The following is a 54,830-nucleotide window of genomic DNA, read 5'->3' as shown; positions in this document are numbered from 1 at the left end:
TTTCGCATTCGTTTGCTCCTTCGAAAAGTTGAGCAAACTCTACATCAGAGCGAGGGAAGTTTCGGGGGGCAGGTCACGAGTTATCGCTTGAAGATCGTACTCGAGAAGAACAAACAAGGCTCATCAATGAATTCGATCGTCTCAAGCGGGATGTAAAATCACACTTCGACAAGATTTATGATTTGGTAGGAAAACAAATGCCGGATCTTATTAAGGTTATTGAGAAGGAAGGACCGCTTGACGTTCTGGAAAGTGGCGAGAAAGAGGCGTCTTGAGCTTGCGCCCCTCGGCGTGATTACAGCAATTGCACACCATAGCGGCGATCGGACTAGGTTGAGTACATCACAACCAGTAGTCCCGTCCCAACCCTGATAAATGCTGACGCAGCAAATATATTGCTCAGGAAAGACTGCTAAGGGCTCTCCGTGGCCCTTGTTCCTGATCAAATCTCTATATGGAGAGCTCCAATAAAACCGAAAGGAAGTTTCCCATCAGCATTTTTCTGGTGTCGCCAAAACGACAGTATTAACCACTACTGAATCAGAATTTCCGTAAATATGCCCAGGAGACATATCCCTTTAGCCCACGCGCGCGTTGCAAGGAAACTCTGCACCAGCGGGTACTGCCGGTCTGTTCGCAACTATGAACTCGTAACGCGGTTCCATTTGGAAGACCCGCGATCACGTTGAAACCTATTCCGGGTCCTGCACGCAATTTCAGCATGTCTCCGTCTTCAACGCCAAAAACTTCGTATCGCCCAAGAGAAGCCGCCGCTGCCGGTTCAGCTTCGATGATGGCGCCTAGGAGAATTGCCGTTAAGACTAAAAAGATTGCACTTCGCATCACGTTAACCTGCTTGTTGCCTCAACTCCTATCGTAACGCTTCAGATCATCAAACGGAACTACCTGACAAGAGAATGTGCACTTCTTGACATGCCATTAAAGCAAAATTCTCAACTGTTCCGGAGGTCTGGTTTGTGTCGTTCGCAACTTGCTGCAAGAGCGAAGCCCCAAGTGGTGCTAGAGGTCCGGTAAGGGCTCGTTCGACCAATTGAGGCAGGCCGCAGAGAACGGTAGTTGAGTGGCGATTTCGTTGAAAAATCGTTCGTTTTCAAGTTTGAGTGTGAGCTATGAGTTTGATTTTGTTGGTGCGACCGAAGCTAACTTAGCCCTTTATCCTACGCCAGGAATTAGGCTCTGGACCCATTGGTTTCCGACTGGCGGCGTGCTTCACGGCTGAAAAAACAGCGGAGACCGGCGACGTGTGGCGACACGATACGACAGGTGCCCAAAGGTCTTCCTGTCCGCAATCGCCCTCGCAGCTCCCGTCATTTACTGGTTACGAGTCCTGAGCCTAGCGGCCTCATAGCTGATATGGCCCGTGATGATAGTTCCGCTAGTACCGTCTGCGGGGCGCAGTATCGTGACACAGTTGACCAGATGAGATGAGCACAAGGGAATTACATCGAACCTGCATCAAGTTGGCGAGCTCTGCGCCGACCACCAATCGAAACTTGTTAACCAAAGACCACAATAGGAGCCAGTACGGACAAGTGCAGACCTAAGAAGACCGCTCCGGCAGATCGAGTGTTTAGCGCAAAACCGCTTGATCAAGACTATCCCGTTGACGAAGTGCGGAGCCTAGTGCCTTGGAGTGCCGATGCATCCATTCTTGGCGATTTCGTTGTGGCGTTTGTCAAGCATCGGAAAGAATTCTATACTTGTTGCTTCCTCAATCAATCGTACGCTCACACGCCAGGTCTCGATAAAATCGTCGTGGTGATCGAAGGTTCTTCCGATATTTCGATGATCGACATTCGATGCCGCATACGCGAACATGCGGCCAGTATCGGCAAACAGCACGATTTTGAACATTCCGGCTGGAACTTCCACACCGTGTTCGCAGCGCGACTTTGGGCCACCACCGTTGGAACCGCCGCAAATAGCAGGTTGCTTGAGATCATTTAACCCGGCAATCGTAACAGTGTTCTTGCACGACCCACCTGAAGGCCCGAGTTCGAATGGATCGCCATCGTCCGCCACTGGAATCGGACCAGTTATGACATAGAGTTCCCGCCCCGATAGCGCGAGATGTTTGATATCCTCCTCAAGGAAGCGCCAGTAGCTGCCGTTAAACCCGTTTTGAATCTGCGGTACGGAATTCCCAAAGGTAAATGTTTGCTTCATCCACTCTCTTGAAGACTTGAAGTCATCAGATGCCGCATTGTGCCCACGCGCATATCCGGAATGGGTGTAGTCCTCGTCAACTGCCTTTGGTCCCTCTACATCTGCGTCTCGCCACCCGCTTGGTCTAGTGTTGTCGCCGCAGGCAATTGCGCGCGTCATTTTCTGAACAACCCAAATAGGCGCCTTGGTAGAGCCGCTATGAGCATAGCAAAACCTATCTTCACAGCGGATTTCGATGTTATCCCCTGCTTCGGTTGTATCATGGAATATGGGTAAGCCAATCCGACCCTCCAAGTCCTGCCTTATGTCGATCTCAACGACATCCGGACAGGGTTTGCCATCGGTCGTGTGAGCGATGGCGGGGTGGGCGCTTGCCAGAAGGCAAACGATGACGGCAGATGCAAGGTCAGGGCTGCGCATCACTTTTCATCCGTCTCTTTAGATGTTTCGGACGCTTTGTCGGTGTTTGAATTACTACTTTTATCGTTGTCAGCGGCGGTCTCGTCCCCCGTTTTGCTGATGGCTTTCCCTGCCAGGAACCCCGTGCCAGAAAGACCGATAAGAACCAAAACGTTCGTTGGGATATCCACCAGACGACCAGCCTCAATGGAAAGCATCAAGAAAAGACCTGCAACAACAAAAGTGAAGATCAGAAACTGAAAGCGCGACAGCGAGGCCTTCGGTTTCCCTTCTCGTTTCGCGCCGTCATCCGGCTCAGAGATAATGCCATTTAGCGGAATGTTGCCAGTTCCAATTTGATAGAGAACCGCTGCTGCAAACAAAACGATAATTGATCCAAATGCAGCAAACCCAATTATTGATATGTCGTGCGCTTGAATGAGCTCATAATGCACCGCAAAAGTGAGTATTAAAAAGAAAGCCCCGACGGCGAAGAGTACGAAAAGAATAGCTTTGTTCATGGTAGGTTCAGTCCTATTTGTCTCAGGATCTTTCCGATGAGGAACGTAGATTGGACCCCAAACAGAGCGACCAAAGTCTCAGGTGAAACATCGGGCAAGGAAGGGTTTTCGAGACCACCCGGGAGTTGATCAATAGGCGTCGTGGCGGTGGTCAAAAAGTAATAAAGCGCAAACCCAATGGTAAATAACAACAAGGTGACGCGCTCAGGCTCGGTGCGCTTTCCGCTAGTTGTCAAAAGGCCCGACATTGAGCCTCGGGTAAGCAAGACACGGTTGACAACAAGTAGACCCAACACGAGAAGCCAAAGCCCTATTGCATATTTCAATATATCGACGATCAATATCATCGTTAGCCTAAAAAAGTCGGAATGGTTGGAGTTTGTCTGAATTCTTTGCATTTGTAAACAAATGCGCGATGGGCTGACAGTAATGCAATGAGCTGAAAGTCGATATCAGTGCGCCCAAGCTATCCACAAGTTCTATTTTCGATCTTGATGTGAACAGGCCCATACCTGACGTTGCGATGCGAATTTATTTATCCATTTTATCGAGAGGATCTGATGCCGTTGCTCGTGTTCTTACATGGGATTTTCGACTTTCGATTGTCGAATGCAGATGGCGAGGAGGTTTGGCTGCCGACCGCTTCTGAATATGTGCGGTCCAGAAATCGACGAACCGACAAACTACTTGATCCCGATTTGATCGTTACGGATGTCATCCGGAGTGCAAGTTGCTGCCCTGTCTTCAAACCGATCGTAGATGATATTGAACGGATTGGTTTCACTGAGGGTCGCGCAGGTGAGCTTGGTCAGTTGGTGTTGTTCAACTATGACTAGAGAAAAGATAATCGCATTGCCGCAGAAGGTCTGACCAAAGCATTGGACGGGCTTCCGACGCCTGAGGACATAGGGTTAGTTGTCCATTCCATGTGGGGCTTGTTTGCCGATATCTTCTGGAAGCCAGAGAGTATAATGAGATGCCACGGTTTCCGCCCATTCAAACCCTCATCACCTTGGGTACACCGCAATCTGGTGCGCCCCTCGCGTTATTGCGAGCCGCGGGCCTAGAAGGTGCCATGGGGATGTCGGCTGCTGATACAAGACGTTTGGCAGCTGATGCGCGATACCCATCAGCCTAACAATTGCTTCCACCGCCCGGCACGGCATATGTTCGCGACATTAATGAGGGTGAGGACCAAGGTTTTGTAGTCGATATATTCGACCCGGAGTTTATAGAAACCCACGGTCTGTCTGCCCAAAACTTAGAAGCAAATCGCGACTTTCATTCCAAACTAGATTTGAAGAGCAAGTAGCCGTCCCATGTAGACTACTACCTCTTTGCCTCTTCAATATAGGGCACGCTCACTAGGTTTCAAACAGCTGGAGGGCAGTTGTTGCCCTTTGCGGATCCAACAGGAGGCGATGGAACTGTCAAGGACGTTAGCTACGAAGGGGCGCCGCTCGAAATCTTGTCGCTTAGAGAGAAGGCTCCGCCAAAAGGCGGTTTTCTATGAAGTCAAATTGACCGACAACGCCCTTGGTGAACCAGCACAACTTGTGTTGAGGTATCAACCAATGGCAGATGATGTTGCGCTTCGCCTTGCTTCTGAGCGACTTGCGCGTCAATTGCGCGACCTGTTGGCGGGGACGCTAGATATTGACGCTGCAATATTTGAAATCGAAAACCCAGACGGCGTGAGTTCATCGCAAGATCGCCACTACGGCACGCCATCGGTTGTGCGTCCCACAAGCAGAGGAATGCAACTTCAAAAAGTAGATCGTACCACCGGGCACACTAAGGGTCGTGTTAAAGAAGATTTGGCGGGAGAAGTGACCTTCGACCACGCATTCAAAGTTCCGATAGGTCCGGACACGGTCAAGTCGTTTCAAGGTGTGTGTGCGTTCGTGGATGCGTGGTCGATCGATTTGTTGGGCTCAAAGTTCGCTCTAAATGGCGATAGTGGATCATTAGTATATACGCTTTGGAGCAAACCCTCCGACTTTCCGTCGGACCCGATTCAGCGCGAAGAATCGTGTTATGATCTTACCCTCTGGAAAATGAGTCGCAGCCGGTCGGTAGGCTCATTTTCCAGAGGGTAGGGTCATGCAATATGACACCGGCAAACACTGCGTATTCTATCACCGATATCATATCGTCTGGTCGACGAAGTATCGCTACAAGGTGCTGACTGGTGCGTTACGTCTGCGGGTGCGCGACATCGTCCGCCAGGTCTGCCGCGAGAACGAGGTCGACATCTTGCTTGGAGTGCTGTCATCCGACCATGTCCATATGTTCGTGTCGGTGCTACCGAAGATCGCCATCTCGGATCTGGTGCGCAAGATGAAGGGCCGTTCGTCCTACATGGTGCAACGGGAGTTTCCCGTGCTGCGCTGGCTCTATTGGGGCCGACGGTTCTGCGGTAGGGGAAACTTCTCAACCACCTACGGTGCCATTACAGAGGAAATCGTCCTGCAATACCTCGAAAACCACATCGCCGATTGTACCGACGCCAGTCGGTAGTGGTTCAGTTGTCGAATTTAGAGTGAAGGACTCCGCACCAGCTGCAGTTGGACTTCTATATTCGGTGGGTAAGATCAGCGTCAAAGGTTTTATGCTGCCTCTACAGCCCGTTTTGGATGCGCTTGAAGTTGATTTGGTGAGTGGCCACAACGCTCAGTCAGATAAAGAGTTTTCTCGTTGCGATTGGGTTCTGGTCCTTGAGCCGACTTGGAATGAAGCGAAGCGATCCGTCATGATCTCTTCCGCTTTACCGTGGCGCTTCATCAATTTCTTGAGGGATTTCAATGCCGTCTGCTTGTTTCGGTGTTTGGTACCGACTGCTTCCAGCACTTCGCCCTCATGATCTACGGCCCGCCAAAGGTAATGTCTCCTGCCATTCGCCTTCACAAAAACCTCATCCATATGCCACTTCCATTTCGAGAATGCGCGCAGTTACTGGGCTCGCTTTTGTCTGATTTCGGAGGTAAATATCGGGCCGAACCTGTTCCACCAAAATCGAACAGTCTCGTGGCTCACCTTAATTCCCCGTTCGTGCAATAGGTCTTCCACGTTTCGAAGCGACAACGGGAATCGAACGCACAGCATGAGTGCCAACTTTGGCAAGTTCGGGAATGTATAGGGCGGTTTGCCCCACTCGCCCTGCCTGAAAATCTCCACGGCAATTTCCTGCAACGTCCTGTTCATTTAGATCTCCACGCTACAGCCACACCGCACGCCGAAATTCGCCTGCGACTTGGACCATTGACCCTGTTCTCTGTAGGGCGTTTTTGAAACAAGTTCGAACTTGTCTCTTACAGGATAACAATGTCGTGCGGGCCTATGTTCCTGCGTTGACCTCTGAGTTTTTGAAAAGGTGATCAAGATCGGCAACCTTACCGCCAAATCAAACATACATAACTTCTAAACGGCCAATGCAGGCCGCCCCATACGCTCGACAATTCTGCGCCGCAGAATACCCAACAGGCGGAACGTCAATTTTATCACGTTAATAAATCTGGATGTTGGCAGAACGAAGTTTATCACCGCCATTCCGATTTCAAGCCCCAAGCCCAAAGCGTTCAACATCCGTGCAATTTTGATCTTATGTATCTTAATGAGCGGCAATGTGACCTCAGGGCGTCCTATCACATAGGTTTCCGCGCTGCGGCTCAGAGAGTATTGTGAATAAACTGCTGTGATCGGGACAGATTCGCCTGACGATGTTGGACCGGGCAATGAGTATTCGCCAAACGGCTGCCCGAACAGGAAACGCTTGAACTGGAGGATTGACCGACTCATCGCGCGCGCGAGTTTCCTGAATGCGGTCAAGGGCACAAGAAGCAAGTTGCGCAGTGGTGCCACAAGATCGCGGATCGCGCGCCCGAGTCCCCTAAATCCTCTGCCAACCGCGTAAAAAGCCTGACGCAGCATTCGCAATGGCGTTTTGAAACGGGGTGGCCCTTCCGCGATGCGTCGCCGTCGCAAAATAGACCGGGATTGGGCACGCAGGTCCGGCTCCTGCTCGGCGCTGAAGGAGTTGACCATGATTGCCTCTTCCGCAAACTTTTCAATCTCGGCCTCATCCGCATGCGGGTCAGCCCCCCTGTCCAGCTTGCGCAGAATTTCAAAACTCAGCCAGTGCGGGTTGATCGCGATCATGGTGTCACCCACCCCACCAAGAAAGGTGATCAGATGTCCCTTTCGATCCGCTATCTGTCGGGCATCGCCAAGCTCCAGAAACAACCGGCGTGCGCCTTCTGCAAAAAGAGATGTCGACAGATCACCCTGATAATACCCCAACTGCCACATGCGCAGCTTGATCAAACGAACACCCAGCCGATTGTCGGGCTGGTTCACCTGATCAGCGGCCTCCATCGCCCGGGGGTTGTTTGGTGAAAACCGTTTCCGACGCAATCGGCCATCCAAGTCGATGTGCAGTTTGCGGGCGCGGACGGGCTGCAGCTTCAGGTCATCCTGGCTGCGCGCAATGAAACAGCGATCACGCCATTTCGCATTCTTACGCAGCATATCGAGAAGAAGCCGCAGGTCACCCGAGATAGCAACCCACGCATCGCTGTCGAGGCCCGGATAGTGCACGGGCGTCTCCGAACGCCATTCATCGCTGCGCAGAGCCGTCCCTGCCGGGGGCAGACCAGGACCGGTCACCAGCGCGGCGAGCCGCCTGAGGCACAGTTCATCACCTTCGGACCAGGGCTGTGAGGGCACCGGAACCGGTTCGACAGCGATCCGCCGCAGACGCGCTTTGACGACACGCGACCACAGACTTCGCTCGCCACGCTCCGGGCGCCGTTTGAACCCGGCAAGATGCGCCCGCGCCCCTTCCATTGACAAAAGCTCGGACAGGGCCTGATAAAGCGCCTCGATACCAACCTCGTCGGGTTCCTCAAGTTCTGGCATGCCGGGCCGCCGCAGCATCTGTGCGAACTCCGGAGTCGCTATCGCATCTCGCAACAGATGTCGCTCGGCCGCGGTATCAGAATCCGCGCCTGGTGTCAGGAACTGCAAGTCCTCCAGTACCTCGCGCCGGTCCTCTGGCAGGCTGTCCTCTGTCGGCTCTTCCTGAATCTCATCGGCCCGCGTTTCGTATTGCTGTTGCGTCGCCCGGAGGAGACGAAGCATGGCCTGTTGGCCCGCAGAAGGCGGGTCGCTATCCGATGGGTTGCCTGGTGTCGTCATTGCGGGCCTCAGCGTCGCTTTCCAAATAACTACAGAAGTTTGGATCCCGTGATGGCTTTGAAGAAATCCGACCGCGCGGTCTGCACACCCGTGACGGTCTCGCGGTGATGAGCCAAAAGCACATTGCCCTCGTCTGCCGCAGATTCCATGACGAATTGCACCGTATCCTTGTCCAGCCCAACATGTGTGAACGCCGCGACCTTGACCTCACCTCCGAGTTGGCCAGTGATGTTCGCATGCAGCTTTTCAAAGTTGATTTTTTTATCGCCGTCACCGACGTCGCCAATCGAGATATTGATCTCGCCGGTCAAGGTAACCACGTCGATGGACAGGATATCCTCGACAAAATCCCGGATCTTTTCGCCAAGTCTCTCGCGTGCTTCAGTCATCGTTGCTCTCCGTTTCAGAAGTTAAAACCAGTCTATCTTGAATGTCGCGTCGCGGTGTCGCCACGGCGGCGTGTGTTCGAGTTTCGAAAGAGGATAAAGCCTTTGCAACTCGGCCCCGAAGGTACTGACGCCGGGCACAAGCCCGACCTCGTATTGAAAATGCCAGAACTCGGCGCCGATGCGCGACCCACCCTTAAGGAAGCTCTTGCGCGGGCGGATCGGATGAAAGCCATGCTCGGCAAACAGTGCGGTCAGATTAACGAAGCGCCCTTTGGTGCTGAGCTTGCCGACACGGCTGCGGTCTGTTGCAACCTTCTTTAGCGTCATGTCCTTGGCATGGGTCTTTTTATACCGCGCTCGCGCGTAGACCGTCCATTTGCCTTTGTCGTTCGGGCCGGTGATCACAAAAGGATCCGTCTTCGGATCGACCATACCCGAGTAAATCTGCAGGTCGAGCGCACGCCCCAGATAATGCATCGAGGTCGCGCTACGCCCGGGCGACACTTTCGCGCCAAGGCCGCGGATACCTCCAGAAGAGGTCATGTATCCGCCGTGATCGTTGACGATGTCGCGCACTTTTTCGTAAGCGGCAGCCACGTCAGACCGAAGGTTGACGATGTCGTAGCCCAACCGCTCGCGCTCGGCTTTCGTCAGTTTCTCGTTCCACTCATCGGTGTTTGTGGTCACCCGAGACAGCCGGTAACGCGCGACCGGTTCTGACATCGCCGCTATATCATCGAAGATTACTCCGCCCGCCGCCGGCGAATCCAACTCGTTGGCGCGCCGCGCCCAAGCTTCTTCCAGCGCCTCCATCGTCGAAGGTCCGACCACACCATCGACCAGAATTCCTTCCTCTTCCTGAAAGGCTTCGACTGCGGATTCCGTGACGGGACCAAAAACGCCATCGGTGACAAGGTTGCGCACCGTCGGCTCGGCGATGGAAGCCTGTGGCTGGCCTTCTGGCTGCGTCAGGCCCTTGTATCCCAAGCCAGCCAGCATGCGCTGAACGGCGGCAACGTCGTCGCGTGGGGTGGGATGATCCGGCATCGGATACTTCAAATACATGGCTACTCCCTTCTGTCCGTTGCACCCGAGGGGGCTAAAATCTAGTCCTGTGGCGTCCGGTAACGCCCTTCGAATTTAACATGATTGTGCTCAGGCATCGTCGCCGCATAAGCCGCCAGTTCCTCACGCATTGCGCGCTGCACGCGCCGACTGGAGGAAAAGTTATCCGGAGAGTTCAGTGCGAATCCCCAGCCGGGTTCCCGCCGGATCACCGCCCAGAGCGCGCGTCCGATCTTCGCAAACCAGCTTGACGGGGTAAGGCGTAGGTCACCCGACGCATCCCGGCGTGCGACCACAGCAACACCGATGCTCACGAAGGCCCGCCGCTTGCCAAACCGGGCGGCTGATCGGGCAATAAGGTCTCGTACAGTGGTGTCATCCTCGCCCTGTGCGGCTGCCGCGCCAAGCTTGGCTTCGATGTCCTTGTAGACGAAGAACGGCTTATAGGCCGGGTGCTCGGGGTCTATTTGAATAGGCAATCGACTATGTCCTGCTTGAATTTTTCCCCCGCGTTGAGCGTTTCCAGTTTTCGTCAACCTGTCAACCGAAGGGGCGGTTTTAGAGGTGGCGGCAGATGCGCCGCCACCGGTTCATCAGACGAAATTGTTGGTATCCTTGTCATATCGCAGAGCACCGAAGGTACCGCGACCCAGAAGGTTTCGGGCACGGGTTGCGACCCGGTCGATGCGGTCGGCGAAGGTGGATGTGCGGCCGATCTTTTTTAGCGCTTTCATCGGGTTGTTGCTCTTGAGCGCATTGGCAATCTGGGCAAACGTCGTACGACCGCCGCGGCCATTATGCAGAATGTCCAGCGCCATTGCGACGATCGGCATCGCGCGACCATCAAGGCTGGTTTCGCGCGCTTCCATCTTTTGCGCGATACGGGCCACTTTCTTTTTCGCCAGTTCGACCGCGACTTCGACCTGCACACGGCGGTGCGTCTCACTGTGGCAGGCCCAGTGAATCAAACGGCTCGCGGCGCGGCGTTCGGCATCGTCAACACCATGCATATCGCCGTTGAGGTATTCCATGAACGCCCCCTGCTCACCGTCGCGGTTGGCGTTGTCGCTGCGATCCTGGGCCCCTTCCAGCGACGTCAAAACACCGCCTTCGCGCATATGCACCTTCCCCCCGGACAGCGTTAGATCCGGGAAGTATACAGCGGCCTCATCTTTCGCCAGCAGCTTACGGAAAAGCAGAATCAGGTTGTCGTTCGGGGTATGCGCCGCCAACTGGTAAAACCCGAAGGTGAACGAGGCCCGGTCATAACTGTTGAGACAGGTGAATGAGTTCCGGCTTTCCCCTTCGCCCGTGGGTTCGATCAGCGCCGCCCAAGCACCATGTTCACTTTGCCAATCGCGGTGGCTATAGGCAGGTGCGGCCTCGGCGACGAAACCGCGTGTACGGGCAAGGCCCAGAAACCCAGTGAACCTAGCCTCCGACCCAAGGTAGCGACGTGTCCCGTCGGTCGGGTCATCAAAGACCCAGCGAAAACGCCCGTTGTCGCGCGGTTCACGACGTGTCTCAACTTCGAAAGCGGCGGCACTGGGGGCGGCTGCGACCGCATCGCCATCGTCGTTCTCATCGTCCGGGTCGATGTCATCGATACTGCCAAGCCCATCCGAGGAACGGCCGACACCGCCGCCGAAACTGCTGCCCGCGCTTTCTGGTGCCGGCCATGGAACGCCGATCGCGGCGGCTGTCATTGGACCGACAACAAGATCGACTTCAGATGCCCCAAAGGCCTCTAGCTGGACGTCCCGGATGGCCCGCAACGTCTGGAACCCAATGATCCCGTCTGCGCCGGTTGAGCCGATATCAAAACCACGCGCTTCAAGTCCTTCCTGCAGATGCTGCGCGAGTTCACCGGTCGAGCCGAAGCGCACGGTGGGCGCGCGTGCCTCAACCCCGAGCGCCGCAGTACGCGTTGCCTCTCCTTCATTGAACAGCGCGTAACGAAAGCGCTGCTGACCCAGCCCATAGGCCACGTCGATAAAGGATTTCCACGCGCCTTTCTCACCCCCGGGATTTCCAACCGGCCCGCCGGGCTGACCGGCCACAACCTGACACCCCAGGCTAGAAAACTTGGGTGTGTTCATATCGATCCGGCGGCCGCAATGCAGGTTGTCGAAAGCCTGAAAGTAAAGCAGCCGGTCGTCACCCTCATAGTCGGAATCATCGCCGGTGCGCCAGATTGGCAACTTCGCGGCATTGCGGAAAGCGCGGTGAGGACCCAATGGTGAACTGATCCCGTGGTTGCCCTTTGCGTAGCGGTGATCCGAACTGCCCGGCAGATCCGTCAGATAGCATGTTGCCAACATGTTGACGCCTTCACCGTTATTGGCCACGCGGGAGGTCACACCCGATAGATGTGGCACCGTACTGCCCGGATAGAGCGCAATTCCGTTGCCCGCGTCCCACTGCCCGATCGTGCAGCGCATATGCAGAAAATCGACGCCTTTTTCCTGAACCATATGCGATGCGGCAAAACCGCCGTCGGGATCAACCGGGCTGACCCCGCGCAGGCCGAAAAAGATCATTTCGTTCGTCGGAATCTCGAAATTCGCCAAACTGAACATTGCTTCTAGATGGTCCTCGGTAAATGCAAACATCATGTTGCCCCCCGTCAAATCATGCAAAAAACTTTCATTTACAAAATGTTAATCCGCTTCAGGTAAACAAAGCGCTGGATTAATTGTGAAACGGACACTTGACCACCATATCAGCACTCAGGCTTTCGCCAAAACTGTGCGACAATCGCGCGATACGATGGTTCTTATGCACGTTCCTGCGCGCCCGGAACAATTGCCCGATCGGCCGCGTCTCATGGTAGGTGTTGAAGGCGCTGAACTTCATGCTGTGCCAGAGGTTGTCGCGTTCAGAGGGATCAACGTCATGTGGCTTGAGCGTCAGCGTCCCGATCCTTTTGAACCGCGCATGTCGCGTATCCCAAGGCAGGTCCGTGTACTCTGCGGCCATAACACATTTTGGCGGGTCCCCTTCTTGCGGTGCCGGGATCGCATCATCTGTCGCAATCTGCAGCTTCAGGTCGAACTTGATATCGGCCTGCGTTTCGCGTTTTTCCTCAAACGCGGCGGCGTGGCGCTGTGCCGGATTGCGGAAAATGCGTATCTTTTCGCCCTGCGCGTTGTCATGCGGCTCGAGCGCGAATTTCATCGCCCCGTCCCCAAGCGCATAGGGCCCGGCCGAGTAGTACCACTTGCAATCCCAGGTCCGGTTGCTTTGCGGGCTTTTGTACAGCATGTCCGTTGCAGTCTCGAAAATCTCCTGACGCCAGAAGCGGCAGACCTCAGCATCTGCGCTGTCAAACAGAACTTCCGCCAAAGACCAAAGTCCGCTCTTCATTTGGTTGGCCATCAGAAGTTGTCGCGCATCACGAAAGAAAAAACCCTGCCCGTCGGGCTGTTCCGGGTCATCCGGTGGCAAGCCCTCCGACATTAGCAGGTCGAGTTCATGCGCTGTCCCTTCGTAGATGTTGGGTACTTCTTCCGGCATTCGTAGCTTCAGCGACATCCGGTTCACGGCAATCGGCAGGTCTGGATCGTAGAGATAATTCGGGCGGGCATAAATCTTGTAGGTGCCGGGTGCACGGAACAGCCCGACTCGCAGATCGGGATGCAGCCAGCCCAGTGCATCGATCTCGAGCCTGCCACAAAGATGGCCGGTCGTGTGCCCCCAATGCGGATCGACGAAGGTCGGGTCAAGAGTACCGTCCGCTTGCAGGGCGGCGTTTTCGTCCAAGTCGGTTGTGTCCGCTACAAAACTGTCCGAGAGATCCTTGAACAACTGCACTTCATCTTCGTCTTCAACCTCCTGCGGGCGCAGGTAATCTCTGTCTTGCTGCAGCGCCGTGACGCTCGAGAAGTCACGCACAAAGTCCGTTCTGAAGAGCGGGTCCAGACCCCAGAAATCTCGTGCGCCGTTCAGCATTGCGACCAAAAGCGCCGCGCGCTTCTTCTTTTTCTCAAAAGCACTCCAATCAGCTTCGTTGCCCATAATCGTTATCCTCCAAAAATCACCCTGCTTCGCTGCGAAAGCCATTAAGCACTATATGCAAATTGCAGCATATTCTGCGCATTCAAACATCCCCCTTTCAGGGGACGGCATACTAACCGTTACTAAATGGAGCCTCGCGCGCGCCCGCGAACTCTGGTAACGTCGGTGCATTGCCAACCGTTGGACGCAAGGTGTTTAGGTGCAGGCCAGCGAATTCCGGGACTTAGTTCTGAAGATTTATAATGCCGCGCAGGAACCGCACCTGTGGCCCGATGTGCTGGACCTGATTAAGGAAAGGGTAAACGCCCGTGGCAGCATAGTTTTCGAATGGCAACTGGGGCCGGAAGGACGCAGCCTGTCTGCCCCGTTCTTCACCTCGGGATACAATCGGGACGACGTTGAAGCCTACATCACCCGCTTCTCCGGTCGGGAGTCTGCCGATCAGGACCTTTTTGAACGTCAGTCCCTGCGTATTGATGGAATTGAACTGGTCAGCGATGGCGATCTGTTCGACAACGAGGCTGACTACGTCACCCAACCCCATGTCGCCGAGATGCTCAAATTCGGTATACGCTACCGATATGGCTGCCTGCTGGACAAAGACAATCCATTCCGCGGCCGGTTTGCCATCCAGCGCAGCCGCCGCCAGGGGCCTTTCTCGGCGGAAGACCTGGATACGCTTGGGCTGCTTCTACCACATGTGGCCAAGGCGCAGGATCTGTCCCATCAACTTGCCAAAACGCGGAGTTCGAAGGATACGCTGCTGGCGGTCCTTGAGCGTCTGAACGTCGGGATCGCCATAGTCGATTCCAAGGCGCGACTTGTCGAGAAAAACGCAGTCTTCGCACAGCATTGCGCAGAGTCTCCCGCCCTACGGCAGCAGTCCGATGGCCGGATTGCGTTTCAGGATCGCGATGCGCACCGGACCTTTTCACACCTGCTCGCGGACGCCCTGAACCATGGTTTTTTTGGCGCGCGGCCGCGGAAGGAAGCGATCCTCCCCGCGTCGCTTGATCAAGGGCGGCGTTTGTGCATCGACATGATACCGCTGGCGACCATCGCCGACCTTGGCACCCGGCCCTTAGACGGGGCGCTTTTGGTCACCCGTGATACAAAACAGCCCATTCACATCGATATTGAGCTGGCTCGGCAGGTTTTTGACCTCACGGTCGCAGAGGCAGATGTACTGTGCCTAGTGTGTGAGGGGTTATCCAACACCGAGATAGCCAACTCCAGATCCCGCTCACCAGAAACAGTCAAGTCTCAGGTAAAATCCATTCTAAACAAGTCGCGTGCGAGGAATCGTACCGAATTAGTCCGCATGCTGTGCAGCTTCTCCCAGACAACGCTTGTGGCGACATAGGTCTGCCGGAAAACCTCCAACCAGTTTCGGGCAGGTATTGTAAGGTTTGTCTGACTGAAACCGCTGCAAACACGCCTTACTGCCCCTAAAAACAGACCCGTGCAGCAGATGGTTAGGTGAGTCCGGTGAACTCGTCAGTGTTGATCAAGCACATCCGCTCGTCAGAGCTCAATCAAGTGAAGTCGATGACAAAGCCAAACCTGATCACCCGTGTCAAGGCTCCTCGCTTGCGAACGGCATCGCCGAGATTGGGTCTCGGAGCCTGGCTGACGCAGCATTGCTTTGCCCGCGCTGCACGAACTCTGCTGTGCTGCGGCACGTAACCGGAGCAGTCTTTCTCTTAGATCGCATTTTCTTGGCGCTGTCAGAGGAATTCGAACCAGTCTCAGTTTTCCGCGGAAACCCTGAGCCTATCCGGAACCAAGTTCGCGCCACTCGGCGAGAGCGGCGGTGCGTGTTAGCTTGAAGGTATCTCTGCTGGCGAGCGCCTTTGCTGATTGAAGTGGTTGTAGACGGAGGAATGGACGGAGGCGAATTTCTGTAAACTTCGCATGCGCCTGAAACGCTGCATGGCGCGTTCGCGTCTTCGAAACGGGTGATGCGAATTCTCGACGCGGTTATTGAGTCACCTGCAAATCCGCTGTTTTTCGGTAGTACCAAGCTCTCTGAGAGCGGCCCGATACGATGCGAAGCGATCTGTGACGGCGTTGTCCGCTTTACCGTGTCTCTTCATCAATTTTCTGAGGAGTTTCGGTGCCGCAGCTTTGCTTCGGCGTTTGGTGACAACGGCTTCCAGCACCTCGCCTTTTCGAAATACTCTTCGATGGGCCGTCAATTTGGCTAAACTATTTCTATGACGCATCCTATGCGGAATTGCCGTCTCAGGCGGCACAAAATCTCGACTAACAGACGCATGTCCTCTGGTTTCCATGACGCCAGACTTCCGCCTTTAGCATATGGTCCGGGAGCTAACTGGCGGCCCTTACCGGTCACTCGACAAAGGATCGATTTTCTGCGCACACAGCCTGCATAGCGGAAATTTGTCAGCGGCAATCGTCAAACTCAACTTGCCCGGGCGCCACGCACGTCGAGGGGTTCGCTGATCACAACGGAACCAGACACAAACCGGCAAATCTGCAGAAAACATCAGGCATTCTACAGGTTTCCTACAAGTTTCGAATCCCGACTTTTGGCAAGAGTTCCTTCATTGAAAGCGAGATCAATGGAGACAGACAATGAACACAGCCGCCTCACTTGCCACCGCACCAGATTTGGCTGCGGTAAAGTCAAAACAACACGCTACATGGTCGTCGGGTGATTACGCCGCCGTAGGCACGACCTTGCAAATTGTCGGTGAAACCCTTGCAGAAGCGATGGATTTGCGACCGGACTCCCGCGTTCTGGATGTTGCCGCCGGAAATGGCAATGCGACCCTGGCTGCAGCGCGGAGACACTGCAATGTCGTTTCCACAGACTATGTCGCCAGTTTATTGCGCGCCGGTGCCGCCCGCGCTGAAGCCGAGCAATTAACCGTTGCATTTCGAGAAGCCGACGCAGAAGACCTACCCTTTGAGGTGGCGTCTTTTGATCACGTCACATCTACATTCGGCGTCATGTTTACGGCCAATCAACAGGCGGCTGCCGATGAAATGCTGCGCGTCTGCCGCAGCGGAGGTACCATCGGTCTTGCCAACTGGACGCCAGAAAGTTTCATAGGCGAAGTGTTTCGAACCATCGGACGGCATGTGCCGCCGGTTTGCGGCGTTCGTTCTCCATTGGAATGGGGTACCGAGGCGCGTTTGCAGGAGCTGTTTGGGGCACAAGCCCAAAAGATCAAAATCACGAAACGCCATTTCACCTTCCGTGAACGTTCACCGCAACATTGGGTGGAACGGTGGCGTGATATTTACGGCCCAATGCACAAAGCTTTTGACGCCGTCGGCGAGCGCGCACCGCAACTTGCAGCAGACCTGATCGCAGTTGCGCGGAATTACTCGACCGAAACTCAAGCTATGATTGTTCCGGCGGAATACGCCGAGATCATCATTCACCGCGCATGAAAAACCATCAGCCCGGCGGGAGTCCGCCGGGCAAGTCATTCTCAGGAGACATTCCATGCTAGGGCGGTCCGAACACCAAAGATCACTCCCGCTTTTTGACAAATATGGTGGCATGCGTGCTTTGCATTCGGTGATCATCACTTTCTATGATCGCGTGCTGGACAGCGATATTGTGGGCCCATTCTTCGACGACATCGACATGGCCAAACTGATTGATCACCAGATGAAATTCTTCGCTTCGATATTGGGCGGACCCGCAAAATACACAGATCAACGACTAGTGAGTGCACATCTTCACATGACCATAACAAACGATCAGTTCGATGAAGTTATAGCGCTATTGAGCGACACGTTGATCGAAGCAGGCTTTGCTCCTGACGATCTTTCCAAAACATTGTGCGCCGTTGAAGCGCGCCGTTCGCTGATTGTTAGGTAGTTCCATGCAAATCCAAGACATTAGTGCAAGACTATTTGGCGCCATCAATATTGGGATCTGCATCATTGACGCTGACACCGGCGTCATCGTTTCGCTGAACCAAACGTTTGAGGCATGGTTCTGCGACGCGGCACAGGGTCAGGTTTTGAATTTGGATGAGTCGTTCACTTTGAAAGACCTGCCAGACAGGGAGCCGGTGGAAGTTCGCACGAAAGTCAAACATCGGACTTTGGTTATTGAACTCAGTGTCCATAAGACGGAACACGAGGGCAACAAGTTGATCGTCATCGAAGGTCACAACATCTCGCGCCTGCGCGAGACCGAAGCCATGATCGACAGCTATGCAGCCATGGTTGACAAGCGCACCCGCGAGTTGGAGCGAGAAAACAGGCGAGTTGAAAAACTGCTTTTGAACATGATGCCAAAATCGGTTTATGAGGAGTTCATGACATTCGGATGCGTCACCCCTCGGTTGTTCGAGCCGGTAACGGTCATCATGCTGGATTTTGTGGGTTTTACCAAGATGACCGCAGCGGGCGATCCTAACGTAACCGTTTCCGAACTAAACTCTATTTTCACCGCATTCGATCAGATTGGTGAGCATCACGGCAGCGAGAGGATCAAAACCATCGGAGACTGCTACATGGCAGTGACTGGATTACCGCACTCCACGCCAGATCACGCGCTTTCAGCTGCGCGGGTCGCGGCCAAAATGATGCGCTTTCTGGAGCGGCGTAATCAAACGCACCCGCACAAATGGCGCGCTCGCATCGGCATTGCCAGCGGCTCTGTCGTAGGCTCAGTGGTCGGTGTTCAGAAATACGTCTATGATGTCTTTGGCCCTGCGGTGAACATGGCCGCGCGTTTGCAAGCTCAATCAAACCCCATGGAGATCACGATTTGCGACTCGATGCGAGACGAATTGATCGACGATTTCAAACTCAGTGAGGCCGAGACAGTCTCCTTGCGTGGATTTGGCGATACACAAATTGCGCGCCTGAAACACTACCAACCAAACAGAAAGGTCGCTTGAGCCCTTGGCGCGGGATCTGAGTTTTAAAAACCTGCCTTGCGAAACGAACTGAGCATTCGATCACGGTATGCCTGATCTTTCACGACACTTGCTTCTACAAGTTTTTCGGCAGTGGCATCCGGCCTCACGCTACGAACCTTTGCGGCCATGGCATGCATCCTGTCGGTCAGGTTAAGTTCGGCAGCACAGGCTAAGATTAGTCGCGGTGCCCATGTAGAGCCGGGCGCTTCAATGTAACCTTGTTCAAGCAGAGATAAGGCATCTTCATATTCGCCCAATCCGTATCGGGCAGCGCCAATACCAAAGTAATAGCTAAACCGCATTGGATCATGCGGGCTCAATCGCAATGCTCTTTCGTAGTTGGCCACTGCTTCGTTCATGTTGCCCGCAAATGTTTCCACAGCTCCCAACATCGCCCAAGCCCATGCCAGGCTAGGATCCAGCGCGAGGGCCGACTCGAGATGATGGCGCGCGGCTACATGCTGCCTTGCGGCCACTTCCGCAGTGGCTACGAAAGTCAGGACAAAGGTGTCACGCGGCGCCAGGTTGAGCGCGATTTTACCGTGTTCCATCGCCTCTGCGAGTGCTGTCGGGCCATCCGGTGCCCAATCTGACATCGCCTGCTGCCCAAGACACCACGCCAGCATGGCATGAGACAAAGCATGCTCCGGATCTGACACCAATGCGCGCCGCAAGTGGATCACCGCCTGCCGGTTGTCGGCCGAATCCATACGCATGCAAAGAGGCGTTGCGCGCAAGAGTTCATGATATGCATCCGTCAAATCGGCTTCTGCCAAGGCACGCTGCACTTCGACCATCATGATGTTGGGTACGAGACGGCCCAAAATGGCGGCAACAACCCGGTCTTGCGCCTCGAATGGGTCGTCAAGCTGCCCTTCAAAACGATCTGCCCAAACTTCGGCTTGCCGTCCGGCATGCAAGAGAGATGCGTTTAGGCGAAACGCATTTCCTGCAAACCGCAGCTTGAGGCCAAGCACGTATCGAACGCCCAATTCAAGTGCAGCCTGCTTAGCGTCATTCTGACCGGAATAGCGCGCAACGTATATTGTGCCCACCCGACCAATGGCTGCGCTTATGTCGTCCTCCAGCCCCTCTCCGAATGCCCTTTGATCATCTGTTGGGTGCACCATAGAGGTCGCCATGATGGCAATGGAGGGTTGCGCCATTACTTCAAGAGACCCGATATTGTCGCGCGTTTCCTCAACCGCGCCTACAAACTGAAACCCATGCCCATGCACAGTGCGTATCAAAGCCTGCCTTGTGCCGTCGTCTCCGATTGCAGCCCTAACCGCTTTGACCCGGCTGCTCAGAGCAGCGTCCGAGACGATCCGGCCTTTCCAGATAACTGAAAAGATCTCTTCTTTCGAAACGACCCGGTCGCGATTTTCAATAAGATGCCGGAGCAGAGCAAACACTTGCGGCTCAGTTGCAATGGGAACATCTTCCCGCGCCAACTGCAGGCGATTTGCGTCCAGAACGTATTGATCAAAAGAATATTTCACAGGGTAATTCTGCGCGAATTCAGTTTTTTCGTAAAGCGTGAACGCAATTTGAGGCACTCAAGCGCTGCGTTTTCAATGTCCATGCAATTACTTCGACAGTGATCCAGCCGTGGCAAAAGACCTTAACTAGAGTTACGGGTCGATCGGCCCAAAGCTGCCATCTGTTGTCCGTCCTGGATGCTGCGGTGCTGCCGGCCAGACGAGACATTCGCTGCGTCGGCGAACTTCGCTTAGTTGCGAACTGACAGATCAGCGGGACCAAACGGACACTGAGTGAATTGTGGCGAAGGTCAGCTTTAAAAACTCGCGCTGAACGGAGAGTTGAGCATAGAGGCGTGGGTTTCATGCGAGGCTTGGTGAAATCTCGCTCTCTCTACGTACCACAAATTCATCTAAAGCTTCTATACGGCCAACATCAAGAGCAGGCTGTTGGTATTCATTGAGCAACTGCTCTGCCTTCTCGCGTGTTCGCATTGGCATGTCTTTGCTCCCTTTTGCCTGCCATAGCTCAAAGGCCTCGTAGTCAAGGATTTCGGGAGAGAAGAATGCATCCTGAAAATGCTTCAGCGTAAACGCATCACTCAGGTAATGTCCGCCGGGGCCGATACGGCGTATGGCCTTCATAGCCTCATCCAGTCGATCAAAATTTACCCCCGCAGCGTACTTCGCCATTAGCAGGTTTTGTTCTCCGTCTGCGACGAGTTTATTGATGCAGTGCACCATGCCGGCCTCGTCCCAACCGCCTGCATGCAGTAGAAAATTAGCGTTCGACGTCAGGGCGGCCATATAAGAGGTGGCTGATTCATACCCCGACTGTGCGTCAAAGGATTTTGACGAAGCCTGCGACGCGGTGGTCCGCCACGGGATGTTGTATCGCCGCGCTAACTGGCCGACCAAGGCATTCATCTGGCTGACTTCTGGCATGCCAGACATTGGCGCACCGTTTTTCATCGATACAGACACAGAATATTGACCATAGATGGTTTTGGTGCCGGGTTTAACCAACTGCGCATAGGCTATGCCAGCGATGGCCTCGGCATTCAGTTGTGCGACTGTGGCCACCACATCGGCGGGTGTATTGGCAGCGCCCAACACAAAAGGCGAGCACAGTACGACCTGATTTGCCTCAGCGTAGACGCGAAGGCCTTCCAGCATCGTCGAATCCCAAACCAGTGGTGAATTGCCGGAAATCTGCCCCATCAGCACTGCATTTTCACGCAAGAATTCATCTCCGTAGACGATGCGCGCCATTTCGATGGAATCCTCGGCCCGTTCCTGCCCGGTGGTCAGACCAAAAGTTGCCAGGTCAGTATCCACCAAATTGCTGCGATTGATATGCAAATGCCGCCAAGGCACAGCAATATCCGTGGGTTCGCAGGCAAAACCAGTGGCCATGTGAAATCCAGGGCTCATCTGAATGATACGGTTCAGGCGACTTAGGTCATCAATGGTGGAAAACCGCCGCGTGCCGTCCAAATCGCGGATGTTGGGCGCGCCCTGCATTGGGCAAAAACTGACCGTATCGACTCCAATTTCAAAGCGCGTGTTATCACCCCGGCCTGTCATCTTGAACCGTTCGGGCACATTGGCGATCAGGCTTTCGACAAGATCACCGTCCAGATGCACCCGCTCGCCGCGCACATCAGCACCAGCGTCTTTCCATTGGCGCAGGGCGACGTCATCTCGAAAATCAATGCCCACCTCTTTCAATATCCACAGCGAGGCTTGGTGAATGTGTTCCAACTCGTCTGCGCTGACAAATTCGGTGGGTTTCAGACCATATCGGATTGTGCTCAGGCGTGGTGTAACCTGGCTTTCCCGATGGTTTTTGCGGACCGCACGGCCGCGCCGGGCTGGGCGCTTGTCAGTCATACAATGCTTGACGCAACTGTAGTATCAGGGCGAATTCCAAACTATGCATAGCTCAATTCAACAATGGTGCGAGGGTTGCGATCATTTCGGCCTCGGCTTCTGCAGAGAGCGGGCGTAGTGGGCGACGTACATTGCCCAGGCCAAAACCGCGATGTTTGGAGGCCGCCAAAACGCATTGCATATAATCATGGGTCCAGATGTGCAGAAGCGATGGCAGCATTTTCTGCCACAACGTCAATGCGCCCGTATAGTCTCCCTCAGCCACCAGGCGGTACAACGTCACCGCCTCATGCGGCATGTAATTTGCACCACCCCAGATGCAGCCATGTGATCCGACCATCAGAGCAAAAACCGTTGTGGTGTCACATCCGTTCAGCACTCTGCAACCGTCCTGCAAATACTGCTGATGCACGGTCATGTCGCCGCCGCTGTCCTTGATGTAGTTGAAGTTCTTCAATGTGCTCAGACGACTGAACAATGCCGGTGAAACCGACAGTCCAGTAGCTTGCGGAATGTTGTATCCGACGATGTCGACCTCTACCTCGGAATCTATTTCACGATAAAATTCGAATAATCCTTCATCATCTACCGGCCCTTCCAAATAGGGAGGCAGGATCATCAGCGCATCGGCGCCGCTTGCTTCGGCATGGCGAGAGCGGCGAGCCACCTCGTCCATATTCAACGCAGACGTTTGGCAGATCGCATTGCACCTCCCATTGATGTGGGCAATGCCTACCTCATAAAACTGGTTGCACTCTGCTTCGGTCAGATAGGGGTGTTGCCCCGTACCCGATCCCAAAACCAGCCCATGAACGCCGGCGTCGATATAGGCATCGATCAAGTGTTTACAGGTGTCAAAATCGATAGCGCCATCCGCGCCAAAGGGCGTTTGCATGGCCAGGTTGATACCAGCAAGATCTGCCATTTGTTTACTCCTGTCAGGTTTCTTTGCCGGCTTTGATCAACCGGTATTTCGTTGTCATCCGCACCCCGATTTCGGTAATCCAGTCGGGCAAGCCACGATTGGGCTTTGGCCGGTTGTTCAGAATGTCGATACTGCGTGATGTGCGTCCTAGCGCCAGTTCAGCCAGCGCCTTGCCAAATCCCGCGCCACGCGCCACGCCTGTGCCGTTGCAAAAGGCTGCTCCAAAGACCCGATCCGCCAATTGGCCAAACACCATGCCGCCATTGTGGGCCATGGTCAGCAAACCGCCCCAGCTGTGTTCATATCCGATGTGGGACAGGTTGGGATATCGACGGTCAAAGGCAATCTGATGATGTTTACGTGCGTAATCCACATCAGACTGATGCGACTGAAACCCGCGCGCATAGGAATAAACATTGCGTAGAAACAACCGGTTGTCATTGGTAAGCCGCATCGTCGTACCAAAACTCTCTGCTGGGATCACACCGAACGGGCCACGCGCGCCAACTTGCGCCAACTCATCTCTGGTCAACTCTCGTGTCATAGAGCCGTAGGTATAAACTGGAATCGCAGTGTTTTTGAAGAAACCACATTTGGTCAGATAGGCGGCATTGCACAGCAGAACTTGCCGCGCCCTGATGACACCGCCCGGTGTTTCGCAAGAATGAAATTTCGGCGCATAGTCGATGTTTGTGACAGGTGTTTTTTCATACACGTCCACATAATCAACTAGTGCATGCATCAGGCCCACCAGATACTTTGCCGGTTGTATCAAAATGGTTCCCGGCGTGTGAATGGCGGCATGATAATGCCGTGACCCAGTGAGAGATTGAATCTCGTTTTTGCCAATCCAGCTGTGTTTTTTACCAATCCGGGCCAGCGCCTCGGACATTTCAGCCAGACAGCGATCACCACGTGAAGTGGCCGCAGCATGATACTTGCCCGAAGGATCCCAGTCACAATCCACGCCCAGCTCGTTGACTGCCGATTGCATATACGCGATGCCTTCGGAATTCACATGGAATTCCTCTTCGTTACCTTTGTGGTCTTCGGCAAAATGCTTGTTGCGCGGGTTGTGGGCCAGGTCGATGGCAAACCCGGCACAGCGGCCTGCAGCGCCGTTACCAATCCGCCCAGCATCTACAAGGGCGATATGGGCGTCTGGAGCAAGCTCTCCCAGTCGTCGTGCAGCATGCAAACCCATCCAGCCACCGCCGACCACGAGATAGTCACAGGTTATGTCTTGAGAAAGCGAACGTGCTGCTGGCCGCGGCCCAAGTGCGGCATACCAACCTGATTGCGTAGGTTCCATATGTATTGGCATAATGCTCATACAGAAAAAGTAGAGCAGAAATCCTAACCCCAGTAGATACGACTTTCTAATCCTGATATTAGATCAGCTTATGTCTGATCTTCGCAAACTCCTTCCCTCTCCAAATGCCCTGATAGTGTTTGAGGCCGCTGCACGGCTGAGCAGCTTCAATCTTGCCGCCAAGGAGCTGGGAATTACCCAGCCCAGTATCAGCCAGACAATCAAGGCGATGGAGGATCGGCTGGGCGTTCAATTGTTTGAACGCGGCAATCGTGGTGTCCAATTGACGTCTGCCGGGGCCGAACTGATGAGTGATGTTGAGCCAGCCTTAAAAAAAATCGAAGCCCGGCTAAATTCGCTTTCGCGACGCAACAGTCACACATTGACTATCGCAGCCTCCACTTCGGTTTCATCACAATGGCTATTGCCGCTGACTGCATCCTTTCAACGAAAGCATCCCGAAATGAATGTGCGATTGATGACAACCGACCGGAATATTGAACCCGGAGACGAAGTCGATTTGACTATTCAAAGAGGTCCGCTGAATTGGGATCGTGCCAATTGCTGGCATTTGGCAGACGAAGTCCTATTCGTGATCTGCAGCCACGCTTATCTCGAAAGGAAGGGCCCGATTAGCGAAATCCCGGACTTGGCTCATCATGACATCATCCACAATGCCGAGCCCTATCGCAATCGCATGAACTGGCAGCAATGGCTCGAAGCGCAGGGCATCCACGATCTGAGGCTGCCGCAAACGCTCGTACTTGATGACTACCAACTTGTCATTCAGGCCTGTCTAGCAGGAGAAGGCGCCGCCTTAGGTTGGTCCCTCACCACGGGGCCACTTGTTAACCAGGGGATATTAGTTCAGCCCTTGGACAATAAGGTACACACAAAGCACGCCTTCTACATTGTGGGGCCTAGATCAACGCAGATTTCTTCGCTTAAAAGAAAGTACATCGACTGGATCAAAGCCGGTGTCATCAAGGCCGTAAGACAGGACCATGTCCCCTGACCAGACATTCGTTGCTAATGCAACATCGGTTGAAATGGGCTCGGAGCAGACATCTGATCATTTCACTTTGACAATTGAACGGCACTTGGACGGCCAATGTCGGCAATCCTCGAACTGAAGCGGTACAAACGATCGGCAAAACGTTGTTGCGCCGCCTGGCAAAGAGTCTCGGCTTCATTCCCAAACGTATCATCAAAGACAAGCTGGTGTCGTATTGGGCGGCCAAGCGAGAGATTGCCCCGGGCCTGAGACATTGGTCCCACAACGGTTTCAACAACCGCGCGGAAAACAGCCATTTGCCATTCCGAAAGCAAGAAGGAGCGATGCAGGGGTATTGGTCTCCTGGCGGGCTACAGCGGTTCGCGGCGACTCATTCGGCCATCCGCGATTGCTTCAACGTCCCCGCTCGCCGCTGCCCTGCATTAACAATGACCTGCTCCCCTGAAAAGCCCTCGATTAGAGGTTAAGGTAACAGATCGATGCCTTCGTCGATCACTACAACCATCGACGCTATCACGAGAGACTGCAAAACCTCACCCCAGCCGATGTCTAGTTCTGACGCGGCCAGACCATCCTCCAACAAAGAGAAAGGATCAAAGAAAAGACCATCAAAACCCGGCGCTTGCTTCACCGCAAATCCGCCGCGTAATCAAACCAACCAGATGCGCCAGACCCTCTCTTAGCTCAGGCTGCAATCTGTCCCAAAATTCCTGACGACGGACAAACTCTTGGTCTAAAAACACCAAGCGAGTTCTTCCGCGAAAAGACACTAAAGGAAATGGGCCAAGTCCCCTACCCTAATCATCAATAGAAGTCGCTGTACAGGTATCGACTACGGTATATTCAGGACGACAGAATTGGCACCCCATCGCCCAAATTTTACTATGATCTCAGTCTGCAGCAAGTTCAGTGATTTCACGGCGGAAGGGCAATGCGTCACCTATATCCTTGCCATCAAGTTCGCGCGCATAGCGGTGGCCGGCATAGGTTGCCCAGGCGATCGGACCCGGCGCGTTTGCATCACCAATCAGTTTGACCGACCTTATACCTGCATCCGCCCATTCTGCTTCGCGGGCCTTCAGGTCATTGAATACGCCGTTGTTTTCAAGGCGGGATGAAACCATCACAACCGCATCCGCCTCGATCTTCCAGGTCCGGTCGGTATAGACGCAGTTCGACATCACGTGATCGGAATAGATTTCGGTGACACCCTGGTTGAGCACGATCTCGACACCAGCATCGACCAGCCGCGGATGGATGGCGATCTGCTCTAACGTGTTGTTGGTCCAGTCACTGACATAGGCCGATGGTGTGACTAACGTCACCTGCGCGCCTTTCCTGGCCAGAAGTTCGGCCAGAACACCGCCCATGTAATAGTGGTCATCGTCATACACCACCACGCGACCCGACGGGATGGTGCCATCCATCAGATCGTCCGGTGTATAGACCTTGGCACCTTCGGCAATCGGCATCGGTACAACGTGCTGGCGCGAGACCCCGTCGTTGCGCCAGGTAGATCCCGTAGCGATGCAGACGTTTTCAAAGCCGAACTCCAGAATGCTCTCGGCATCCAACTCGCTTTCGCGATAAATTTCCACATTCGGACGCTGGCTGAGTTGATAGTCGCGGTAATCCACCACGCGACCCCACGCGGACAAGCCCGGCAAAAGGCGTTCGCGGGCCACGCGGCCGCCGATCACGCCACGCGCTTCGGCCACGGCGACGTCGTAACCACGACGGCACAGCGCCCAAGCGGCCTCAAGCCCGGCGGGACCGGAACCCACGATCAGCACGTTCGAGCTGTCGCCCTTTTCATTCATCTTCTCGGGATGCCAGCCTTTGCGCCATTCTTCCATGAAGGTCGGGTTCTGGGTGCAGCGGCTGATCGACATTGTCATGTCACCGGTGATGCAGATGTTGCAGCCGATACATTCGCGGATATCCTCGATCCGGCCTTCTTCGATCTTCTTCGGCAGGAACGGGTCGGCAATCGAAGGTCGGGCGCAGCCTATGAAATCCAGAGTACCTGATTTGACCATTTTGGCCATGACATCGGGCGATGTGAACCGCCCGACACCTACGATAGGCTTGTCGGTCAATTCATGAATGCCACGCACCAGCTGTTCCTGTGCAGCCTCTTCTTTGAAGCGCGAGGGGCCGGAACAATCCTCCCAGGCGCCATGCGCCAAATCCCAGAGGTCGGGCAGATCCCTGTTCATCTCGATGTAGTCACGCACTTCGGCATTCGAGAAGCCCAGTTCGCCGATGGTTTCGTCCAACGATACCCGAAGCGTGATCGCAATCGTGTCACCCACGGCATCGCGCATATCGGCGATGACTTGCTGGCTGAACCGGGCGCGGTTTTCCAGTGATCCACCATATTCGTCGCTGCGCTGGTTGGTGGCGCGGCTCAGGAAGTGCTGGAAGATGCCAAACCCATGTGCGCCATACAGGCAGATCAGGTCAAAGCCTGCTTCCTTTGAGCGTTTCGCGGCGTTCACGAACCAACGGCGCAGGTCCTTGATGTCCTGCTTGTCCAAGGCGCGCGCCTGCACCGGATCATTGGTAAAGGTACGGATCGGCATGGCCGAAGGGGCCAGCGGCACCTCTTTGGTGTACAGGTTCGGCCCGTTGATGCCGGAATAGGCCAGTTGAATGCCAGCCAGCGCTCCATGTGTCTTCATCCGCTCGGACATCTTGCGCAGTTGCGGGATGTCTTTGTCCTCCCACAGACGCAGTTCGATAAACGGGGTGATCTCTGAGGTATGGTGCATCTCGCACTGTTCAGTGAAGATGACACCCCAGCCGCCTTCGGCCTTGATGCCTCGCATCGCCGCCGCAGCCGAAGGGTCGCGATAGCCGCCGCCGTTGCAATGAGGCACCTGATAGAACCGGTTCTTGGCGGTCAGAGGCCCGATCTTCGTCGGTTCGAACAGAATGTCATAGCGTGGGTCGCGCATGGCTGGCTCCTTATGGCTGGCGAGTATTTGGCAAGGCGGGGATATGACCCCGCGTTATAGGGTTACAGACCGGCGGCGACTTCGGTGATGGTGTCGCGCAGGATGGCTTCGATCCGGTCAATCATGGGCTCGTCCATGATCAGCGTCGGAGACAGGATCAGGACGTTGCCGAGCGGGCGAGCAATCAGGCCGCGTTTCTGGCAGGCCCGGGCGACTTTGAGCCCGACCTGCGCATCATCCGGATAGCTTTCCCTTGTTTCGCGGTCTTTGACGAATTCGATGCCCATCATGAAATGGCTGCCGCGCACTTCGCCGACCAGCTCGATATCGCTCAGACCGCGCAAATTGTATTCGAACTGCTTTCCAGTTGTCCGTACGCGTTCGGGGATGCCCTCACGCTCCATGATCGCAATATTGGTCAGACCTGCCGCCGCTGCTGCAGGGTGGCCGGAATAGGTCATGCCATGCAGGAACATTCCGTCCGGCCCCGAGATCACCTCGTGAATATCGTCCGAAACGATGGTAGCCGATAGCGGCTGATAGCCCGAGGTCAGGCCTTTCGCAGTAGTGATGATGTCGGGTACCATGTCAAATACGTCTTCAGACGCAAAGAAATGTCCGAGGCGTCCAAAGGCGGTGACAACCTCATCTGCGACATATTTGATTTCGTTGGCCTTGCAGACCTCTAACGCGCGCCTGTGATAGCCTGCGGGCGCGGTCACAACCCCGCCTGCGCCCTGAATTGGCTCGGCAATGAAGGCACAGATGTTTTCTGCGCCGATCCGCTCAATGCTTTTAGTCAGATCGTCGATCAGGGCGTCGAGGAACTCGGCCTCGGTCATTTCGCCGCCTTCGCGCCAGTAATGGGGCGTGCGCAGGTGATGCACCAGTTCATTGGCCGCGTGCCAGCCTTCGGAATAACCCGGCGTGGTCATCGCCATCGCCAGATGGGTCGAACCGTGATAGGCCCCGTGCCGCGACAGGACCATTTTCTTCTCCGGTTTGCCCTTACGGATATTGTAATGGTGCAGCATCCGAATGGCGCTGTCATTGGCGACCGAACCGGAATTGCCGAAATACACGGCATTCAGATGACCCGGCGCAAGCTGCGCGATCTTCTCGGCCAACGTCGCCGCCGCCGGATGAGTAAAGTTGTAGAAGGTCGAATAGTAATCCAGCGTTTTCAGCTGATCCGAGATTGCGGCGATCATCTCTTCATTGCCGTGGCCGATGTTGACGCACCACAGGCCTCCGATTCCGTCGATAAGCTCGGCCCCGTCGCTATCGTAAACATATGCGCCCTTTGCGCGCGAAATCACGGTGCGCGCACCTTGCTGTTTCAGTGCGTTCAGATCGGCAAAGGACTGAATCAGGTGCTCGTCCTGCGCCAGAATGTCGAGTGTATCTTTGGCCATGATCAATTCCTTCGTATTCCCGATGCAATGAAGCTGATCCGGCAAGGCCCGGTCGGAACCGTGATCGTGCTGGCTATTGCATACCACCCATTTTAGAGAATAAGGTTACTTTGGCCGATTTAAGGGGTATATACCCCCAGAGGGGTATTAGCAGATGTCGTCTGTTTCAGCACCAAATGCCCTGTCAGCCGCAATTATGGCAATTGGATCAGAACGTTTCGGTGGCGCGCTTCACACTTGGCTGGATGCGACATGTTCATTCGACAATTTCGCAATCATCGCCTTTTTTCAGCGCAGCAGCCCCCAGGTTCTGATGACACATGCCCGAGACATCCGCGTCTTCGAGCGGATCGACAGCCACTATGTCAAAGGCGCTTATCTGCTGGATCCGTTTTATGGCCTGTATCAAAGCCGCGCGGCGGACGGTCTTTATAGATTGGCGGATATCGCACCGGATCAGTTTCAGCGTAATGAGTATTTCAAATCCTACTACACAAACACAACACTGACGGATGAGCTTGCCTTTTTCGCCAGCCTCACCCCTGTCACTTCGATCACTGTCTGTATCGGCAGGGACGCGACCACCGCATCGCGCTTTTCACTAAAGGATTTCAACGCGGCCAGAAACGTCGCCCCGGTCGTCAGCGCGCTGGTAAGGATGAACTGGCCTGATCTAAAGCCTTCACATGAGGAACAGCCGGAAGATGTTGTCGAGCAACTACGTCAGCGCCTGTCCGCCGAGCAAGATATCAGCCTCAGCCCGAGACAGGCGCAGGTAGCATTGTTGATCCTGCAGGGCCATTCGTCGATTTCTATTGGCCTGACATTGGGTATCAGCCCCCAGACCGTCAAGGTTCTGCGCAAGCAGCTTTATCGGAAGTGCCAAATCTCTTCCCAGGGCGAACTGTATTACTTGATCGCGCCATATCTTTCGGAAAGCGGGCAACCGGCGGGGAAACAAGCATAACGCCCGGTGGGTTAGCCAAAGCCTAATTAAGAATAAGTTAGACAGTAATTTCGCCTGTTCCCGACTTGTGAAACCTTGTCACGGAAACGTGGAAAACGTGCTGGAGTGACTAGGAAAGTGGCGAACCAAAGCGGCCTTTACCCGGCATTGGCTGATGTATCGGTTGCGATCTGATGTTGTGTTTTGAAAGTACAAGGCAGTCGGCCCATCACGGCCATGCGACTCTCAGTCCAGCGCAATGAGCCCGAAAATACTGACCTCTTCGGGTCAATTAGAGATACAGTGATAGGGAACCGACACATGTCCATTGAGAAAACGGATACGCTGGTTGTTGGCGGCGGACAGGCAGGTATCGCGCTAAGCGAGCATCTTGGCAACAATAACGTGCCGCACATCATTCTGGAAAAGAATCGGACGGCAGAAGCGTGGCGCACTGGTCGTTGGGATGCGTTGGTCGCCAATGGCCCGGCATGGCATGACCGTTTTCCCGGCCTTCTGTTCAACGGGGATGACCCGGATGCGTTCGTGTCCAAGGATCGTGTCGCCGAATATCTGGTCGAGTACGCAGAAATGGTCAAAGCACCCATCCGCGAAGGTGTCGAAGCGCTGAAGGCCGAGCGTTTGCCCGGCGCAGGGGGTTTCCGTGTTGAAACCTCCGCCGGTGAAATCCATGCCAGGCGTATAGTTGCCGCAACTGGTGCCTTTCAGTATCCGGTCATTCCGCCAATCGTGCCGGAAACGGCTGGCATCGAACAAATTCACTCTTTCTATTACAGAAACCCCGACCAACTGGCCGATGGTGCCGTGATGGTTGTCGGAGCCGGGTCGTCCGGGGCGCAGATTGCGGATGAGCTGAACCGCGCAGGTCGCAAGGTCTTCTTGTCGGTTGGTCCGCATGACCGGCCCCCGCGCCGCTACCGTGGGCGTGACTTTGTCTGGTGGCTTGGTGTGTTGGGTCTGTGGGACGTGGCCGCGATGAAGCCGGGCACCGAACATGTAACCATCTCTGTAAGCGGCGCATATGGCGGGCGCACGATGGATTTCCGTCGCTTGGGCAACGAAGGCGTCACTCTGGTCGGCATGACCGCAAGCTTTGAAAACGGTGTGCTGAGCTTCGCAGATGATTTGCAGCGCAACGTGGCCGCAGGCGATGCCAACTATAACGAAATGCTGGATCTGGCAGACGCCTACGTGGAACGCACGGGTATTGAATTACCGGAAGAGCTGGAGGCCCGCGAAGCCTTTGCCGATCCGGGTTGCCTGACCAACCCTCTTGCATCGGTAGATTTCGCACAGGAAGGCATCACCACGATTATCTGGGCAACGGGTTTCCGGCAGGATTTCAGTTGGATCAAGGCAAACGCGTTTGACGACAGGGGCGCACCGATCCACCAGCGCGGCGTTTCGGTTGAACCGGACGTGTATTTCCTGGGTCTTCCCTGGCAGTCCCGCCGCGGCTCGACCTTTCTTTGGGGCGTTTGGCACGACGCAAAATACATCGCCGATCAGATTGCGATTCAGCGTGCCTATGCCGAATACGATGGCGAAGCGGCAATTGTCGCGCCGACCGCAGCAGAATAACTAAGTCAGGATACCGAGATGGCGCATACACGCATTCGCAAATTCAATACCAAAGAGACTTATCCAGAGCAGAGCCTCGACAACGACCTGTGTCAGGCCGTTGTTACGCAGGGTGGGAAAACGGTTTATCTGCGTGGCCAATGTCCGCAGAACCTGAATGACGCGGTCAATATCGACAGCCACGATCCGGTCGAACAGACGCACAAGGTGATGCAGAACATCAAGCAGTTGATCGAAGAAGCCGGTGGCTCGATGGAGCATCTGGTGAAGGTGGTTGTCTACATCACCGATGTCCGCCATCGCGAGGCCGTTTATCGGACCATGGGCGAATATATCAAAGGGGTTCACCCCGTTTCGACCGGGTTGGTGGTACAGGCGCTTGCCCGACCCGAATGGCTGGTCGAGATCGACGGCACCGCTGTCATTCCCGACTGATCTTGCCGATCAATTGAGGATACCGGGCTGCGCAGACACGCTCTCACCCCGCGCAGCCCGATCTTTGTCGTTAAGGAGGTCTGTATGACTTTTTCATTGGTCGCCCGCTGCGCCGATACTGGAATGTTCGGTCTGGCGATTTCTTCATCTTCACCTGCAGTTGCCGCGCGCTGTTCCTTTGCCCGTGCCGGCGTTGGCGCTGTTGCTTCGCAGAATGTCACAGATCCCAGCCTTGGCCCTTTGACATTGGACTATATGGAGCAGGGTAAGACCGCGCCTCAGGCGATTGACGCCATGAAAGCCCAGGCAATGTTCATCGAGTACCGTCAGGTTCTGGCTGTGGACGCCGAAGGACGCACAGCGATCCATTCCGGCCCCAACAGTCTTGGCATCTGGACACAGGCACAGGCCGAAAATGTCGCCTCGGGCGGGAATCTTCTGGACAACGACGGTGTTCCGCAAGCCATCGTTGACGGTTTCCTGTCATCCTCTGGCCATATCGGAGACCGCCTGATTGCCGCGATGCGAGCCGGTTTGGCCGCCGGTGGCGAAGCAGGTCCCGTGCATTCGGCAGGCATGAAGATCGTCGACAAGGTCAGCTGGCCCGTGGCCGATCTGCGCTGCGACTGGACCGAGGATTGCCCGATCGAGGCCATCGCGACCGCCTGGGACGTCTACAAACCGCAACTTGACGCCTATACCCAGCGCGCACTCGATCCACGCGAAGCGCCATCCTACAGCGTCCCCGGCGACGAATAATCAGGGAGATACACAATGTTGGACAATACCCACGAGAATTGGAAAAGCCGCGCCGCCGGTCTGTCATTCCCGGGTCAGGCCTTTATCGACGGTAAATTCACCGATGCCGCATCGGGCAAGACCTTTGACAGTATCAACCCCGCTACAGGCGAAATTCTGACCCCGGTCGCCGAATGCGACGAAGAAGACGTCAACCGCGCCGTAGCCGCAGGCCGTGCCGCCTTCGAGGATGGCCGCTGGTCGCGTATGGCACCGGGCGACCGCAAGGCGGTGATGCTGAAACTGGCTGATCTGATCCGCGAAAACCTGACAGAGATGGCGCTGCTGGACAGCCTTGATATGGGCAAATTGGTAACGGATGCGGTCACCGTCGATGCGCCGGGCTCTGCGCATTTCTTCCAATGGTATGCAGAATCCATCGACAAGGTGTTTGATGAGGTGGCCCCGACCGGCCCCGGCGATCTTGCACTGGTCAAACGTGTACCTTTGGGTGTTGTCGGTGCGGTAACGCCGTGGAACTTCCCGCTGGATATGGCGACATGGAAAGCCGCCGCTGCGCTGGCCGCCGGAAACTCGGTTGTGCTAAAACCGGCAGAACAATCGCCGTTGTCGGCGCTTCGGCTCGCAGAACTGGCGGCTGAATCCGGTGTTCCAGACGGCGTTTTCAACGTCGTTCCAGGCTTTGGTGTTACCGCAGGTAAAGCGCTTGGCCTGCACATGGATGTGGACTGCCTGGCTTTCACTGGTTCGACTGCAATCGGTAAGATGTTTATGCAGTATTCGGGTCAGTCGAACCTGAAACAGGTCTGGCCGGAAACAGGCGGCAAAAGCCCCAATCTGGTTTTCGCCGATTGCGAGGATCTGGATGCTGCCGCCGACATGGCGGCTTTCGGCATCTTCTTCAATCAGGGCGAGGTATGTTCGGCCAATTCGCGGCTTTATGTGGAACGGTCGATCAAGGACGCGTTCGTTGAAAAGCTGATTGCCCGCGCGCAGGCGATGCAACCCGGCGATCCGCTGGATCCGGCATCCAAAATGGGCGCTATTGTCGATGAAAAGCAGACGCAAGGCATCATGCGCTTTGTCGAGGACGGCAAAAAGACGGCCAATCTGGTGACCGGCGGCGACCGCGTCACCGTGGAAGGAAAAGGATGCTTTGTTCAGCCGACCATCTTTGATGACGTGTCTCATGACAACCCGCTGGCGCGGGATGAGATTTTCGGCCCTGTCCTGTCGGTCATTCCCTTCGACACCGAAGATCAGGCTGTCACCATGGCCAACGACTCGATCTACGGGTTGGCCGCGTCGGTCTGGACCGACAACCTGTCCCGCGCATGCCGGGTGTCCGACAAACTGATGGCGGGGACCGTCTCGGTCAACACGGTGGACGCCCTGTCCGCCATGACCCCGTTTGGTGGCATGAAACAGTCAGGCTTTGGGCGCGATTTGTCATTGCACTCGCTTGAAAAGTATACTGCTTTGAAGACCACGTGGATCAAGTACAAGGTTTGATCCGCGGCCAAGCGGAGATGTGCCATTGCCTTTCAGATACACGCTGCGGCAGCTTGAGTATTTTGTTGCGGTCGGAAAGGCGGGCAGCATCGCCGCTGCCAGCGACAAACTGAACGTGTCGTCGCCGTCGATTTCGGCGGCGATTACCCAGCTTGAGGTCGAATTCGGCGTTACTCTGTTCGTGCGCGAACACGCGCGCGGCCTGTCGTTGACCAAGGCCGGGCACAAGTTCATGGAACGCACCGAGTTTGTTCTGCGTGAAGCCGAATTGCTGGCCACACTTGCCGGGGAAATCACCGGCAAGGTTCAGGGCATTCTTTCCGTTGGATGTCTGGTAACATTCGCTCAGATCGTCTTGCCAGGGTTACGGCGCGATTTCGAACATTGCTACGCGGATGTTCGCATCGAACAGCGTGAACTGAATCAGGCCGAAATCTTCAGCCAGTTGCGCCGGGCCGAACTGGACATCGCGCTGACATACGATCTGGACATTCCCGCCGATCTTGAATTCCAGCCGCTTCACCAACTCCCGCCTTATGCGGTTCTGGGGGAAGATCACCCATTGGCGAACCGCGCCGAGCTGACGATTCCAGACTTGCAGGACAGCCCCATGGTTCTGCTGGATTTACCCTTTAGCGGAGAATATTTTTTATCGTTTTTCCGCAAGGTAAATATCAAGCCAAATATTGCCGAACGGACCGCAGACATGTCGGTGATGCGCTCGTTAGTTGCCAATGGTTTCGGGTTTTCCATTGCGAATATTCGCCCTCTGAACACTTTGTCGCCGGACGGGAAGAAACTGATCTTTGTGCCTTTGGCCGGAGAGGTGCGCCCAATGCGCCTTGGCCTGCTGCGGGCACGGGCCGAAAATGAAACAAACACGTTAAAAGCGTTTGTCGAACATTGTGCGCGGGCTGTGAAATCGGGAACGCTTCCGGGTTTGTGCGCCTCGGACGAAGAGTGATCGCAGGTTCTTAGAAATCTCCTAACCTCTGCTTCGTCATTCCCAGATTTAAGTATTCCGCCTGTCGTATAGGCTTGGCTAAAACCCCCCGCGCAGCGGAGATCAAACCGGTCGACAATCCGAAAAACAGGTACAACTCGCATGACGTCTACACTGGATATTCTCGACAAGCTGATTGGGTTCGATACTGCCAGCAAGAACTCGAACCTCGAGCTTGCCGCTTATGTCGAAGAGTTTCTGGAGGCGCGCGGGTTTGAGGTCCATCGCATTACCGATCCCGGCGGCGACAAAACCGGGCTTTACGCAGAAAAAGGACCCGAAGGCGATGGGGTTTTGCTGTCGGCGCATACAGATGTTGTCCCTGTCGAAGGCCAAAGCTGGACAAGGGACCCATTTCGTCTGACGCGCGAGGGTAATCGTGTTTACGGCCGCGGCACCACGGATATGAAAGGGTACGTCGCTTCCGTCATGGCTCTTGCAGATCGGACGACCGGAGTTGAACTGCGAGAGCCCCTCAAGGTGGCGCTGTCTTATGACGAAGAGGTGGGTTGCGTCGGCATTCAGCACATGCTGGATCGGCTCGCCCCGATGCTTGGCCAGCCCCGCGCCTGTTTCGTTGGTGAACCAACCGAGATGCAGGTTGCGGTTGGGCATAAAGGCAAAGCCGCGCTGCGTGCCGTCTGCCACGGACAAAGCGGGCATTCCGCGTTGGCCCCGAAGTTCGTCAATGCATTGCATCTTGCGACTGATTTTGTGGGCGAGCTGCGCGCCCTGCAGGACGCCTTTGCCAAAAATGGGAATAGCGATCCGGCCTATTCGGTGCCTTATACAACGTTCCACGTAGGGATGATGTCAGGCGGCAAGGCGCTGAATATCGTGCCGGACCGCGCTGAACTGACCTTTGAGTATCGTCATCTTGCCTCGGATCTTGGAAAAGACATCCTGTCGCAGATTCAAGACGCGGCAGTCAGAGTTGGCGCCCGGTATCAGGACCTTTGCCCCGAGGCCCGCATCGAGGTCGAACAATACAACGCCTATCCCGGACTGAATGTCGTTGAGGCAGAAGGTGTCGTTGCCTATGCCCAGAAACTGGCGCAAAGCAACGCCACGACCAAGGTTGCCTTTGGCACCGAGGCCGGGTTCTTCAGCGAATTGGGCATCCCCACCGTCGTCTGCGGCCCTGGATCGATGGAACGCCAGGGGCACAAGCCGGATGAATATCTTGAGATCGACCAACTGACCGCCTGCGACGCGATGATGGATCGCATTCTGGAAGACATCAGCCGATAAGCGGTTTGGCTTCACCGACAGCAAAAACCCCCGGAAAACCGGGGGCTTTCGAGTTAGGCGTTTGATCTGAGTTATTTCTTCAGATTGGTCCAGATCTGGTCATAGACCGCCTGAGTTTCCTCATCACAAACCTCGATAAAGACGCCGGGGCCTGCATTGGCATGGGGGTTTTTTTCGGGCTGTTCCGCCAGCGCCGGATCAAGGAAGTCGCTCACGCCGTTCACGCCCGCATTGTACTGCGCGAAGTTGGTCACCGCCGCGATGTTTTCAGGCTCCAGCAGGAAGTCCATGAAGATCAGCGCATTTTCGCGGTTGGGCGCATCTTTCAGCAGAACGACGTTGTCCATCCAGGCTATGTAGCCTTGTGTCGGATAGGCATATTCCACGTTGGCACCTTCTTCGCGCGCCTTGGCGGCGAAACCGTCATAGATCTGGCCGACAGCCGCGTCGCCCGAAACCAGAACCTCTTTCGCGGTGTCAGAGTTGAACGAGGCCCAGTGCTGTTTGGCTTCTTGCAGCATGGCATTCAGCGCTTTCAGCTGTTCGCGGTCGGTCGAACATTGCGGGATACCCATATGCAGCGCGGCCATGGCCATCACTTCACCCTGGCTGTCCAGCATGTTGATGCGTCCCTGCAGCGCGGCTGGCGGGTTGAACAGGATATCAGTAGTTTGAATGTCGCCTTCATACGCATCGCGGCTGACCGCGAAGCTGGTCGAGCCCCACTGATACGGGATCGAGGATTGGCGACCTGGATCAAAGTTGGGGTCGGCCCACTCTTCAGCGATGTTGCCTTTATTCTTCAACTCGCCATCGGCGATTGTGTCCAGCATGCCTTCGCCCGCCATGATCGAAACCATGTAGTCACCGGGCACTGACACGTCATAGGTGCCGATACCGCCGGCCTTGAGCGAGGCCAGCATCGACTCGTTCGAGTCGTAGGTATCCATCGTGACGGTGATGCCGGTCTCTTCGGTGAACTTGTCCAGCAGCTCCTGCGGGATGTATTCGAACCAATGGTACAGAACCAGCTCGCCTTCGGCTGCGGCAGCGTTTGCGCCAATGGCCAGCGCAAAGGTTGCGACACCGCTTTTTATCATATGTTTCATGTGTCTCTCCATCTGTTGGTTATTTTGTGTTGTCAGTCTTACTGACGAAGTAGCTGATCGTGACCATGACGATGGACACGCTCAGCAACATGGTTGAAATCGCCATGATGTTCGGTTTGATCCCCTGCTTGACCGAACCAAATATCGCGGTGGGCAGTGTCTCGACGCCCGCACCTTTCACGAAGTTGGTGATGATGAAGTCATCAAGGCTGACGATGAAAGCCAGCAGAAAACCCGAGATGATGCCGGGCATCATCAACGGCAGTAGGATCTTGGTGAACGCCTGCCGTTTGGTGGCGTACAGGTCCAGGGCGGCCTGTTCATAGCTGTCTTCGATCCCCTGCATCCGGGCCGAGATTGGCAGATAGGCAAAGGGAATGCAGAACGCGATATGGGCCAGCAGGATCGTCAGAAGCCCGCGTTCGAACCCGATCGAATTGAAGAAGATCAGGGTCGCGACGGCCAGAACAATCTCGGGCACCATCAGCGGCAGGCTGATCAGCCCGAATGACAAGGTGCGGAAGCGGAATTTTCCCCCACGCACCATCCCCGTTGCGGCCAGTGTAGCGATGGCAGTCGCCGTAGTCGCGGCAATGATCGCGATGATAAAGCTGTTCTTGGCCGCTGTCTTGAACTTACCGCTTTCAGGGCCAATGAAGACATCCGCATACCAGCGCAGCGACACACCTTCCCAGTTGGTCAGCGATTGCGAAGCGTTAAAACTGTAGATCGTGACCACGACCAGCGGGGCGTAAAGGATGACCAGACACAGCAGGGTGATCCCCTTGAAGCCTGTGTATGACTTGATGTCGAATTGCTTGCTTGCCATTGGTCAGCCCCCCGCCTTGTCGGCTTTGGCCTGTTGCCGGGCCGAGAACATCAGGATGATCAAAACCATTGTCAGCAAGATCATCGACGCCGCCGCGCCGAACGGCCAGTTGCCGGCATTGCCTTTGAACTGTTCTTCGATCAGCGAACCGATCATGAAGTTCTTGGCGCCACCCAGCAGATCGGGCGCAAGGAACGAGCCCATCGAAGGGACAAAAACCAGAATACAGCCCGCAAACACGCCCGGCTTCACCGCGGGTAGCAGCACCCGCCGCAGGGTCGTCCATTTCGACGCGTAAAGATCAGCTGCCGCTTCGGACAGGGCGAAGTTATAACGCTCGACCGCCGCATAGATCGGCAACACCATGAAGGGCAGGTAAGAATAGAACAGGCCCAGCTGCACCGCGAAATTTGTGTTGACGATATGCAGGGGGCTATCGATCAGGCCAATATTTATCAGAAAATCGTTCAGCGGTCCCTGATCGCGCAGAAGGAATTTCATCGACACGGTCCGGATCAGCAGGTTCACCCAATAAGGAATGGTAATCAGAAATACCCAAACCGGGCGCATACTCTCGGACCGAGTTGCGATGAAATAAGCCGTCGGAAACCCGATCACGAGGCTGAGCAACGTCGCCGCACCAGCCTGCCAAATCGAGCGCCAGAAGATCGTGACATAAGTCCACTCGATCTTGGGTGCCTCATCCCCGAACAAACCGCGATCAAAGAAGAATTGGTCGTATGCGGACAGAGAGAACTCCCAGATCACGCCGCCACGGAACTCCTTCGTCAAGAATGAGTAGATCAGCATCATGAACACCGGCGCCAGCGCCAAAATGGTCAGTGTCACCCAGGCGGGTAACAACAGCCAGGTGCGCGCCTCTTTATAAGTATCGGTCGTTGCGCTGCCGCCGCTTGCCGCACCCGCCGCCATCAGTCGACCAGGAGGCGTGCAGCCCCCAGCTCCATGTTGACGAACATCTCGACACCCGGCTCAAAGATACGCTTGTTGCCACGATCCGAGTTCGAGGTGCGGACGACAAAGTCAGGCCCTTCGTCCAATTGCACGATTGTGGTGATGTCAGTGCCGACAAAGATGTTTTCCTTGATCCGCCCATGCAGACCCTCGGTTTCAACCGGCGTTTCTGACATATAAAGGCGCTCTGGCCGGATCGACATATGAACAGTGGAACCGATGCCGACACCTTCTACAGCGTTGCATGTCAGTTCGTGACCACCGCCAAGATGGCAGGTTGCGCGACCATTTTCGATGCCGTCGACAGACACTTCCAACAGGTTTGTCTCCCCGATAAAATCCGCCACGAACATATTGTGCGGACGCTCATAGATATCCGTTGGTGCGCCCAGCTGCTGCAACTCGCCTGCCGACATGACCGCGATCCGGTCGGACATGGTCAGGGCCTCTTCCTGATCGTGGGTGACGAAGATAAAAGTGATCCCGGTTTCGCGCTGCAGGTGCTTCAGCTCCAATTGCATCGCCTTGCGCAGCTTCAGATCCAGCGCCGACAGCGGCTCGTCCAGCAATAGAACCTTGGGCTGCGGTGCCAGTGCACGGGCCAGTGCAACACGCTGCTGCTGGCCGCCAGACAGCTGGCTGGGCTTGCGTGCCGAGAACTGAGAAAGCTGCACCAGCTCCAGCATCTCACCCGCTTTGGTCCGCGCCTCGGATTTCGACTTGCCCCGCATTTCCAACCCGAACGCCACATTGTCCAGAATGGTCATATGCGGAAACAGCGCATAGTTCTGGAAAACCGTGTTCACAGGGCGCTTGTTCGGCGGCAGGTTCTCGATCTCATCGCCGTAAAGGTAGATCGCACCTTCGGTTACCGCTTCGAATCCGGCGATCATTCTGAGCAGAGTGGTCTTGCCGCATCCAGACGGGCCCAGAAGGGTAAAGAACTCATTGTCCATGATCGACAGCGAGATCTTCTTGAGCGCTGTAAAATCGCCGTAGCGTTTTACGGCATCCCGCACGTCAATCGCGATATTTACTTTGTCAGACAATTGCGCCTCCCTGAGCACCGCGGAATTCCATTCAGGTATATACGGGCTGCGTGATCCTCCTAAGAACTGACTTCCTCACCAAACATTAGGATTTGCCTAATCATTTTTCTATTGGTTATAGATCAACGTGTTACCGTGTCTCTGCAGTCGTTTTCGGCAAAAAAAGAAAAGACCCGGACATATATGAGAATTACAGCCCATTTTGTCCTGTGGTGATGCCCATCGTGACGCCCTTGGCCAACTTGTCGGCGATGCCCTTCGTCCTTGTTTTCTTCTCTGTACATAAGCTTCGATGGCTCAGAAACCCTCCGTTAGCCCAAACGACGTCTGGCACATCGATGAGGTTGTCGTGAGAATCTCAGGTCCCAAGTGTTGGCTTTGGCCCGGCCGATCAACATGGCGTTGTGCTGGGCGAAATCCTCCAACCGAAATGCAACAAGTAGGCTGCAAAGCGGCTGTTGCGCAGCCTGATGAAGCGTTTTGGCTTCATTCCAAAGCGGATTATCACGGGTGAGCTGCAGTCCTATGGTGCTGCCAAACGAGAGGTTGCGCCGGGCCTGGATCATAGGTCACACAAGGGCCTCAATAACCGTACCGAAAACAGCCATCTCCCGTTCCAAAAGCGGGAACGGGCGATGCAAGGGCATCGATCTCCAGGAGGTTTGCAGCGGTTCGTGGCCACCCATTCAGCCATTCGGAATTGCTTTTGTGTTCCTGTACGCCGTCGCTCAGCCCTAACAATCCGATATCACCGCCTCGACGAAGCCTTCGACACCTGGCATCCTGTTACCCGAGCAGCTTGACGACCGAGCATCAGGATATCTTCATGGGCCGGAAGTTAATGTGACAACACCCTTCATTGGTCACTGGAACCGCCAAGCCACGTTCTTGTCGCTTCAAGCCCTTCACGCAGGACAGAAAACATCTTCATAATTTCACTTTCGCTAATGATGAAGGGCGGTGAAAGAACACACATGTTGATAACAGGTCTAACTAATAACCCACGTTTTTGGCATTCTAAATCGATCTGGTCACCAATCTCGTAGTCGTATCCCAAGTCGCTCTGGGGATCACCATCGACAGAACATTGAACGCACCCCATCAAACCCATACCGCGCACGTCGGCAACGATGTCGATCTGACGCAACTGCCGCAGTTGATCCTGAAAAATCGGAGCGACCTTTCGAACGTGTTCGAGAAGCTTTTCCCGTTCAATAATCTCCATGCTTTTTAATCTGGCGGCCGCGCTAACCGGGTGACCAGAATAGGTATATCCATTTGAGAAGGCTGCATCTTTTCCTGGAACGCCTGCGATCAATCGGTCAGAGATAATCGCGGCACCCATCGGCGCGTACCCAGAGGTCATTCCTTTGGCACAAGTGATTATATCTGGTTGAATGCCGAAAACAGCCTCTTACGAAAACCAATGACCCATTCGCCCAAAAGCCGTCACCACTTCGTCGGAGATATATAGAACATGGTACTTCTTGCAGATGTTTAGGCAGCCTTCGTGATATCCTTTTGGCGGCACGATCACGCCGCCAGACACCAGAACCGGTTCAGCGATAAAAGCGGCAACATTTTCTGGGCCAAGCGCCACAATTGCGTTTTCAAGATCGGAAACTTTCTCTTTCAGAAAGCTCTCTTCGCTTTGACCAGGTGCACGGTAGAGCGGATTCACGTCTGGCAGGAAATGTGCGAGGTCATCGGCTTTGTCGAGCCAAAACCTATCACGCTCTTTCCCGCTGACGCTGGCCGCCAGATAGGTGCGGCCATGATAGGCTTTTTGCCTTGAAATGATTTTCTTTTTCTCGGGCCGTCCTAAATGGTTGCTTCGAAAATTGACAAATCGGATAGCCGTATCCACCGCGGTGGAACCGCCTGTGGTAAAAAAGACATTGTTCAAATCACCAGGCGCGCGTTTGGCAATTTCGCGTGCGAACCGCGCGCAGCAGTCGAGTTGGTGTTGTTGAAGGGCGAGAAATAGGCAAGGCTCCGAGCTCGCTCAGCCATGGCCTCGGCCATCTCCTCTCGCCCATAACCGATCTGGGTGCACCACATGCCTCCCGGTCCGTCGATCAAGCGTTCGCCTTTTTCGTTCACCACATGGATGCCACTGGCACTTTCGACAAAAGTACGGTTGTTTTGCCCAAAGCTTCCATCCCTTCCCACGGGTGCAGGAAGTGATCGTTGTCCCATTGCTTGGCGTTAGAGTTGTCCATGGTGGGCCATGCTTTCCGCGCTCATTACAATGGGGAATTCTTCGCGTACCTGAGTGTCCGAAGCGCCGAAGTAGTTAGGGAAATGACTGTTTAGAATGGAATTGGCCTTGTCACGGGCACGGTCCATCAGGTCAGTTTTGCCTTCGTTTTCCCAAGTATCTGTACGCTCACGATCCATAAGCCGCGGGTAGACAAATTCGGTGTTCATATAGTTCAGCGTGTGTGGGTTGCCGAGGAAGTGACCAGGATCTATGGCACACTGGTGGATCACATCCACCGCCATGGTTTCATCTGTGACCTCTATCCCGCGCAATGATCGCAGGATCATACCACCCGCTTCGTCATCGATGACCATGCTTTCAAAACTGCATCCCATCAGGCTGCCGATCATACCGCCAAACTCGCAAAGGCGATTAGCACCGGCATGAGCGGCAAGTGTGAAGGTCAGAGCCTTTTCTAACCCGTATTGCGCGTCGGGTATTTTGGCATCAGTCATGCCTGCGCCAACGGATGAGGGAAGGCCATAGAAATTGCCCATCTGAATGGCTGCCGCACCGATGAGAGCCTGTTCACCGCTACCGCCGGTGAACGATCCGCTGCGCAGGTCAGTGATGAAGGGCCAGGCGGCAAAGCAGACCGGACAACCCGGTGTGATGAGGTTTACAATGGCAACGCAGGCCAACGTTTCTGCCACGGTTTGCACCAGTGTTCCCGCAAGTGTCGCCGGGGCTGTGGCCCCTGCCTGCGGAGGTACGGCCAGATCGACAGTCAGGCCAAGTTTGGCAGTATCAATCAGGATCTCCATGTTTTCCTTGCCGATCCGCAGAGGCGAAACCATGGGGCAGCCGCCAAAAATGACGCTTGGCTTTTTCATGAATGCCCCTTCACCACCCTGGGCCAAATCAAACATGCGGATGGCATGCGGGATATGGCTGCGGTCTCGAAAAGTCAGACAGGCAGGTTTTTGGCTACCGGCGAGCATCGCATATAAGGTGTTCATATCGTGGGTGAAATCATCGGTCACATCGGTGGCCAAAACCGTATCGCCCAGCATATGGATGTTGTCCAAACGGTCGACCAGACGGGTGAAATCATATACGTCGCGAAGGACCGATGGACGATAGGACTTGGTCTCGGAATCGAAGGTTGTGACGGCGGTGCCAGAGTTGGCGAAATAGACACTCTCTGCCGAGCAATGCATGTCGTCTTTGCCTTCACGCTCTCCTCGTGCATAGACGTAAAACTCCCTGGCAGCACCAGCCAGGATGTCTTCCATCAGGGCACGGGGAAAGCACAGCCGATTGAGGTCGTTCATAACCGCGCCTTTGGGCAACACCAGATCAAGCAGTTCCGGGAAATGGTCGGTGACACCGGTGTTTTCCAGAACGGTCAGGGCCGCTTGGTGGATGTTCTCCATATCTGTCTGGGTCAACGGCTTATAGCGCCCGCCGCTTAAGCCTCCACGTACCGCCTCATTACCCGTGGTTGCCTGTTGAACCTTTATGCGCGCGGCGCGCCCGCCGCCACCGCGACGGCGTGATTTTGCCTCAGCCATTGCCGGCCATCCTTTGTTCTGGTTCCGGGCTGATCATGGTGAAATAGAAGTCATAAAAATCCTGGATCGAGGTTTCCATTTCGCCCAAGGGACCCGGTTGGAAGTATTGAGAGTTTACCCCGGACTGGTTGTGGCGAATGATGCGTTCGTCATCCAAAGATGTGACATGCCAAAGCCAGGTCAGGTCTTCTTTGTTGTAATCCTGGCCTTCTTCGGCGTCAGCGCGAACCAGCCAGACCACCTGAATGTCGGTTTCCTGCAGATCACGTGGAATAAAGCGGTAGCCGACCAAGTGATCTGAATAAATCAGGAACCAATTCAACGGGCCAATATCAAAGTCAGTTGCGCCACTGTCGAAACCTTTCAGCGTTCCAAGCAATGGCGCAAGCGCCTCGCCCGTTTTACTGCCGGTTTTATAGCCTTGGTAAAGCGGATAGCGCCGATAGTACCCGCTGGTGAACGGGGTGGGCGCAGCGTCGCCGACAAGCGCCAATTCATCAGATGACAGGCCGACTTCGACAGCCCTTGCCTTGAGCGGCTCAACCAAGCCAGCCATGTCTTGCGGCGATTTCAGGCTATGGGAACGAGAGTATTCTTTGTGCGCTGGTCCGCAGTGGTAGCATTCCAGATAGTTCTCAACCGCCAGTTTCCAATTCGCTGGAACCGGAAATGACGCCGTATGCGCTACTTTCAGATCGTCAAAGCCATAGGGTTCGACGAGTGGCGAAAGCTGACTGAGGACAGGATCAAGCGATGGTGTATTGGCATCTGCACAAACAAAGATCAGGCCTTTGAAGACACTCACCTGAACGGGAAAGAGCCCGAATTTGGATGGGTCAAAATGCTCCCCCATGTTGTGGCCTGCACGAAGTTTTCCCGATAGCTCATATGTCCAGGCGTGGTAGGGGCAAACAAGAACACGCGAGTTGCCGGACTGCTCAGTGCAGACGCGAGAACCCCGATGGCGGCAGACATTCAAATGAGCGCGAATATCGCCATCGCGGTCGCGAACAATGATGATGCTCTCCGGGCCATAGTCGAACAGGAAGTAGTCGCCGGCTTTTGGGATCTGACTGACATGCCCTGCCCAAAGCCAGTTGCGGTTCCAGACCTGGGCAATGTCATAGTTATAGATGTCTTGCGAGGTATAGAATCCGCGCGGCAGGGCATGGCCGTGCTGGTGCGAGGTTATCAATGTATCCAGCTCATAAGGTCGGCTGTTCATAACGTTTCCTCCAAATCGATAATCTCGCGGCGAAACCAATCCTTGTCTGCTTCTGCCTTGGGGCGTTCAAAATCGCGAGCGGCGCGGTGGCCTGCGAAAACTGCGTCAACGATCAGTCCAGGAGACGCTGCATCGCCAATAAGTTCGAGGGTTTTCAACCCGAGCCCGCGCAAGCTGTCATAAAGCGCTGTCTCACGATGGCGCTCGGTGACCAGAATTGTCGAAGCACAGGGAACATCCGTTTCGCGACCGGTAAAGGCACACCCAATACGCGCCATGTCACCTTCAACTGCGGTCAACACCTGATTGCAGCGAATATCAATACCAAGCTCGATCAGACGGGCCTGAATGCGAGGCTGCTCCAGAGTATTTACCGTGTAAGCTGAGACCAAACTCTCCGGCGTGACAAAGACCATCTGGTATCCTGCAGTCGCAAGTTTTTCGGCGATCACTCCTGCCAGATAGATGTGGTCATCATCATAGATCATCACCGGCCCATCCGGAGGCAGAAGGCCGTTCATGATGTCATCAGGTGTTAGCACTATGGCATCGGGCTTAATCGTGGGTTGGTGGCGCTGGGTGTTGCGCCCCATGCCATCAGTGCGCCAATGGCTACCGGTCGCGACAAAGACGTGTTCGATGCCAAGCTCTGCCACCTGATCGCCGTCAAGCCTGCTGTCGGTGAACAATTGGACGTTGCTGCGCTGCTTCAGATCATTCAGGCGATAGTCGACGACGCGGGACCAAGCTGCGAGGCCGGGAAGTTTGCTTTCTTTCGTAACCCGCCCGCCCAATTCGGCTGACGCCTCGGCCAAGGTCACCTGATATCCTCGCCTAGCCAATTGTGTGGCGCATTCAAGACCGGCGGGGCCACCGCCGATAACCAAAGTATCCGCGTTGCTCTTTTTCGGTGCGATGGTTTCGGGGTGCCAACCGCGTCGCCATTCCTCACCCATGGTCGGGTTTTGAGTGCAGCGGATCGGGATGCCCAGATTGTCAGAAGAGACGCAGATATTACAGCCGATGCATTCGCGGATTTCGTCAATGCGACCCTCTTCAATCTTTTTCGGAATGAACGGGTCCGCGATGGAAGGTCGCGCGGCTCCGATGAGGTCGACAATTCCCTTTTTGACCATCGACAGCATCATGTCAGGGGACGTCAGGCGACCGACACCAACCACAGGTTTCCGGGTTATCTGTTTGACGTGGGACAAAAACGCGTTCTGATATCCGTCTTCTGGCTGAAAACGGGTTGTGGCACTGTCATTCGACCAGTCGGCTACATTCACATCCCACAGATCCGGGAGGTCAGACAAAAGCTCGACCACGGCGCGGCCTTCTTCCGCGGCCTGCATGCCGTCGGTGCCCATCATTTCGTCGATAGCAAAGCGAAACGCCACAGCGCAGCTATCGCCCACAGCCTCGTGTGTGTCCTCCAGCAACTCGCGGGTCAGACGCACACGGTTTTCAAGTGATCCGCCGTATTCATCACTTCGCTGGTTCATATGCTGCAGCATGAAATGTTGCGCCAATGTCATGTTGTGCCCTGCGTAAACGTAAATAATGTCAAATCCGGCGTTTTTTGCTCGCAAGGCAGCATCGCGGTGCCAGCGGCGGAGCTCCCGAATATCGGCCTTGTCCATCGCCTGTGCCTGCTTGGGATGCGTCGTATCAACGGACATCTCGGACGGTGCAAGAACCGGGGCGCGGGTCAGCAAGTTCTGCGCATGGTTGCCATTGTGAACCAGCTGGATGGCCGCTAGCGCCCCGTGCGCATGTACCGCATCTGTCATCAGCCGCAACGCGGGCACATCGCGCTCGTCCCATAGCCGCCCCTCGGCATAAGGAGACAGGTCCGAGGTCGGGTGGATTTCGGTTTCCTGATTGGAAACCACCGCCCACCCGCCTTCGGCTTTCATCCCACGCAGGGCTGCATCGGCCTGCGGCCGGACATGCCCCAGCCCGGTGCAGTGGGGCACTTGATAGAAGCGGTTCCTAGCTGTGACTGGCCCGATCTGAACCGGTTCAAAAAGCAGAGCATATGGGTTCGCGTTCGACATATTCACGCGTTTTCCTGTATCTGGGATCTGGAGCCATAAGGCCCCGGAAAAGTGGTTGTGTTAGAAGCCGGCTTTGATCCGTTCAAATTCTGCCAGCATTTTTGCCTCAAGCTCGGGGTTCACCGCATCAAAGAACAAACTGCCTTCGAAGAAGCTTTTAGGGTCAGCAAAACCATAGGCTTCGATGTTGGCCTGATCGGCAATTTCAAACGCTTTTGCGTTGGAATGCGGGTAGCCCCAATTGTCGATGATGTACTGGCCGCTGGCAGGATCAGAGAGCGCGTTCAACAGATCATAGACCTGATCGGCCGGCGTTGTCGAAGACTTCAGATGCACGTAGCCGCACGCCCAGGTCGCGATGCCCTTGTCGACATCACGCATCATGGCGGCAGGCACTTCGTTCCAGATCAGGTTCAGTTCTGACTGGTTCCAGGCCCAGCCCAATTCGATCTCACCACTGGTCATGGCTTGATCAAACTGACCCGCATCTGACCAATAAAAGCGCATATTCGGGTGGATCGAGCGCAGGAAATCAGATGCTTCCTTGAATTGCTCGTCGCTCAGATTGGTATAATCGTCGGCGTTTCCGGTGGCCAGCGCGGCCAAGGCGAATGCAGATGATGCGGCATCCGGGACGGCAATCTTGCCAGCATAGGCCGGGTCCGCCAGCAATTGCAGCGAGATATCATCGCCTGAGATTTTGTCGGTGCGATAGATGAGGCCCGTGTTCCCCCACTCGAATGGCAACATGTAAAGCTTGCCGTCTAGGACGATGGCGTCGACTTCCTTGATCTCGGGCAGTACATCGGCCCAGTTGGTCAGTTTGCTTTCGTCCAGCGGCTGGATCAGATCGGCTGCGACCCATTTCCGGACCGCGTCGGAACAAGGATGCGCCAGATCAGCCGTGAAACCCGAACTCAGTTTCGTAAAGGCTTCCTCCTGACTTCCGAAATAGGAATAGCTTGGCGCCTCATCCCCGTATTTTTCCATGTAGCTGGCAAAGAACCCGGGATCTTCATATCCCGACCAGTCAAACACCGTCAGATCGGCGCCACCTGCTATGGCACTTCCTGTACTTATCGCCGTCGCACATGCGAAGGCCGCAATTCCCTGAAGTTTCATTTTATCCTCCCATTATTTTATTCTGTATCTGTACCAAGATCGATCACGCTGGCCCCCTGAAGCCCCAGCCAAACGGCATCACCGCGCTTGAAATCAACCGTGTGAAAATAGTTTGGAACCGAGACCGAGATCGGCTTTTCGGTTTCCGCAACTTGTATGTGGTAGTGAATGTTCTCACCATAGAAGGCGACGTTGCTAACTGTGCCCTGAACAGTTGAGGGATAGTCCTCAGGCTCTTCCGCCGTGATCTCCAATTGTTCCGGCCGAATGCCGATATTCATCTCACGGGAACTGGTCGTGACGTTGGGATTTCTCTGAATCTCCATTTGACCAAAGGCGACCGCATCGATCGAAAGCGTATCGCCGGTCTCACCCAGCAACTGGGCAGGCAAGATATTCATCTCACCGATGAAACTGGCAACCTGCTGATCGCAGGGCCGGGCGTAAAGCGTTGTTGGCGTATCCACTTGCTTGAGCCGCCCATTGAACATCACGCCGATGCGGTCGGACATGGTCATCGCCTCATATTGGTCGTGGGTGACCATCACAAAGGTGATGCCAAGCGATTGCTGCAGATTACGCATTTCAAACTGCATCTGTTCGCGCAGCTTCTTGTCGAGGGCTGACAAGGGCTCATCCAGCAACAACACTTTGGGCCGCATGATAAGCGCGCGGGCGAGCGCCACCCTTTGCCGCTGCCCACCAGACAACTCACTTGCGCCGCGATCCTGAAGACCGCCCAGCTCGACCATTTCCAGGGCTTCGGCCACGCGCTGGTCGATCTCAGCCATGGGGGCCTTGCCGCGTAATCCATAGGCCACGTTGTTTCCAACATTCAGGTGCGGGAAGATGGCGTAGCTCTGAAAAACCATGTTGGTCGGGCGATTATTTGCAGGCACACCCTCCATATCCTGCCCATCAATCAGCACAGTGCCCTTGGTCGGCTCCTGGAAGCCCGCTATCATCCGCAATACCGTGGTCTTGCCGCATCCCGATGGGCCGAGGAGCGAGAAAAACTCGCCCTCTTTGAGATCAAGGTTGATCCCACCTGCAGCCACGAATGTCCCGTAGCGTTTCTCGACATCCCTGAGTTCTATGATGTTTCTGTCTGTCATCGGACCTCTGATGTGGATGAGCGGCGGCGGAAATACTCGGCCAATACCAAAAGCAGAACCGAGGTAAGCAACAGGATGGAGCCCAGCGCCAATACGTTTGGAAGCTTTGCGGGGAAACGAATCTGGCTCCAGATATAGACCGGCAGGGTTGGCTGGTTGCCGGATAGGAAAAAGGCGAGGACGAATTCATCGAAGCTGACCGTGAAAGTGACAAGCATGCTGGCTACGATACCGGGGGAAACGACCGGCAACGTCACGCGGCGAAAGGTTTCGAACACGCCGACGCCCAGATCATAAGATGCTTCCTCCAGCGATGCGTCAAAGTCATCAAATGCAGACTTCAGGATCGAGACGGAGAAGGGCAGTGCGAGAAACGTATGGCCCAGTACAACGGTCAGCAAAGACGGCTTGAGACCGAGAAACAGGAACAGGACCAGCATTGAAGAGGCCACGATAATGCCGGGAATAACCAAAGGCAGCATCACCAGACCTTCAGCCGCGCGCTGGCCTCGAAAACGATATCGAACAAAGGCGCGAGCGGCAAACAACCCCAGAGCGGTAGAAAGAATTGCAACGACAGTACCGACGCCAAGCGAATTCCAAAGGGCCTGAATCAAGGTATCCTGCTCACCCAGCTTCCGATACCAGTCCAGCGTCCAGCCCTTGATCGGAAAGGCAACGATTGTGCCGCTGTTAAAAGAGAACAACGGCAGGAAGAGAACCGGCAGATACAGAAATACCAAATACAGGAATGCATAAGCTGTCAGGGTCGAAGGACGTTTCATCTGATCCGCCTCCCAAACTGAGTGGCAGTAATGACGAATACGATGGCGACAAAACCCACCGACAGCATCGCGATCAGTGACAGCGTGGCACCGAGAGGCCAATTGTTGGCGGCCCCGAACTGCACCTGAATAAGATTGGCGATCATCTTCCCGTCCGACCCGCCGACCAGTGCCGGGGTCACGTAGTCACCAACTGTGGGGATAAAGATGATCATGCAAGCGGCAATAACACCCGGTATCGTCAGCGGCAGCGTCACTCGCATGAAACGTTGAAAGGGGCTGTTTCCAAGATCGGTGGCAGCTTCCAGTAGACTAGGATCGATTTTCTGCAACGAGACATAGATCGGCAGGATCGCAAATGGTGCCCAGGCATGAGCAAGTGTCAGTACGACCGCGAATTCGTTGTATAGCAAGAAGTCGAGAGGTTCGCTGATCAGGCCAAGCGCCAGAAGCGCGGAATTCATTACCCCGTTGAACCCAAGGATGAGTTTCCAGGCAAACACGCGCAGAAGATAGCTGGACCAAAACGGAATGGTGATGAGCAGAAGCCAGATGGTCTTTTTCCGGGCCTTCACCGCGATGAAGTACGCGATGGGATAGGCCAGTGCGACGGTGACTGCCGTAACTGCTCCGGCAATCCAGATCGACCTAAGCACTAAGTGTCGAACCAAAGGATCAGCAAGCGCGTCGCGATAATTTTTCAACGTCGGCGTCTTGTCGAGCGTTACGTAGGTCTGGGTCCAGAAGGAATAGGCTATCAGGATCACCAATGGCGCCGCCACCAGAAAGCCCACGTAAGCCGTGGCTGGCGCGCTGAGGGAATAGCCCCGGGACGCTTCGCTACGAAAATTCACCTTACCTCCCTTCTGAGTATTTACGAGTCTCTAATGGACGATCGTCCATTTAATGTTGCGCCAGAAAGACCTTTCGTGTCAATCTTCCTGTAAGCCGCCCATATGAGAAGATCCCAAACTAATGGAATTATTGAATAGAGTGAAAGACTCCAAAGGAAAAAAGCGCAGTTCGAAGCGCGATCCAGAGGCCAATAGGCAGCTTCTGATCAAGGCGACTCTGGACACCATTGCCGATATTGGAGTCACCGATACCTCGGTCAGCCGCATCTGCGAGCGTTCTGGATTATCACGCGGAATGATTCATTTGCATTTCGGTGGGAAGGACAATTTGCTGACGGCAGCAGCCCAGCATTTCAGTGCCCAATATTATGCCGAGATGGACAGATTGACCGATCTGGGCTCAGATGCATCGCCCGAAAACCGAGTGATGGCTGTGATCGAGGCGGATCTGTCTGAAGCTCTGCTCAATCCTAGAAGTACAAAAATCTGGCATGCATTCCGAGGCATCGCGAGTTCGCACCCCGGCATCGCTCGCTACAGCAGCACTCAGGATCACAAACTTGTCGAGACCTTGCGGCTTGCGTTTAAGGAGATAGCTCAAAAAAACGAGCGTGACCCAAACTTGGTGGGCGATGCCACCGCCGGAACGCTGGCTTTGCTGGAAGGTATGTGGGTCAATTACCTAACAGATATGCAGGGCTTTTCACGACGACGCTCTGTTGATCTTATCAGACGGTTCTTGTGTGGACTTTTCCCCGGCAATTTCAAATTGTGAGATTTTGGAGCGCTCAAAGTTGACACAGAAAACAGCAACTTCTTAGGACTTTGATGCAAATTTTTGACTGTCGATACGCTTGGGCTAAGCCCGTGAATGGCTTTCGGTCCGGGCGTGTTGCATGGATCGGATGGTCGCGGTAATTCCGGCGTTTTCTCTGACGCAAGCGACGGTAGATGCCCTACAAATTCAATGATGCCCGCAGAGACAAGTTCGACAAGGCACGATACCGCGTCACAAATTGGTCGGAGTACAGCGAAAGCCTCCGAAAGCGCGGTGAATTGACCATTTGGGTTTCAGATAATGTGGCACGGAATTGGGCATCGCCGCGCCGTACGACCCGCGGCGGTCAGGCGGTCTACTCTGATTTGGCGATCGAGATTTGCCTCACGATGCGGGTCGTGTTTCGGCTTGCATTGAGACAAACTCAGGGCTTCATGCGGTCGATTGCGAAGCTTATGGGTTTGGATCTTGTGGTGCCGGATTTCTCGACGCTGTCGCGGCGGAGCAAGAGGTTGAAGATCACCCAACACCGATGCGCTTTAGATAAGCAGATTACCCTCATTGTGGACAGCACAGGCCTGAAAATGCATGACGGCAACGGCTGGCATGAAGAAAAGCACGGCGCCAAGAGAGCACGCAAAACCTGCCGCAAACTAAACATTGCCCTCGATCCCGGCACTGGCAAAATCAATGCGTCTAAACTGACATCGGAACATGTCGGCGATGAGACCACACTCCCGGAATTGCTTGCGCAAGTTGACGTCATCGTGGAGCGCTTTCTGGCGGACGGCGCATATAACGGCAAAGGCGTTTACGGATGGTTGTTGTCCAGGTTTGGACCAGACATCGAGGTTGTAGTCCCGCCGCCTAAGAATGCAGTGCTTGGTGAAAATCGGCAGCGCAACCAGCACATTGAGAACATTGCCGAGCACGGCGGAATGACCTGGCAGGCCGACACTGGATACAATCAAAGATCACGCGTCGAAGCTCAGATCAGGAGATGGAATCAGGTTATCGGAAGCAGCCTTCAAGCACAGGCAACCGAGAACCAAATCTTTGAGATAAGCATCGCAACAAAAGTCCTGAACCGAATGACCGAGCTAGGCTATGTGAACTACGAACGCGTCTCCTGAAAAGGTTGGGATTGGGGGGCTTTCGCACATCTCTTGATCCATGCAACACGCTCGTTTGTGACGGCGATCAGCTTATCGTCACTCGTATCGACAGACTGGCGCGGTCTACACATCATCTCTGCCAGATCGCGGAGACCCTGCGCCAGCGGTGTAGTCTCATTGTTTCGGGAAAACCAAAAACGCTCATGAGAACGCCCTATTCTGCACTCAACCGGAATCGACCCCCGACATGCCGCCAATCACGAGGCTAGACGATGCCGAAATCGCATTCGGGTGCCCGATTCACTGGAACAAGAAGGCGCTGGAAATCTGTTTCCCAAGACATCTGTTGACGGCCAGCGCTCCCGCGCACCCTATCAGCGTATCCACAGTCGAAGACATCGTCCGCGAAAGGTCCGGCGGTACACCGCGCGATTTTCATCAGGTCGTTGAAGCGGTATTGCTGATGCAGCTCAAGGAACAGAATATTTCCATCGACCGAACCGCACAGGCGCTGAATTTATCCGATCGGAGTTTGCAACGGAAGTTGGAGCAGGAAAACACTACATTCCGCACCCTAACCAACGAAGTGCTTGTTACCCGCGCGAAAGAGCTGCTTCGTCACGGGGGTATGTCCGTGAAGGCGATCTCGCTTGAGCTCGGCTATTCCAGCCAGCACAAATTCAGCCGCGCCTTCCGGGACTGCGTTGGGCTGTCACCGACGCAATATCTGAGCCAAAGTGTCGTAGATCACCTGGAGAACAGGCTCCCATCTGGGCCATTGCGATGCTCATTTCTTCGGTAAGCACTGACCATAGCTGTTCGAGGCCCTCTTCGCCTTCAG

At 54.9% G+C, this 54,830-nt stretch carries 47 protein-coding genes and 4 pseudogenes; 21 read left to right on the top strand and 30 right to left on the bottom strand.

All coding sequences use genetic code 11. The annotated features are described in order from the left end of the window. Positions 1–540 precede the first annotated feature (540 nt). The 3 genes from Q0816_RS26145 to Q0816_RS22645 form a co-directional block, all read right to left on the bottom strand. Positions 541–723 carry an SH3 domain-containing protein gene (locus Q0816_RS26145; protein ID WP_367180566.1) on the bottom strand — a complete coding sequence of 61 codons (183 nt, stop codon included), beginning with the start codon at positions 721–723 and terminating at the stop codon, positions 541–543. 918 nt (positions 724–1,641) lie between these two features. Next, positions 1,642–2,607, bottom strand: coding sequence for a DNA/RNA non-specific endonuclease (locus Q0816_RS22650; protein ID WP_298854900.1), 966 nt, complete (start codon positions 2,605–2,607; stop codon positions 1,642–1,644). Continuing rightward, the gene (locus tag Q0816_RS22645; RefSeq protein ID WP_298854898.1) at positions 2,607–3,107 is read right to left on the bottom strand and encodes a hypothetical protein; all 501 of its coding nucleotides are present in this window, start codon (positions 3,105–3,107) and stop codon (positions 2,607–2,609) included. The genes Q0816_RS22650 and Q0816_RS22645 overlap by 1 nt, the downstream gene beginning before the upstream one ends. 1,520 nt (positions 3,108–4,627) lie before the next feature. Here Q0816_RS22645 and Q0816_RS22640 point away from each other — a divergent pair. Beyond that, complete coding sequence (locus Q0816_RS22640) at positions 4,628–5,206, top strand: hypothetical protein (protein WP_298854896.1); 579 nt, start codon at positions 4,628–4,630, stop codon at positions 5,204–5,206. Positions 5,207–5,210: 4 nt separating this feature from the next. After that, positions 5,211–5,627: an IS200/IS605 family transposase gene (gene tnpA / locus Q0816_RS22635; protein ID WP_298854894.1), complete on the top strand. Its 417-nt coding sequence runs from the start codon at positions 5,211–5,213 to the stop codon at positions 5,625–5,627. A 210-nt stretch (positions 5,628–5,837) separates the two neighbouring features. On the opposite strand, the pseudogene Q0816_RS22630 reads toward tnpA, so the two are convergent. The 7 genes and pseudogenes from Q0816_RS22630 to Q0816_RS22600 all read right to left on the bottom strand — a co-directional run. Beyond that, a pseudogene (locus Q0816_RS22630) lies at positions 5,838–6,278 on the bottom strand (transposase); the annotation flags it as partial. A gap of 249 nt (positions 6,279–6,527) precedes the next feature. Further along, positions 6,528–8,303, bottom strand: a complete 1,776-nt coding sequence (locus tag Q0816_RS22625) for a hypothetical protein (RefSeq protein WP_298854892.1) — start codon at positions 8,301–8,303, stop codon at positions 6,528–6,530. 29 nt (positions 8,304–8,332) lie between these two features. Then, complete coding sequence (locus Q0816_RS22620) at positions 8,333–8,692, bottom strand: hypothetical protein (protein WP_298854890.1); 360 nt, start codon at positions 8,690–8,692, stop codon at positions 8,333–8,335. 21 nt (positions 8,693–8,713) lie between these two features. Continuing rightward, entirely contained in the window at positions 8,714–9,757 is a 1,044-nt protein-coding gene (locus Q0816_RS22615; protein ID WP_298854888.1) for a peptidoglycan-binding domain-containing protein, read from the bottom strand. Positions 9,758–9,798: 41 nt separating this feature from the next. Further along, positions 9,799–10,236 carry a hypothetical protein gene (locus Q0816_RS22610; RefSeq protein WP_298854886.1) on the bottom strand — a complete coding sequence of 146 codons (438 nt, stop codon included), beginning with the start codon at positions 10,234–10,236 and terminating at the stop codon, positions 9,799–9,801. A 114-nt stretch (positions 10,237–10,350) separates the two neighbouring features. Beyond that, on the bottom strand, positions 10,351–12,372 hold the full coding sequence (locus Q0816_RS22605; protein WP_298854884.1) for a peptidoglycan-binding domain-containing protein: 2,022 nt from the start codon (positions 12,370–12,372) through the stop codon (positions 10,351–10,353). Positions 12,373–12,448: 76 nt separating this feature from the next. Beyond that, on the bottom strand, positions 12,449–13,774 hold the full coding sequence (locus tag Q0816_RS22600; RefSeq protein WP_298854882.1) for a hypothetical protein: 1,326 nt from the start codon (positions 13,772–13,774) through the stop codon (positions 12,449–12,451). A 199-nt stretch (positions 13,775–13,973) separates the two neighbouring features. Here Q0816_RS22600 and Q0816_RS22595 point away from each other — a divergent pair, with 199 nt between their 5' ends. After that, positions 13,974–15,137, top strand: coding sequence for a helix-turn-helix transcriptional regulator (locus Q0816_RS22595; protein ID WP_298854880.1), 1,164 nt, complete (start codon positions 13,974–13,976; stop codon positions 15,135–15,137). Between the two features lie 410 nt (positions 15,138–15,547). Here the strand turns inward: Q0816_RS22595 and Q0816_RS22590 are convergent. Continuing rightward, positions 15,548–15,945 (bottom strand): annotated as a pseudogene (locus Q0816_RS22590) (DDE-type integrase/transposase/recombinase); the annotation flags it as partial. Positions 15,946–16,372: 427 nt separating this feature from the next. Here Q0816_RS22590 and Q0816_RS22585 point away from each other — a divergent pair. Genes Q0816_RS22585 through Q0816_RS22575 form a run of 3 tightly spaced genes read left to right on the top strand, consistent with a single transcriptional unit; the run spans position 16,373 to position 18,666 of the window. Beyond that, positions 16,373–17,197 (top strand): class I SAM-dependent methyltransferase, encoded by an 825-nt coding sequence (locus Q0816_RS22585; protein WP_298854878.1) that lies wholly within the window; start codon positions 16,373–16,375, stop codon positions 17,195–17,197. A gap of 55 nt (positions 17,198–17,252) precedes the next feature. Next, positions 17,253–17,633: a group 1 truncated hemoglobin gene (locus Q0816_RS22580; protein ID WP_298854877.1), complete on the top strand. Its 381-nt coding sequence runs from the start codon at positions 17,253–17,255 to the stop codon at positions 17,631–17,633. A 4-nt stretch (positions 17,634–17,637) separates the two neighbouring features. Then, entirely contained in the window at positions 17,638–18,666 is a 1,029-nt protein-coding gene (locus Q0816_RS22575) for an adenylate/guanylate cyclase domain-containing protein (protein ID WP_298854875.1), read from the top strand. 23 nt (positions 18,667–18,689) lie between these two features. On the opposite strand, the gene Q0816_RS22570 is transcribed toward Q0816_RS22575, so the two are convergent. From Q0816_RS22570 to Q0816_RS22555, 4 genes are all read right to left on the bottom strand, one after another. Continuing rightward, positions 18,690–20,189, bottom strand: a complete 1,500-nt coding sequence (locus Q0816_RS22570; protein WP_298854874.1) for a winged helix-turn-helix domain-containing protein — start codon at positions 20,187–20,189, stop codon at positions 18,690–18,692. A 342-nt stretch (positions 20,190–20,531) separates the two neighbouring features. Next, on the bottom strand, positions 20,532–22,061 hold the full coding sequence (locus Q0816_RS22565) for a trimethylamine methyltransferase family protein (RefSeq protein ID WP_298854872.1): 1,530 nt from the start codon (positions 22,059–22,061) through the stop codon (positions 20,532–20,534). Positions 22,062–22,113: 52 nt separating this feature from the next. Further along, positions 22,114–22,986: a dihydrodipicolinate synthase family protein gene (locus Q0816_RS22560; protein WP_298854870.1), complete on the bottom strand. Its 873-nt coding sequence runs from the start codon at positions 22,984–22,986 to the stop codon at positions 22,114–22,116. Between the two features lie 13 nt (positions 22,987–22,999). Beyond that, positions 23,000–24,298 (bottom strand): FAD-binding oxidoreductase, encoded by a 1,299-nt coding sequence (locus Q0816_RS22555; protein WP_298854868.1) that lies wholly within the window; start codon positions 24,296–24,298, stop codon positions 23,000–23,002. Between the two features lie 91 nt (positions 24,299–24,389). Between Q0816_RS22555 and Q0816_RS22550 the strand changes: the two genes are divergently transcribed. From Q0816_RS22550 to Q0816_RS22540, 3 genes and pseudogenes are all read left to right on the top strand, one after another. Next, entirely contained in the window at positions 24,390–25,313 is a 924-nt protein-coding gene (locus Q0816_RS22550; RefSeq protein ID WP_298854866.1) for a LysR substrate-binding domain-containing protein, read from the top strand. Positions 25,314–25,387: 74 nt separating this feature from the next. Then, positions 25,388–25,780 carry a DDE-type integrase/transposase/recombinase gene (locus Q0816_RS22545; protein ID WP_367180565.1) on the top strand — a complete coding sequence of 131 codons (393 nt, stop codon included), beginning with the start codon at positions 25,388–25,390 and terminating at the stop codon, positions 25,778–25,780. Between the two features lie 5 nt (positions 25,781–25,785). Continuing rightward, positions 25,786–25,962: pseudogene (locus Q0816_RS22540) on the top strand (IS3 family transposase); the annotation flags it as partial. A 241-nt stretch (positions 25,963–26,203) separates the two neighbouring features. Here the strand turns inward: Q0816_RS22540 and Q0816_RS22535 are convergent. Then, positions 26,204–28,273 (bottom strand): NAD(P)-binding protein, encoded by a 2,070-nt coding sequence (locus Q0816_RS22535; RefSeq protein ID WP_298854864.1) that lies wholly within the window; start codon positions 28,271–28,273, stop codon positions 26,204–26,206. Between the two features lie 62 nt (positions 28,274–28,335). Continuing rightward, a complete protein-coding gene (locus tag Q0816_RS22530) occupies positions 28,336–29,688 on the bottom strand; it encodes an aminotransferase class III-fold pyridoxal phosphate-dependent enzyme (protein WP_298854863.1) in 1,353 nt (450 codons plus the stop codon). A gap of 154 nt (positions 29,689–29,842) precedes the next feature. On the opposite strand from Q0816_RS22530, the gene Q0816_RS22525 reads away from it, so the two are divergent. The 7 genes from Q0816_RS22525 to argE all read left to right on the top strand — a co-directional run bounded on the left by Q0816_RS22525 (position 29,843) and on the right by argE (position 37,196). Beyond that, entirely contained in the window at positions 29,843–30,655 is an 813-nt protein-coding gene (locus Q0816_RS22525) for a LuxR C-terminal-related transcriptional regulator (protein WP_298854861.1), read from the top strand. Between the two features lie 300 nt (positions 30,656–30,955). Next, entirely contained in the window at positions 30,956–32,236 is a 1,281-nt protein-coding gene (locus tag Q0816_RS22520) for an NAD(P)/FAD-dependent oxidoreductase (RefSeq protein ID WP_298854859.1), read from the top strand. Between the two features lie 18 nt (positions 32,237–32,254). After that, positions 32,255–32,671, top strand: coding sequence for a RidA family protein (locus tag Q0816_RS22515; RefSeq protein ID WP_298854857.1), 417 nt, complete (start codon positions 32,255–32,257; stop codon positions 32,669–32,671). Between the two features lie 84 nt (positions 32,672–32,755). Continuing rightward, positions 32,756–33,430: a DUF1028 domain-containing protein gene (locus Q0816_RS22510; RefSeq protein WP_298854855.1), complete on the top strand. Its 675-nt coding sequence runs from the start codon at positions 32,756–32,758 to the stop codon at positions 33,428–33,430. Between the two features lie 15 nt (positions 33,431–33,445). Beyond that, positions 33,446–34,942: an aldehyde dehydrogenase gene (locus Q0816_RS22505; RefSeq protein WP_298854853.1), complete on the top strand. Its 1,497-nt coding sequence runs from the start codon at positions 33,446–33,448 to the stop codon at positions 34,940–34,942. 25 nt (positions 34,943–34,967) lie between these two features. After that, positions 34,968–35,906 (top strand): LysR substrate-binding domain-containing protein, encoded by a 939-nt coding sequence (locus Q0816_RS22500; RefSeq protein ID WP_298854851.1) that lies wholly within the window; start codon positions 34,968–34,970, stop codon positions 35,904–35,906. Between the two features lie 141 nt (positions 35,907–36,047). Then, entirely contained in the window at positions 36,048–37,196 is a 1,149-nt protein-coding gene (gene argE, locus Q0816_RS22495) for an acetylornithine deacetylase (RefSeq protein ID WP_298854849.1), read from the top strand. Between the two features lie 71 nt (positions 37,197–37,267). Here the strand turns inward: argE and Q0816_RS22490 are convergent, their stop codons facing one another. Genes Q0816_RS22490 through Q0816_RS22475 form a run of 4 tightly spaced genes read right to left on the bottom strand, consistent with a single transcriptional unit; the run spans position 37,268 to position 41,158 of the window. Then, complete coding sequence (locus Q0816_RS22490; protein ID WP_298854847.1) at positions 37,268–38,305, bottom strand: extracellular solute-binding protein; 1,038 nt, start codon at positions 38,303–38,305, stop codon at positions 37,268–37,270. Positions 38,306–38,324: 19 nt separating this feature from the next. Next, positions 38,325–39,134 carry an ABC transporter permease gene (locus Q0816_RS22485; protein ID WP_298854845.1) on the bottom strand — a complete coding sequence of 270 codons (810 nt, stop codon included), beginning with the start codon at positions 39,132–39,134 and terminating at the stop codon, positions 38,325–38,327. Between the two features lie 3 nt (positions 39,135–39,137). Continuing rightward, the gene (locus Q0816_RS22480; protein ID WP_298854843.1) at positions 39,138–40,067 is read right to left on the bottom strand and encodes an ABC transporter permease; all 930 of its coding nucleotides are present in this window, start codon (positions 40,065–40,067) and stop codon (positions 39,138–39,140) included. After that, on the bottom strand, positions 40,067–41,158 hold the full coding sequence (locus Q0816_RS22475) for an ABC transporter ATP-binding protein (RefSeq protein WP_298854841.1): 1,092 nt from the start codon (positions 41,156–41,158) through the stop codon (positions 40,067–40,069). Before Q0816_RS22475 ends, Q0816_RS22480 begins: the two co-directional genes overlap by 1 nt. Before the next feature lie 470 nt (positions 41,159–41,628). Here Q0816_RS22475 and Q0816_RS22470 point away from each other — a divergent pair, with 470 nt between their 5' ends. After that, entirely contained in the window at positions 41,629–41,961 is a 333-nt protein-coding gene (locus Q0816_RS22470; protein ID WP_298854840.1) for a DDE-type integrase/transposase/recombinase, read from the top strand. A gap of 53 nt (positions 41,962–42,014) precedes the next feature. Here the strand turns inward: Q0816_RS22470 and Q0816_RS22465 are convergent. The 9 genes and pseudogenes from Q0816_RS22465 to Q0816_RS22425 form a co-directional block, all read right to left on the bottom strand. Further along, positions 42,015–43,088: pseudogene (locus Q0816_RS22465) on the bottom strand (aminotransferase class III-fold pyridoxal phosphate-dependent enzyme). Beyond that, positions 43,061–43,357: a hypothetical protein gene (locus Q0816_RS22460; RefSeq protein ID WP_298854839.1), complete on the bottom strand. Its 297-nt coding sequence runs from the start codon at positions 43,355–43,357 to the stop codon at positions 43,061–43,063. Before Q0816_RS22460 ends, Q0816_RS22465 begins: the two are co-directional and overlap by 28 nt. A gap of 9 nt (positions 43,358–43,366) precedes the next feature. Further along, entirely contained in the window at positions 43,367–44,935 is a 1,569-nt protein-coding gene (locus tag Q0816_RS22455) for a trimethylamine methyltransferase family protein (protein WP_298854837.1), read from the bottom strand. Beyond that, a complete protein-coding gene (locus Q0816_RS22450) occupies positions 44,928–46,160 on the bottom strand; it encodes an aromatic ring-hydroxylating dioxygenase subunit alpha (protein ID WP_298854835.1) in 1,233 nt (410 codons plus the stop codon). Before Q0816_RS22450 ends, Q0816_RS22455 begins: the two co-directional genes overlap by 8 nt. Then, on the bottom strand, positions 46,157–48,220 hold the full coding sequence (locus tag Q0816_RS22445; RefSeq protein WP_298854833.1) for an FAD-dependent oxidoreductase: 2,064 nt from the start codon (positions 48,218–48,220) through the stop codon (positions 46,157–46,159). Before Q0816_RS22445 ends, Q0816_RS22450 begins: the two co-directional genes overlap by 4 nt. A gap of 60 nt (positions 48,221–48,280) precedes the next feature. Then, entirely contained in the window at positions 48,281–49,342 is a 1,062-nt protein-coding gene (locus tag Q0816_RS22440; RefSeq protein WP_298854831.1) for an extracellular solute-binding protein, read from the bottom strand. Between the two features lie 17 nt (positions 49,343–49,359). Next, positions 49,360–50,457 carry an ABC transporter ATP-binding protein gene (locus Q0816_RS22435; protein WP_298854829.1) on the bottom strand — a complete coding sequence of 366 codons (1,098 nt, stop codon included), beginning with the start codon at positions 50,455–50,457 and terminating at the stop codon, positions 49,360–49,362. Next, positions 50,454–51,242 (bottom strand): ABC transporter permease, encoded by a 789-nt coding sequence (locus tag Q0816_RS22430; protein WP_298854827.1) that lies wholly within the window; start codon positions 51,240–51,242, stop codon positions 50,454–50,456. The genes Q0816_RS22435 and Q0816_RS22430 overlap by 4 nt, the downstream gene beginning before the upstream one ends. Next, positions 51,239–52,096, bottom strand: coding sequence for an ABC transporter permease (locus tag Q0816_RS22425; protein ID WP_298854825.1), 858 nt, complete (start codon positions 52,094–52,096; stop codon positions 51,239–51,241). The genes Q0816_RS22430 and Q0816_RS22425 overlap by 4 nt, the downstream gene beginning before the upstream one ends. 121 nt (positions 52,097–52,217) lie before the next feature. On the opposite strand from Q0816_RS22425, the gene Q0816_RS22420 reads away from it, so the two are divergent. The 4 genes from Q0816_RS22420 (at position 52,218) to Q0816_RS22405 (ending at position 54,791) form a co-directional block, all read left to right on the top strand. Next, positions 52,218–52,871 carry a TetR family transcriptional regulator C-terminal domain-containing protein gene (locus Q0816_RS22420; RefSeq protein WP_298854823.1) on the top strand — a complete coding sequence of 218 codons (654 nt, stop codon included), beginning with the start codon at positions 52,218–52,220 and terminating at the stop codon, positions 52,869–52,871. Positions 52,872–53,047: 176 nt separating this feature from the next. Continuing rightward, the gene (locus Q0816_RS22415; protein WP_298854821.1) at positions 53,048–54,007 is read left to right on the top strand and encodes an IS5 family transposase; all 960 of its coding nucleotides are present in this window, start codon (positions 53,048–53,050) and stop codon (positions 54,005–54,007) included. Between the two features lie 5 nt (positions 54,008–54,012). Continuing rightward, entirely contained in the window at positions 54,013–54,258 is a 246-nt protein-coding gene (locus Q0816_RS22410; RefSeq protein WP_367180563.1) for a recombinase family protein, read from the top strand. Beyond that, complete coding sequence (locus Q0816_RS22405) at positions 54,237–54,791, top strand: helix-turn-helix transcriptional regulator (RefSeq protein ID WP_298854817.1); 555 nt, start codon at positions 54,237–54,239, stop codon at positions 54,789–54,791. The genes Q0816_RS22410 and Q0816_RS22405 overlap by 22 nt, the downstream gene beginning before the upstream one ends. The last annotated feature ends 39 nt before the right edge of the window (positions 54,792–54,830 follow it).

It is taken from the genome of uncultured Ruegeria sp., assembly GCF_947497005.1.
Classification (GTDB): Bacteria; Pseudomonadota; Alphaproteobacteria; order Rhodobacterales; family Rhodobacteraceae; genus Ruegeria.
Note: the sequence above shows the minus strand (reverse complement) of the source record. Positions and strands in the feature narration are given on the sequence as shown.

Coding starts and splice junctions, on each gene's coding strand:
- Q0816_RS26145 (WP_367180566.1), bottom strand. CDS start 723: ATGCTGAAATTGCGTGCAGGACCCGGAATAGGTTTCAACGTGATCGCG.
- Q0816_RS22650 (WP_298854900.1), bottom strand. CDS start 2,607: ATGCGCAGCCCTGACCTTGCATCTGCCGTCATCGTTTGCCTTCTGGCA.
- Q0816_RS22645 (WP_298854898.1), bottom strand. CDS start 3,107: ATGAACAAAGCTATTCTTTTCGTACTCTTCGCCGTCGGGGCTTTCTTT.
- tnpA (WP_298854894.1), top strand. CDS start 5,211: ATGCAATATGACACCGGCAAACACTGCGTATTCTATCACCGATATCAT.
- Q0816_RS22625 (WP_298854892.1), bottom strand. CDS start 8,303: ATGACGACACCAGGCAACCCATCGGATAGCGACCCGCCTTCTGCGGGC.
- Q0816_RS22620 (WP_298854890.1), bottom strand. CDS start 8,692: ATGACTGAAGCACGCGAGAGACTTGGCGAAAAGATCCGGGATTTTGTC.
- Q0816_RS22615 (WP_298854888.1), bottom strand. CDS start 9,757: ATGTATTTGAAGTATCCGATGCCGGATCATCCCACCCCACGCGACGAC.
- Q0816_RS22605 (WP_298854884.1), bottom strand. CDS start 12,372: ATGATGTTTGCATTTACCGAGGACCATCTAGAAGCAATGTTCAGTTTG.
- Q0816_RS22600 (WP_298854882.1), bottom strand. CDS start 13,774: ATGGGCAACGAAGCTGATTGGAGTGCTTTTGAGAAAAAGAAGAAGCGC.
- Q0816_RS22585 (WP_298854878.1), top strand. CDS start 16,373: ATGAACACAGCCGCCTCACTTGCCACCGCACCAGATTTGGCTGCGGTA.
- Q0816_RS22580 (WP_298854877.1), top strand. CDS start 17,253: ATGCTAGGGCGGTCCGAACACCAAAGATCACTCCCGCTTTTTGACAAA.
- Q0816_RS22575 (WP_298854875.1), top strand. CDS start 17,638: ATGCAAATCCAAGACATTAGTGCAAGACTATTTGGCGCCATCAATATT.
- Q0816_RS22565 (WP_298854872.1), bottom strand. CDS start 22,061: ATGACTGACAAGCGCCCAGCCCGGCGCGGCCGTGCGGTCCGCAAAAAC.
- Q0816_RS22560 (WP_298854870.1), bottom strand. CDS start 22,986: ATGGCAGATCTTGCTGGTATCAACCTGGCCATGCAAACGCCCTTTGGC.
- Q0816_RS22555 (WP_298854868.1), bottom strand. CDS start 24,298: ATGGAACCTACGCAATCAGGTTGGTATGCCGCACTTGGGCCGCGGCCA.
- Q0816_RS22550 (WP_298854866.1), top strand. CDS start 24,390: ATGTCTGATCTTCGCAAACTCCTTCCCTCTCCAAATGCCCTGATAGTG.
- Q0816_RS22535 (WP_298854864.1), bottom strand. CDS start 28,273: ATGCGCGACCCACGCTATGACATTCTGTTCGAACCGACGAAGATCGGG.
- Q0816_RS22530 (WP_298854863.1), bottom strand. CDS start 29,688: ATGGCCAAAGATACACTCGACATTCTGGCGCAGGACGAGCACCTGATT.
- Q0816_RS22525 (WP_298854861.1), top strand. CDS start 29,843: ATGTCGTCTGTTTCAGCACCAAATGCCCTGTCAGCCGCAATTATGGCA.
- Q0816_RS22520 (WP_298854859.1), top strand. CDS start 30,956: ATGTCCATTGAGAAAACGGATACGCTGGTTGTTGGCGGCGGACAGGCA.
- Q0816_RS22515 (WP_298854857.1), top strand. CDS start 32,255: ATGGCGCATACACGCATTCGCAAATTCAATACCAAAGAGACTTATCCA.
- Q0816_RS22510 (WP_298854855.1), top strand. CDS start 32,756: ATGACTTTTTCATTGGTCGCCCGCTGCGCCGATACTGGAATGTTCGGT.
- Q0816_RS22505 (WP_298854853.1), top strand. CDS start 33,446: ATGTTGGACAATACCCACGAGAATTGGAAAAGCCGCGCCGCCGGTCTG.
- argE (WP_298854849.1), top strand. CDS start 36,048: ATGACGTCTACACTGGATATTCTCGACAAGCTGATTGGGTTCGATACT.
- Q0816_RS22490 (WP_298854847.1), bottom strand. CDS start 38,305: ATGAAACATATGATAAAAAGCGGTGTCGCAACCTTTGCGCTGGCCATT.
- Q0816_RS22485 (WP_298854845.1), bottom strand. CDS start 39,134: ATGGCAAGCAAGCAATTCGACATCAAGTCATACACAGGCTTCAAGGGG.
- Q0816_RS22480 (WP_298854843.1), bottom strand. CDS start 40,067: ATGGCGGCGGGTGCGGCAAGCGGCGGCAGCGCAACGACCGATACTTAT.
- Q0816_RS22470 (WP_298854840.1), top strand. CDS start 41,629: ATGAAGCGTTTTGGCTTCATTCCAAAGCGGATTATCACGGGTGAGCTG.
- Q0816_RS22460 (WP_298854839.1), bottom strand. CDS start 43,357: ATGGGACAACGATCACTTCCTGCACCCGTGGGAAGGGATGGAAGCTTT.
- Q0816_RS22455 (WP_298854837.1), bottom strand. CDS start 44,935: ATGGCTGAGGCAAAATCACGCCGTCGCGGTGGCGGCGGGCGCGCCGCG.
- Q0816_RS22450 (WP_298854835.1), bottom strand. CDS start 46,160: ATGAACAGCCGACCTTATGAGCTGGATACATTGATAACCTCGCACCAG.
- Q0816_RS22445 (WP_298854833.1), bottom strand. CDS start 48,220: ATGTCGAACGCGAACCCATATGCTCTGCTTTTTGAACCGGTTCAGATC.
- Q0816_RS22440 (WP_298854831.1), bottom strand. CDS start 49,342: ATGAAACTTCAGGGAATTGCGGCCTTCGCATGTGCGACGGCGATAAGT.
- Q0816_RS22435 (WP_298854829.1), bottom strand. CDS start 50,457: ATGACAGACAGAAACATCATAGAACTCAGGGATGTCGAGAAACGCTAC.
- Q0816_RS22430 (WP_298854827.1), bottom strand. CDS start 51,242: ATGAAACGTCCTTCGACCCTGACAGCTTATGCATTCCTGTATTTGGTA.
- Q0816_RS22420 (WP_298854823.1), top strand. CDS start 52,218: ATGGAATTATTGAATAGAGTGAAAGACTCCAAAGGAAAAAAGCGCAGT.
- Q0816_RS22415 (WP_298854821.1), top strand. CDS start 53,048: ATGCCCTACAAATTCAATGATGCCCGCAGAGACAAGTTCGACAAGGCA.
- Q0816_RS22405 (WP_298854817.1), top strand. CDS start 54,237: ATGCCGCCAATCACGAGGCTAGACGATGCCGAAATCGCATTCGGGTGC.